At 63.5% G+C, this 56,554-nt stretch carries 54 protein-coding genes and 1 other RNA gene (2 of these 55 cut by a window edge); 30 read left to right on the top strand and 25 right to left on the bottom strand.

The features are described 5' to 3' along the window. A protein-coding gene (locus tag D2V07_RS05100) for an FAD binding domain-containing protein (RefSeq protein WP_119585415.1) crosses the window boundary here: on the bottom strand, nt 1-566 show its 5' portion. The gene continues 415 nt to the left of window position 1, outside the view; the window shows 566 of its 981 coding nt (coding positions 1-566); it begins with the start codon at nt 564-566; the stop codon falls past the left edge of the window. Further along, complete coding sequence (locus D2V07_RS05095; RefSeq protein WP_119585413.1) at nt 563-1,063, bottom strand: 2Fe-2S iron-sulfur cluster-binding protein; 501 nt, start codon at nt 1,061-1,063, stop codon at nt 563-565. The genes D2V07_RS05100 and D2V07_RS05095 overlap by 4 nt, the downstream gene beginning before the upstream one ends. Nucleotides 1,064-1,270: 207 nt before the next feature. Here D2V07_RS05095 and D2V07_RS05090 point away from each other — a divergent pair, with 207 nt between their 5' ends. The 5 genes from D2V07_RS05090 to mmsB all read left to right on the top strand — a co-directional run bounded on the left by D2V07_RS05090 (nt 1,271) and on the right by mmsB (nt 5,788). Then, on the top strand, nt 1,271-2,017 hold the full coding sequence (locus D2V07_RS05090) for an enoyl-CoA hydratase-related protein (RefSeq protein WP_233548248.1): 747 nt from the start codon (nt 1,271-1,273) through the stop codon (nt 2,015-2,017). 109 nt (nt 2,018-2,126) lie between these two features. After that, the gene (locus D2V07_RS05085; protein WP_119585409.1) at nt 2,127-3,626 is read left to right on the top strand and encodes a CoA-acylating methylmalonate-semialdehyde dehydrogenase; all 1,500 of its coding nucleotides are present in this window, start codon (nt 2,127-2,129) and stop codon (nt 3,624-3,626) included. Further along, nucleotides 3,626-4,111, top strand: a complete 486-nt coding sequence (locus tag D2V07_RS05080) for a hypothetical protein (protein WP_119585407.1) — start codon at nt 3,626-3,628, stop codon at nt 4,109-4,111. Before D2V07_RS05085 ends, D2V07_RS05080 begins: the two co-directional genes overlap by 1 nt. A 17-nt stretch (nt 4,112-4,128) precedes the next feature. Further along, nucleotides 4,129-4,914, top strand: coding sequence for an enoyl-CoA hydratase-related protein (locus tag D2V07_RS05075; protein ID WP_119585405.1), 786 nt, complete (start codon nt 4,129-4,131; stop codon nt 4,912-4,914). Nucleotide 4,915: 1 nt separating this feature from the next. Next, nucleotides 4,916-5,788: a 3-hydroxyisobutyrate dehydrogenase gene (gene mmsB / locus D2V07_RS05070; protein WP_119585402.1), complete on the top strand. Its 873-nt coding sequence runs from the start codon at nt 4,916-4,918 to the stop codon at nt 5,786-5,788. Between the two features lie 11 nt (nt 5,789-5,799). Here mmsB and D2V07_RS05065 read toward each other — a convergent pair whose 3' ends face one another. Next, nucleotides 5,800-6,420, bottom strand: a complete 621-nt coding sequence (locus D2V07_RS05065) for a TetR/AcrR family transcriptional regulator (protein ID WP_119585400.1) — start codon at nt 6,418-6,420, stop codon at nt 5,800-5,802. Between the two features lie 110 nt (nt 6,421-6,530). Here D2V07_RS05065 and D2V07_RS05060 point away from each other — a divergent pair, with 110 nt between their 5' ends. The 5 genes from D2V07_RS05060 to D2V07_RS05040 all read left to right on the top strand — a co-directional run bounded on the left by D2V07_RS05060 (nt 6,531) and on the right by D2V07_RS05040 (nt 18,620). Beyond that, the gene (locus tag D2V07_RS05060) at nt 6,531-8,843 is read left to right on the top strand and encodes a TonB-dependent receptor (RefSeq protein WP_119585398.1); all 2,313 of its coding nucleotides are present in this window, start codon (nt 6,531-6,533) and stop codon (nt 8,841-8,843) included. 26 nt (nt 8,844-8,869) lie between these two features. After that, on the top strand, nt 8,870-9,730 hold the full coding sequence (locus tag D2V07_RS05055) for an alpha/beta fold hydrolase (RefSeq protein ID WP_325048998.1): 861 nt from the start codon (nt 8,870-8,872) through the stop codon (nt 9,728-9,730). Next, nucleotides 9,727-11,004, top strand: coding sequence for a spinster family MFS transporter (locus tag D2V07_RS05050; protein ID WP_119585395.1), 1,278 nt, complete (start codon nt 9,727-9,729; stop codon nt 11,002-11,004). The genes D2V07_RS05055 and D2V07_RS05050 overlap by 4 nt, the downstream gene beginning before the upstream one ends. A gap of 123 nt (nt 11,005-11,127) precedes the next feature. After that, on the top strand, nt 11,128-12,420 hold the full coding sequence (locus D2V07_RS05045; protein ID WP_119585393.1) for a tetratricopeptide repeat protein: 1,293 nt from the start codon (nt 11,128-11,130) through the stop codon (nt 12,418-12,420). A gap of 20 nt (nt 12,421-12,440) precedes the next feature. Next, nucleotides 12,441-18,620, top strand: coding sequence for a beta strand repeat-containing protein (locus D2V07_RS05040; RefSeq protein ID WP_119585391.1), 6,180 nt, complete (start codon nt 12,441-12,443; stop codon nt 18,618-18,620). A 110-nt stretch (nt 18,621-18,730) separates the two neighbouring features. On the opposite strand, the gene D2V07_RS05035 is transcribed toward D2V07_RS05040, so the two are convergent. Genes D2V07_RS05035 through D2V07_RS05025 form a run of 3 tightly spaced genes read right to left on the bottom strand, consistent with a single transcriptional unit; the run spans nt 18,731 to nt 21,371 of the window. Further along, nucleotides 18,731-19,330 carry a hypothetical protein gene (locus tag D2V07_RS05035; protein ID WP_119585389.1) on the bottom strand — a complete coding sequence of 200 codons (600 nt, stop codon included), beginning with the start codon at nt 19,328-19,330 and terminating at the stop codon, nt 18,731-18,733. Beyond that, the gene (locus tag D2V07_RS05030; RefSeq protein WP_119585387.1) at nt 19,327-20,694 is read right to left on the bottom strand and encodes a sensor histidine kinase; all 1,368 of its coding nucleotides are present in this window, start codon (nt 20,692-20,694) and stop codon (nt 19,327-19,329) included. Before D2V07_RS05030 ends, D2V07_RS05035 begins: the two co-directional genes overlap by 4 nt. Continuing rightward, entirely contained in the window at nt 20,691-21,371 is a 681-nt protein-coding gene (locus D2V07_RS05025) for a response regulator transcription factor (protein WP_119585385.1), read from the bottom strand. Before D2V07_RS05025 ends, D2V07_RS05030 begins: the two co-directional genes overlap by 4 nt. Before the next feature lie 159 nt (nt 21,372-21,530). Here D2V07_RS05025 and D2V07_RS05020 point away from each other — a divergent pair, with 159 nt between their 5' ends. After that, nucleotides 21,531-22,136, top strand: a complete 606-nt coding sequence (locus tag D2V07_RS05020; protein WP_119585384.1) for a LuxR C-terminal-related transcriptional regulator — start codon at nt 21,531-21,533, stop codon at nt 22,134-22,136. Between the two features lie 153 nt (nt 22,137-22,289). Here the strand turns inward: D2V07_RS05020 and D2V07_RS05015 are convergent, their stop codons facing one another. From D2V07_RS05015 to D2V07_RS04990, 6 genes are read right to left on the bottom strand one after another with little or no spacing between them, the layout of a single operon-like run. Beyond that, entirely contained in the window at nt 22,290-23,153 is an 864-nt protein-coding gene (locus D2V07_RS05015) for a kinase (protein WP_119585382.1), read from the bottom strand. Next, nucleotides 23,150-24,103, bottom strand: coding sequence for a 2-hydroxyacid dehydrogenase (locus tag D2V07_RS05010; RefSeq protein ID WP_119585380.1), 954 nt, complete (start codon nt 24,101-24,103; stop codon nt 23,150-23,152). The genes D2V07_RS05015 and D2V07_RS05010 overlap by 4 nt, the downstream gene beginning before the upstream one ends. Before the next feature lie 13 nt (nt 24,104-24,116). Further along, nucleotides 24,117-24,662 carry an NUDIX hydrolase gene (locus D2V07_RS05005; protein ID WP_119585378.1) on the bottom strand — a complete coding sequence of 182 codons (546 nt, stop codon included), beginning with the start codon at nt 24,660-24,662 and terminating at the stop codon, nt 24,117-24,119. Nucleotides 24,663-24,683: 21 nt separating this feature from the next. Continuing rightward, entirely contained in the window at nt 24,684-25,358 is a 675-nt protein-coding gene (locus D2V07_RS05000; protein ID WP_119585376.1) for a TPM domain-containing protein, read from the bottom strand. A gap of 1 nt (nt 25,359) precedes the next feature. Continuing rightward, nucleotides 25,360-26,211, bottom strand: a complete 852-nt coding sequence (locus tag D2V07_RS04995) for a TPM domain-containing protein (protein WP_233548247.1) — start codon at nt 26,209-26,211, stop codon at nt 25,360-25,362. Further along, entirely contained in the window at nt 26,208-26,813 is a 606-nt protein-coding gene (locus D2V07_RS04990) for a LemA family protein (protein WP_119585374.1), read from the bottom strand. Before D2V07_RS04990 ends, D2V07_RS04995 begins: the two co-directional genes overlap by 4 nt. A gap of 149 nt (nt 26,814-26,962) precedes the next feature. Here D2V07_RS04990 and mscL (D2V07_RS04985) point away from each other — a divergent pair, with 149 nt between their 5' ends. From mscL (D2V07_RS04985) to ssrA, 3 genes are all read left to right on the top strand, one after another. Further along, entirely contained in the window at nt 26,963-27,433 is a 471-nt protein-coding gene (gene mscL / locus D2V07_RS04985) for a large conductance mechanosensitive channel protein MscL (protein ID WP_119585372.1), read from the top strand. Between the two features lie 75 nt (nt 27,434-27,508). Then, complete coding sequence (mscL, locus tag D2V07_RS04980) at nt 27,509-27,985, top strand: large conductance mechanosensitive channel protein MscL (protein WP_119585370.1); 477 nt, start codon at nt 27,509-27,511, stop codon at nt 27,983-27,985. Between the two features lie 49 nt (nt 27,986-28,034). Then, nucleotides 28,035-28,378: a transfer-messenger RNA gene (ssrA, locus tag D2V07_RS04975) on the top strand. Between the two features lie 49 nt (nt 28,379-28,427). Here ssrA and D2V07_RS04970 read toward each other — a convergent pair. From D2V07_RS04970 to D2V07_RS04955, 4 genes are all read right to left on the bottom strand, one after another. Continuing rightward, complete coding sequence (locus tag D2V07_RS04970) at nt 28,428-28,679, bottom strand: hypothetical protein (RefSeq protein ID WP_119586064.1); 252 nt, start codon at nt 28,677-28,679, stop codon at nt 28,428-28,430. A 119-nt stretch (nt 28,680-28,798) separates the two neighbouring features. Next, nucleotides 28,799-30,049, bottom strand: a complete 1,251-nt coding sequence (locus D2V07_RS04965) for an N-succinylarginine dihydrolase (RefSeq protein ID WP_119585368.1) — start codon at nt 30,047-30,049, stop codon at nt 28,799-28,801. After that, nucleotides 30,046-31,059 (bottom strand): arginine N-succinyltransferase, encoded by a 1,014-nt coding sequence (locus D2V07_RS04960; RefSeq protein WP_119585366.1) that lies wholly within the window; start codon nt 31,057-31,059, stop codon nt 30,046-30,048. Before D2V07_RS04960 ends, D2V07_RS04965 begins: the two co-directional genes overlap by 4 nt. Next, the gene (locus D2V07_RS04955; protein WP_119586062.1) at nt 31,056-32,267 is read right to left on the bottom strand and encodes a hydrolase; all 1,212 of its coding nucleotides are present in this window, start codon (nt 32,265-32,267) and stop codon (nt 31,056-31,058) included. Before D2V07_RS04955 ends, D2V07_RS04960 begins: the two co-directional genes overlap by 4 nt. Before the next feature lie 173 nt (nt 32,268-32,440). Here D2V07_RS04955 and D2V07_RS04950 point away from each other — a divergent pair, with 173 nt between their 5' ends. Further along, on the top strand, nt 32,441-32,866 hold the full coding sequence (locus tag D2V07_RS04950; RefSeq protein ID WP_119585364.1) for a PilZ domain-containing protein: 426 nt from the start codon (nt 32,441-32,443) through the stop codon (nt 32,864-32,866). Here the strand turns inward: D2V07_RS04950 and rsmA are convergent. The 4 genes from rsmA to D2V07_RS04930 form a co-directional block, all read right to left on the bottom strand. Further along, complete coding sequence (gene rsmA / locus D2V07_RS04945; protein WP_119585362.1) at nt 32,851-33,684, bottom strand: 16S rRNA (adenine(1518)-N(6)/adenine(1519)-N(6))-dimethyltransferase RsmA; 834 nt, start codon at nt 33,682-33,684, stop codon at nt 32,851-32,853. The two genes, D2V07_RS04950 and rsmA, sit on opposite strands and share 16 nt — an antisense overlap. Then, complete coding sequence (gene pdxA / locus D2V07_RS04940; RefSeq protein ID WP_119585360.1) at nt 33,677-34,639, bottom strand: 4-hydroxythreonine-4-phosphate dehydrogenase PdxA; 963 nt, start codon at nt 34,637-34,639, stop codon at nt 33,677-33,679. Before pdxA ends, rsmA begins: the two co-directional genes overlap by 8 nt. Before the next feature lie 6 nt (nt 34,640-34,645). After that, nucleotides 34,646-35,992, bottom strand: coding sequence for a peptidylprolyl isomerase (locus D2V07_RS04935; RefSeq protein WP_233548246.1), 1,347 nt, complete (start codon nt 35,990-35,992; stop codon nt 34,646-34,648). A 196-nt stretch (nt 35,993-36,188) separates the two neighbouring features. Next, nucleotides 36,189-38,531: an LPS-assembly protein LptD gene (locus D2V07_RS04930; RefSeq protein WP_119585356.1), complete on the bottom strand. Its 2,343-nt coding sequence runs from the start codon at nt 38,529-38,531 to the stop codon at nt 36,189-36,191. Between the two features lie 103 nt (nt 38,532-38,634). Here D2V07_RS04930 and D2V07_RS04925 point away from each other — a divergent pair, with 103 nt between their 5' ends. The 7 genes from D2V07_RS04925 to D2V07_RS04895 all read left to right on the top strand — a co-directional run bounded on the left by D2V07_RS04925 (nt 38,635) and on the right by D2V07_RS04895 (nt 42,918). Then, nucleotides 38,635-40,098, top strand: coding sequence for a leucyl aminopeptidase (locus D2V07_RS04925; RefSeq protein ID WP_119585354.1), 1,464 nt, complete (start codon nt 38,635-38,637; stop codon nt 40,096-40,098). A 9-nt stretch (nt 40,099-40,107) separates the two neighbouring features. Beyond that, complete coding sequence (locus D2V07_RS04920; protein WP_119585352.1) at nt 40,108-40,263, top strand: DUF2256 domain-containing protein; 156 nt, start codon at nt 40,108-40,110, stop codon at nt 40,261-40,263. Then, nucleotides 40,260-40,697: a DNA polymerase III subunit chi gene (locus D2V07_RS04915; RefSeq protein ID WP_119585350.1), complete on the top strand. Its 438-nt coding sequence runs from the start codon at nt 40,260-40,262 to the stop codon at nt 40,695-40,697. The genes D2V07_RS04920 and D2V07_RS04915 overlap by 4 nt, the downstream gene beginning before the upstream one ends. A gap of 50 nt (nt 40,698-40,747) precedes the next feature. Beyond that, a complete protein-coding gene (locus D2V07_RS04910) occupies nt 40,748-41,248 on the top strand; it encodes a hypothetical protein (protein WP_119585348.1) in 501 nt (166 codons plus the stop codon). Between the two features lie 124 nt (nt 41,249-41,372). After that, a complete protein-coding gene (gene ndk, locus D2V07_RS04905) occupies nt 41,373-41,795 on the top strand; it encodes a nucleoside-diphosphate kinase (protein ID WP_119585346.1) in 423 nt (140 codons plus the stop codon). 138 nt (nt 41,796-41,933) lie between these two features. Then, nucleotides 41,934-42,335, top strand: coding sequence for a nuclear transport factor 2 family protein (locus D2V07_RS04900; RefSeq protein ID WP_147366908.1), 402 nt, complete (start codon nt 41,934-41,936; stop codon nt 42,333-42,335). 181 nt (nt 42,336-42,516) lie between these two features. Then, a complete protein-coding gene (locus D2V07_RS04895; RefSeq protein WP_158586768.1) occupies nt 42,517-42,918 on the top strand; it encodes a nuclear transport factor 2 family protein in 402 nt (133 codons plus the stop codon). A 13-nt stretch (nt 42,919-42,931) separates the two neighbouring features. On the opposite strand, the gene D2V07_RS04890 is transcribed toward D2V07_RS04895, so the two are convergent. From D2V07_RS04890 to purM, 3 genes are read right to left on the bottom strand one after another with little or no spacing between them, the layout of a single operon-like run. Continuing rightward, the gene (locus D2V07_RS04890) at nt 42,932-44,134 is read right to left on the bottom strand and encodes a sulfotransferase family protein (protein ID WP_119585340.1); all 1,203 of its coding nucleotides are present in this window, start codon (nt 44,132-44,134) and stop codon (nt 42,932-42,934) included. A 3-nt stretch (nt 44,135-44,137) separates the two neighbouring features. Beyond that, entirely contained in the window at nt 44,138-45,103 is a 966-nt protein-coding gene (gene purN, locus D2V07_RS04885) for a phosphoribosylglycinamide formyltransferase (protein ID WP_119585338.1), read from the bottom strand. Beyond that, nucleotides 45,096-46,193: a phosphoribosylformylglycinamidine cyclo-ligase gene (gene purM, locus D2V07_RS04880; protein ID WP_119585336.1), complete on the bottom strand. Its 1,098-nt coding sequence runs from the start codon at nt 46,191-46,193 to the stop codon at nt 45,096-45,098. The genes purN and purM overlap by 8 nt, the downstream gene beginning before the upstream one ends. A 68-nt stretch (nt 46,194-46,261) precedes the next feature. On the opposite strand from purM, the gene D2V07_RS04875 reads away from it, so the two are divergent. From D2V07_RS04875 to D2V07_RS04860, 4 genes are read left to right on the top strand one after another with little or no spacing between them, the layout of a single operon-like run. Then, nucleotides 46,262-47,545 carry a heavy-metal-associated domain-containing protein gene (locus tag D2V07_RS04875; RefSeq protein ID WP_119585334.1) on the top strand — a complete coding sequence of 428 codons (1,284 nt, stop codon included), beginning with the start codon at nt 46,262-46,264 and terminating at the stop codon, nt 47,543-47,545. Nucleotides 47,546-47,555: 10 nt separating this feature from the next. Then, nucleotides 47,556-48,164, top strand: coding sequence for an HdaA/DnaA family protein (locus D2V07_RS04870; protein WP_119585332.1), 609 nt, complete (start codon nt 47,556-47,558; stop codon nt 48,162-48,164). 27 nt (nt 48,165-48,191) lie between these two features. Continuing rightward, a complete protein-coding gene (epsC, locus tag D2V07_RS04865) occupies nt 48,192-48,896 on the top strand; it encodes a serine O-acetyltransferase EpsC (RefSeq protein ID WP_119585330.1) in 705 nt (234 codons plus the stop codon). Beyond that, nucleotides 48,896-49,255, top strand: coding sequence for a DUF2794 domain-containing protein (locus D2V07_RS04860; protein ID WP_119585328.1), 360 nt, complete (start codon nt 48,896-48,898; stop codon nt 49,253-49,255). Before epsC ends, D2V07_RS04860 begins: the two co-directional genes overlap by 1 nt. A gap of 60 nt (nt 49,256-49,315) precedes the next feature. Here D2V07_RS04860 and D2V07_RS04855 read toward each other — a convergent pair whose 3' ends face one another. Continuing rightward, nucleotides 49,316-50,368, bottom strand: a complete 1,053-nt coding sequence (locus D2V07_RS04855) for a hypothetical protein (protein WP_119585326.1) — start codon at nt 50,366-50,368, stop codon at nt 49,316-49,318. Nucleotides 50,369-50,441: 73 nt separating this feature from the next. Next, nucleotides 50,442-51,113, bottom strand: a complete 672-nt coding sequence (locus tag D2V07_RS04850) for an HAD-IA family hydrolase (RefSeq protein ID WP_119585324.1) — start codon at nt 51,111-51,113, stop codon at nt 50,442-50,444. 61 nt (nt 51,114-51,174) lie between these two features. Between D2V07_RS04850 and glmU the strand changes: the two genes are divergently transcribed. The 4 genes from glmU to D2V07_RS04830 form a co-directional block, all read left to right on the top strand. Further along, nucleotides 51,175-52,530, top strand: coding sequence for a bifunctional UDP-N-acetylglucosamine diphosphorylase/glucosamine-1-phosphate N-acetyltransferase GlmU (gene glmU / locus D2V07_RS04845; protein ID WP_119585322.1), 1,356 nt, complete (start codon nt 51,175-51,177; stop codon nt 52,528-52,530). Continuing rightward, the gene (locus D2V07_RS04840) at nt 52,527-52,838 is read left to right on the top strand and encodes a hypothetical protein (protein ID WP_119585320.1); all 312 of its coding nucleotides are present in this window, start codon (nt 52,527-52,529) and stop codon (nt 52,836-52,838) included. Before glmU ends, D2V07_RS04840 begins: the two co-directional genes overlap by 4 nt. Before the next feature lie 18 nt (nt 52,839-52,856). Next, nucleotides 52,857-54,680, top strand: a complete 1,824-nt coding sequence (gene glmS, locus D2V07_RS04835; protein WP_119585318.1) for a glutamine--fructose-6-phosphate transaminase (isomerizing) — start codon at nt 52,857-52,859, stop codon at nt 54,678-54,680. Between the two features lie 111 nt (nt 54,681-54,791). After that, a protein-coding gene (locus D2V07_RS04830; protein ID WP_119585316.1) for a putative bifunctional diguanylate cyclase/phosphodiesterase crosses the window boundary here: on the top strand, nt 54,792-56,554 show its 5' portion. The gene runs 550 nt beyond the window's last position; 1,763 of the gene's 2,313 nt are visible here — the first part of the coding sequence; it begins with the start codon at nt 54,792-54,794; its stop codon lies beyond the right edge, outside the window.

The following is a 56,554-nucleotide window of genomic DNA, read 5'->3' as shown; positions in this document are numbered from 1 at the left end:
TCACGCACCGGCACGCTGCGTTCATGGCTGTCTCCGGCAATCTCGACCGTGGCATCCAGCGCAGCGAGCGCGACGGCCATGTCACCAGGATAGGTGGCGATACAATGCGGGCTGGTGCCGAGCACGGCGTGCAGCTTAGCAATACCGTCGATCGCACCGCAGCCAGTGCCGGGCTCACGCTTGTTGCAGGGCTGGTCGATATTGGTGAAGTAATAGCAGCGCGTGCGCTGGCACAGGTTCCCGCCGGTGGTGGCCTTGTTTCGCAACTGTTGGGTAGCGCCAGCAAGGATGGCGCGCGCCAGTACCGGATAGTCGGAGCGGACACGGGCGTGCGCTGCCGTGGCGGTGTTGCTTGCCAGTGCGCCGATACGCAGACCATCGCCCTCGTCGGCAATTTCACCCAGCGACAGGCGACCGATGTCCACCAGCGTCTGCGGGGTTTCAACCTGCAGTTTCATCAGGTCGATGAGGTTGGTACCACCTGCCAACGCCATCGTGTCATCGTCGGCAGCGAGCTGCGCAGCATGTTCAAGCCTCTCGGCGCGTTGATAGTCGAAGGGCCTCATGCGTTTTCTCCCGCGACATCGCGAATAGCGGCGACGATATTGGCATAGGCGCCGCAGCGGCACAGGTTGCCGCTCATTCGTTCGCGGATTTCCTCGCCCGTGAGTTTCGGCGATGCCTCCAGGTCGTCGGTGGCGTCGCTGGGCCAGCCTGCTGCAATCTCCTTCAGCATGGCCGTGGCCGAGCAGATCTGGCCAGGCGTGCAGTAACCGCACTGGAACCCGTCATGACGCAGGAAGGCCTGTTGCATCTCGCTGGGCGACACGGGCGAGCCCAAGCCTTCGATTGTCGTCACCTCGTCGCCATCGTGGGTCACCGCGAGCGACAGGCAGGAATTGATCCGCACGCCGTTCACCAGCACGGTGCAGGCACCGCACTGGCCGTGATCGCATCCTTTCTTGGTACCGGTGAGGCCCGCATGGGAGCGCAGGAAATCGAGCAGGCTGACCCTGGGGTCATCGGGCAGGTCGTGGGGCGTGTCGTTGATGGTGATCGGCAAAAGGATGCTCCTCTGTCTTGTGCTGCCAACGCACGACTTGCCCAATGTGTCCGCGTGACGGCGGGCGAGGGGCAGAGCCCGACCCGCTCCGGCGTCGCCATAGGGGAAGCATGTTCTTGAATGCCGGGAAGGATGGCCCTAGCAGCGGGCAATCGAATAAATTGGCGGAGCCATGTCTGGCATGGCTTCAGTTATAGGGAGATGCATGTGCCGGATCAGGAAATCCAGCTTCGGGAAACGCCGGGATGCCTCGAAATCCGCATTAATCGCCCGGATCGCAAGAACGCTCTGACGCTGGCGATGTACCGGACGATGATCGACGCGCTGGAGCGTGCCTCTGCCTCCGACGATATCCGCGTGGTGCTGTTCACCGGCGAGGGCGAAGCCTTTTGCGCGGGTAACGATCTCAAGGATTTCCTCGCCGTTGCCGATACCGGCGCGACGGAGGCGATCAACTTCATCCGCGCGGTCGCCACTTTCGACAAGCCGCTGGTCGCCGCGGTGCACGGCGCCTGTATCGGTGTGGGCACGACCATGCTGTTCCACTTCGACCTAGTCTATGCGGCGGACGATGCGCAATTCGTCATGCCCTTCGTGAACCTCGGCCTGGTGCCGGAGGGGGGATCCAGCCTCGCCGCGCCGGCCATCTTCGGCCGTGCCAAGGCTGCGGAACTGCTGATGCTCGGCGAACCGCTCTCCGCCGAGGACGGGGAGGCCAGCGGCTTCGTCACCCGCGTCATGCCCGTAGCCGAGGTGCAGGACTACGCCCGCAGCCGGGTTGATGACCTGCTCCAGCGTCCACCCCAGGCACTGGCCAAGACGCGCAACCTGCTGGCCGACAACCGCGAGGCCATGCTGGCGCAGATCGAGGTAGAAGCCGAGGTGTTCGCAGGAGCACTGAAAGGCGCCGAGGTGCAACAAGCCATCGCGGCGTTCTTCGCCAGGCGGAAATAGCCCGCGAGCAAATCCGGTCTGGAGCCGATAAGGTTGCAGGTGAAACTTTTCTGTTGCCTGCAACTTTTCCAACTGACATGCGCTGTAACCGCAGGAAGAGAGGAAACCCATGCGACAGATCGATCATTTCATTGCCGGCGGCGCAGGCTCTGGCGGGACGGGCCGCACACATCAGGTATGGAACCCATCGACGGGTGAAGTGCAGGCCGAGGTCGCGCTGGGCGATGCCGCGCTGCTCGATCGCGCGATCGCTCAGGCGAAGAAGGTGCAGCCCGAATGGGCAGCCACCAATCCGCAGCGACGCGCACGGGTGATGTTCGAGTTCAAGCGGCTGGTAGAACAGCACAAGCAGGAACTCGCCGAACTGCTCTCCAGCGAACATGGCAAGGTGGTGGACGACGCGCACGGCGACGTGCAGCGCGGGCTTGAAGTGATCGAGTTTGCCTGTGGCATTCCGCAGGCGCTCAAGGGCGAATACACCAACGGCGCAGGGCCGGGCATCGATGTCTATTCGATGCGCCAGCCGCTTGGCATTGGCGCCGGCATCACCCCGTTCAACTTCCCCGCCATGATCCCGATGTGGATGTTCGGCATGGCGATCGCGGCGGGCAACGCCTTCATCCTCAAGCCCAGCGAGCGCGATCCCAGCGTTCCGATCCGCCTGGCTGAACTCTTCGTTGAGGCAGGCGCGCCCGAGGGGCTGCTGCAGGTGGTCAACGGCGACAAGGAAATGGTCGACGCCATCCTCGATCACCGTGACATCGCCGCGGTCAGCTTCGTGGGTTCGAGCGATATCGCGCAGTATATCTACGAACGCGGCGCGGCGAACGGCAAGCGCGTGCAGGCCTTTGGCGGAGCCAAGAACCACGGCGTGGTCATGCCCGATGCCGATCTGGAGCAGGTTGTGAATGACCTTGCAGGGGCCGCATTCGGCTCGGCGGGCGAGCGTTGCATGGCGCTGCCGGTGGTCGTGCCGGTGGGCGATGAGACGGCAGACCGCCTGCGCGAAAAGCTGATCCCCGCAATCAACGCCCTGCGCGTCGGCGTGTCGAACGACCCCGATGCGCATTACGGCCCGGTCGTGACGCCGGAACACAAGGCGCGGATCGAGAAATGGATTGACACCGCCGAGGCCGAGGGCGCCGAAGTGGTGATCGACGGGCGCGGCTTCAGCTTGCAGGGGCACGAAGATGGCTTCTTCGTCGGCCCGACGCTGCTTGACCGGGTCACGCCCGATATGGAAAGCTACAAGGAAGAAATCTTCGGCCCCGTGCTGCAGATCGTGCGCGCCAAGGATTTCGAGCACGCGCTGCGCCTGCCGAGCGAACACCAGTACGGCAACGGCGTTGCCATCTTCACCCGGAACGGCCACGCCGCGCGCGAGTTCGCGAACCGGGTAATCGTGGGCATGGTAGGCATCAACGTGCCGATTCCGGTACCGGTGAGCTACCACTCCTTCGGCGGGTGGAAGCGTTCCGGCTTCGGCGACATCGACCAGTATGGTATGGAAGGGCTGCGCTTCTGGACCAAGTCCAAGAAGGTGACCCAACGCTGGCCCGATGGCGGCGGCGATGGCTCCAACGCTTTCGTCATTCCCACGATGGGGTGATGTCGATGCGTGCGAAGCTGGCCCTGCCGGTGGCGCTGCTGACACTCGCTGCCTGCGGCTCGCAGGACGAGCCGAGCGAGCCACGGCCAGACGCTGCCGAAACGGCGATACCGGTCGAGCCGAACGGCGGCATCGGTGACGGGGCACCTTCCTTGACCCAGACGGACGACCTGGCGCAAGACGATGGTATCCCGGCGCGGTACCACGGGGCATGGGATTACGTGGATGGCAACTGCAATCCCGCATCGGACTTGCGGGTCGAGATTTCCGCCGACCAGGTGATTTTCTACGAATCCGTTGGCGAGGTGGAAAACGTGTCCATCGGTGCGGACGGCGCGGACGTGGCGCTCGCCATGGAGGGCGAAGGTGAGAACTGGAACAGCCGTTTCCGGCTCAGCCTGCAAGGCAATCCGGAGCGGCTGGTAATGCAGAATGTCGATTATCCTTCGGACCCGACCAACATCCGCAAACGCTGCGCATCCTGAACAGGAGACGAAAAACTATGAGCGAATTCAACAACATTCTAGTCGAGAAACGCGGCGCCGTGACGCTGGTGACGCTAAACCGGCCCAAGGCGCTGAACGCACTTAACAGCGACGTGCTGCGCGAACTGGGCGAGGCATTCGCTGCCTACGATGCAGACAAGAGCCAGCGCTGTCTTGTGCTGACGGGTTCGGGCGAAAAGGCCTTTGCCGCGGGCGCGGACATCAAGGAAATGGTCGAGAAGGACGCGGTGGACTTCTACCTCGAGGATTTCTTCTCCGGCTGGCAGACAAAGGTGGTGAAGGGCACGCGCAAGCCCTGGATCGCCGCCGTGAACGGCTTTGCCCTTGGCGGCGGTTGCGAGCTGGCGATGATGGCGGACATCATCCTTGCCAGCGACAAGGCGAAATTCGGCCAGCCGGAAATCAACCTCGGCGTTGCGCCCGGCATGGGTGGATCGCAGCGTCTCACCCGCGCTGTCGGCAAGGCAAAGGCGATGGAAATGTGCCTGACGGGTCGCATGATGGATGCCGAGGAAGCAGAGCGCGCCGGGCTGGTGGCCCGCGTGGTGCCGCATGACGAACTGCTTACCGACGCGATGAAGACCGCCGAGACAATTGCCTCCAAGCCGCCGATGGCCGCGATCGCCAACAAGGAAATGGTCAACTCCGCGTTTGAAACGACGCTGGAGCACGGCCTCAGCCACGAACGCCGCCTCTTCCAGATCCTCACCGCCAGCGAGGACAAGGTGGAAGGCATGAAGGCCTTCGTCGAGAAACGCGACGGCGAGTGGAAAGGACGTTGACATGAAGATCGCATTTATCGGCCTCGGCAACATGGGCGGCGGGATGGCCGCTAACCTGGCGAATGCGGGCCATGACGTTCGCGCCTTCGATCTCAGCGAACAGGCGCTGGCCACCGCGAAGGAGCACGGCTGCGAGACCTTCTCTTCGGCGTCCGAAGCATGCGAGGGCGTGGATGCGGTCGTCTCCATGCTGCCGAACGGAGAGATCGTGAAATCGGTCTATACCAGCGACGTGATCGGCAAGGCGCCGCAGGGCGCGGTGTTCCTTGACTGCTCCACCATCGACGTGGCGACCGCGCGCGAAGTGGCCGAGGCTGCCGAGGCTGCGGGCTATGCCATGGTCGATGCGCCCGTGTCGGGCGGGATCGCGGCAGCAGAGGCGGGTACGCTCACCTTCATGGTCGGCGGCAGCGATGAAGCTTTCGCCAAGGCGAAGCCGGTGCTGGAAGGCATGGGCAAGGCGGTGATCCATGCGGGCCAGGCCGGCAACGGACAGGCCGCCAAGATCTGCAACAACATGCTGCTCGCCGTGCAGATGATCGGTACCTGCGAGGCCTTTGCCATGGCGCAGCAGCTGGGGCTGGACCCGCAGACTTTCTACGACATCTCCAGCGTTTCCTCCGGCCAATGCTGGTCCATGACGAGCTATTGCCCGGTCCCCGGCGTGGGACCGAAGTCGCCTGCCGACAACGGTTACCAGGGCGGCTTTGCCACGGGCCTGATGCTGAAGGACCTGAAGCTTGCGATGGCTGCGGCGGACACCGCCGGCGTCGACACCAAAATGGGTCGGCGCGCGCGCGAGTTGTACGAAGAGTTCGATGAGAAAGGCAACGGCGCCCGCGATTTCTCCTCGATCATCGAGACGCTAAAATAGGCGGGAGCGGATTAGTCCCGGCCGATGCCATGGCGCAACATGGCGTTGGCAAGATCGGCAACGCGGTCTGATTCCCTGCCCTCGTCCCACACCGAATAGCGCAGGCCCAGGAATACGTTCATTCCCATGATGGCCCATGCGTGGGCCTCGTCCATTCCTTCCCGCAGGTCGCCCGCGGCCTCGCCCTTTTTCAGGCGCTCGAGGATACGCCTCGCGGTCGTCTCGTAATGTTCGCGGAAGCTGGCGGGGTCGACGAACTCCGCCTCGTCGATGATGCGGTAGATCTCCTTGTTGTCGCGCGCAAATTCGAGGAATGCGTGGAGAGCAACCCGCTCCACCTCGAAGGGCGCAAGCTCGGGGGTAACCGCCTTGCCTGCATGGGCGGCGACCTGCCCGCTCATATCCTTCACCAGCGCGCGGAAAATCTCGTCCTTGCTGTCGAAGTAGGTGTAGAAGCTGCCCAGCGCAGTGCCCGCGCGGCGGGTGATCCCGCTGATCGACGCCTCGTGAAAACCCTTTTCGCCAAACTCCTTTGCCGCCGCATCCAGCAGCTTGCGCAGCGTCTGGCGCCCGCGTTCTGTGCGCGGAGCCTTGGTGTCGCTGCGTGGGGCCGGGGGCTTGGATGTTGCCATTTTGCAATGGCTAACCGCTTTCGGTGCGAAGAGCAAAAACTAAAAGTTGAAAGGTGGTTCATGTTTCAATATCAGGGGCGCCAATAAGAATCGTTCTTGGGAGATTATCGATGTCGAAGGCCATTCTCTGGCAATCCGCTGCCGTTGCTGCTGTTCTTGGTGCGCTGGCCATTCCCGCGCATGCCCAGGAAGGCGGGGAAACTGCTCCTCAGGCTGAAGAAGCGCAGGGCGGCACGATCATCGTGACGGCCCGTCGCCGCGAGGAACGCCTCGTCGACGTGCCGGTCGCCGTGTCCAGCTTCGGAGCGGAAGAACTGCAACAGCGCGGTTCTGTCGATATCACCGACATTGCCCAGATCACGCCCAACACCACGCTGGAGGAATCGCGCGGTACCAACTCCACCCTGTCGGCATTCATCCGCGGCATCGGACAGCAGGATCCGGTTTCCGGGTTTGAGCAGGGCGTGGGCATCTATCTTGATGATGTGTACCTGAACCGCCCGCAGGCTGCTGTTCTCGACATCTACGATGTGGAGCGGATCGAGGTGCTGCGCGGTCCGCAGGGCACACTTTACGGCCGCAACACCATCGGCGGCGCGGTGAAATATGTGACCCGCGAATTGCCCGACGAAACCAGCCTGCGTCTGCGCGGAACGGTAGGCACCTACGGCCGCGCCGAGGGCGTCGTCACCGCCTCCACGCCGCTGACCGACGTTGTCCGCGTTGGCGGTTCCGTCGCGCGCCTTTCTCGCGATGGGTTCGGCGAGAATCTGACCACGGGCGAGGAAAACTACAACAAGGATATCTGGGCCGCGCGCGGCACCATCGAGGTGGGCGGCAATGGTGGGCCCTACCTGCTGCGCTTCACCGGCGATTACACGCACGACCGCTCCAACGCGCGCGGCGGCCATCGCCTGATTCCGGGTGCCGTATCGGGCGCACCGGTGCTCGACGATGTTTTCGACACGCGCGGTGGCCTGGTCGATCCGGCGCAGGACGTGGAAGCCTTTGGTCTGGCGCTGAATGCTCGCGTCGACCTGTCCGACGCGCTGACACTGCGCTCCATTACTGCATACCGCGAGGATGACAGTTCATCCCCGATCGATTTCGATGCGTTGCCCGCTGTCGACGTCGACGTGCCTGCCTTCTACCGCAACACCCAGGTGAGCCAGGAACTGCAGCTCATCTGGGACGATGGCGGCCCGTTCACCGGCCTGCTTGGCGGCTATTTCCTCAGCGCGACGGCGGATACCGAATTCGATGTTCGCCTGTTCACCACGTTCGCCGGCTTCACCGCCTTTACCCAGGCCGACGTCGATACCGAGACTTTCGCGGTCTTCGGCGATTTCACCTACGAACTTACCGACCAGCTCAGCCTTTCGCTCGGCGGTCGCTACACCTGGGACGAACGCACGGCAGATATCCTGCGCCAGAACTATCTGGGTGGCGGTTCGCCGGTTTTCGGCGGTGCAGGCATTCCCTTCGGCGCCCCCAGCACCGATTTCCAGGGAACCGCGGACTTCGACAAGTTCACTCCGCGCGTCTCGCTCAGCTTCCAGCCGACGCCTGATCACAACCTCTACGCCAGCTATTCGCAGGGCTTCAAGGGCGGCGGTTTCGACCCGCGCGGCGTGGGCGTGAACGCGCCTGCCGCAACGCCCGGCATGCCGACCGACGACGAGGTTGCGGACTTCCTCAGCTTCGCGCCGGAATCGGTCGACAGCTACGAAGTGGGCTACAAGGGCAGCCTCCTGGACGATGCGGTTTACATCGCGGTTGCCGGCTTCTACGCCGAATATACCGACGTGCAAATTCCCGGCTCGGTAGCCTGTAACGTGGGCGGGATCGCCACTTTCTGCGGCGTCGTGTCGAATGCGGGAGCTGCAGAGTTCAAGGGTGTCGAACTCGAAACCAACGCCCGCCTGGGCCGTGACATGCTCGCCCCCGGTGACATGCTGCGCTTCCAGGGTTCACTTGGCTGGATCGATGCCGAATACACGCAGTTCATCACCAATATCGGCGGCGTGCCGACCGACGTTTCGGACCTGCGCGAAGTGCAGAACACGCCGGAGTGGAGCGGCAGCGCAACGCTGGGCTACACCACACCCGTGGGGAGCGGCGATCTCTATCTGGGCAGCACGGTTTCCTACCGCAGCAGCACCAACCAGTTCGAGGTTCCCAACGAGTTCCTCGACCAGCCCGGCTATGCTCTGGTGGATGCCAGCATCGTGTGGACCAGCGCGGATGGCGGCTTCAGCCTCGGCCTCTACGGTCGCAACCTGACGGACAAGGAATACATCACCTCCGGCTACAACTTCGTGGCTGGCAACCCGCCGGTGCCGACGCTGGGCACCGAGGGTACCTTGACCGCTTACTACGGCAACCCGCGCCAGGTATACGCCACCGCCACCATCGAATTCTGATCCGCATCCTGCGGACAGGAACTTCGATGATGGATCATAAAGAGCATCGCTATCGCAGCGCGTGCGGACGGCTTGAGCTGTTCGCACGCGACTACCCCTCGGACGGTCCCCCGCTGCTGCTCATGCACGGGCTGACCCGCAACAGCGGCGATTTCGAACCCCTGGCCCGGCATTTGGCGGTCCGTTACCGCCTGATCGTGCCGGACCAGCGGGGCAGGGGGCTGTCGCAGGATGAAACCGACCCCTCCCGCTATCGTCCGGATGTCTATGCCGGCGACATGTTCGCGCTGCTGGAAAGCCTGGGCATCGAACGGCCCGGCCTCATCGGCACCTCGATGGGCGGGCTCATGGCGATGGTCATGAATGCCATGAAGCCGGGTCACTTCCCTGCCATCGTCTTCAACGATGTCGGCCCCGTGCTAAGCCCGGAAGGCCTTGCGCGCATCGGGGGTTACGTCGGCGGCGGGGAGCCGTTCGCCGACTGGGACGCTGCTGCAGACGCCTGTGCTTCCATCAACGCTGACGCCTTTCCCGATTTTGGAGAAGCGGACTGGCAGGCGTGGGCGCGGCGTACCTGCCGCGAATTGCCCGACGGGCGCGTGGCATTCGCCTACGATCCCGCCATCGCCGATGGCTTTGCCGATATCGGTGACGAGCCGCAGCCGGATATGTGGCCCTTGTGGGAAGCACTTGGTGAAACCCCGGTGCTGGTGATCCGCGGCGCCTTGTCGGACCTGCTGGCCGTGGATACCGTGGAAGCCATGCAAGAGCGGCACAAGGGCGCCTTCAGCTACGTGAACGTTCCTGACCGGGGCCACGCACCCATGCTCGATGAGCCGGCGGCGCTGGCAGCCATCGACGACTTCCTGCGCGAACACCTAAAATGAGTTCAGCCGCTGTCAGCAGGGCCGACCCCAACCGCAACGTGGTGCTTGCCATGTTGCTGGTGGTCTACATCTTCAACTTCATCGACCGGCAAATCCTGTCGATCCTTGCAGCGCCCATCCAGGCCGATCTCGATCTCAGCGATGGGCAGATGGGCCTGCTGGGCGGAATTTCCTTCGCGCTGCTCTATTCCACGATGGCAGTGCCCCTGGCGGCACTGGCGGACAGGACCAGTCGCAGCTGGGTGATAGCGGTTTCGCTGGCTGCATGGAGCGGGTTCACCGCCCTGTGCGGACTGGCGCAGAATTTCTGGCACATCTTCCTCGCGCGCCTTGGCGTAGGGATCGGCGAGGCGGGCGGGGTTGCCCCCTCCTATGCCCTGATCGGCGACTATTTCCCCAGCAAGCAGCGCGCCACGGCGCTTTCGATCTACTCGCTGGGCATTCCCATCGGCTCCGGTCTGGGCGTGCTGATGGGCGGCTATATCGCGGCCACGGTGGACTGGCGCGCGGCGTTCTTTGCCGTGGGCCTGACGGGCGTCGTGATCGTGCCGGTTTTTAAGCTGCTGGTGCGCGACAGGGCCAAGCCCAAGGTCGCGGCAGACAATCCCGCGCCCTTGCCGCAAACCCCGACGCTAAAGGAAACCGCCGCAGTCCTCGCGCGCAAGAAGAGCTTCTGGTTCCTCGCGTTCGGCGCGGCCACGTCCTCCATGTTGGGTTACGGCATTGCCTTCTGGCTGCCCAGCCTGCTGATCCGCAGCTTCGGATTCGACCTTGTGGGCGCGTCGCAGTTCTTCGGCGCCATCCTGCTTCTCGGCGGTGTAGTCGGCGTGCTGGCGGGCGGGCTGCTGGCCGATCGCCTGGGCGGACGCGACCGCGCGTTCTACGCATGGCTTCCGGGCGTGGCCTTTTTTCTCGGTGCGCCCCTGTTCGCCGCGGGGATCACCAGCAGCGACTGGAAGCTGGCATTCGTCCTGTTCCTCCTGCCGCAGGCTCTCGCGTATATCTGGCTCGGTCCGGTCCTCTCCGCAGTACAGCACCTCGTCGTGCCCGCAGCGCGTTCGACTGCCTCGGCGCTGTTCCTGCTGATCAACAACCTGATCGGGTTGGGCGGCGGGATCTACGCGCTGGGTGCCCTGTCGGACTTCCTCGCTCCGATCTACGGGGATGAGGCACTGCGATATTCGATGCTCTACGCGCTTGCCCTTTATGGATTGGCAGCATTGCTAATGGCATTTGCCGGACCCTCCCTGCGCAAGGACTGGGTTGACGAATAGGTGGCCGACAACTGCGTTACGGTATTTGTAATATACCTAACGCAATTGTCATTCAGTTCGCGGCCCGGAGTATAATAGGCCCCCCAGCATTGGTGGAACTTTCCAATGCTTGGGGGCAGTTAGATGAAAAGAAGTCCGGGTTTTCGCACTCACACGGGGATTGCGGCAGCCTTGCTGATCGCGCTCGCCTCGCCAGCTTCGGCGCAATCGGGCGGCGATGCCGAGCGAAGCTGGAGCGAGCTTTCCGCGCAGGTCGACAGCCGCGCAGGCGATCCGGAGTTCGACTATGCGCTGGCCATCGCGGCCATCGACACCGGGCGCTACGGGGAAGCGATTATCGCCCTCCAGCGCGTGCTGGCCGTGCAACCGGATAACGCCGCGGCGCGCGCCGAGCTGGCCCGGGCTTATGCCATGGCGGGCGATATCGACACAGCGCGCGAGGAATTCGCCACTGTGGTGGACGATCCCAGCCTGCCCGATCCCGTGCGCCAGCGTTTTACCGGATTCGTCCGCCAGTTCGAGGAACAGATTTCGGGCGGCGGCAGCAGCGTTTCGGGCTTCGTCGATGCGCGCGTGGGGCACGACAGCAACGTCAACGCCGCCACCGACCTCACCACGCTTACCATTCCGCTGTTCAGCTTCCTGGGGCCCGGTACGCTGGGGGCAGGGGCCCGCGCGCAGGATGACGAATTTGCCGAGCTCAGCCTCGGCATTTCCGGCGTTCATGCAGTCGGTCGGCAGGACCGCATCTTCGGCAGCCTGCTGGGCAATGCCCGCGAGAATTTCGATGTTTCCGCTTTCAGCCAGGAAAGCCTGACCGCAACGGCGGGCTACGCGCATTCCTTCGCCAATCGCGACGTGATTTCGCTCAGCGCGCAGGCGCAGGTGTTCGCTCTCGACTGGGATGGCTACCGCGACAGCGTGGGCGCCATTCTGCAATATACCCACATGACCGGCGGGGGGCAGGCGCTGACCGTGTCCACGCAGTACAATCGCCTGAACTATTCGGGCCAGCCGTTGCTGGATGCAGACCGCGCAGCCATTGCGATCGGCTATGTCACGAAGAACCTTTCCGCCAGCGTGCAGGGCGGGGTCGAGGAGACGCGGCGGCTTGCCGGGGATCACTACTCCAACTGGTTCGCAACAGCTTCCCTCGGCGCCGAACTGCCGCTGTCGCAGCGGCTGGCGCTGGTAGCGGGCGGATCGTTCGACCTGCGCCGTTACGACGCGCCGGACCCGCTCTTCCTCGTCTCGCGATCGGACGAGCGGCTGGACCTGCAAGGAGGCCTGAAAGTGGCGCTAACACGCAATATCTTCCTCCAGCCGCGTGTCACCTACACGCGCAACTGGAGCAACATCGCCCTCTACGACTATGAACGCTGGACCGCTTCTGCCGGCCTGCGCTTCGAATTCTGATGCCGACCGGGAGATTTGACATGACACACACGACCAACCGCAATCGTCCCGCCCGCAGCCGCCGCTTCGCGGCGCTGCTCCTGTCTGCATCGGGCGTCGCGCTCTCCGTGGCTCCGGCCAGCGCGCAGGAGGTGATCTTCAGCGACAACGGCACCACGGCAGTCGCCGTGGGTCAGCGCACGACCCAGCTTGACGGAGTGACACAGGTACGCCTGGCCAGCGGGGTCATGCTGTCGTTCGTCGACAGGGCTGAATACACGATCGAGTCCGATGGCACGGTGGACCTGCACGCAGGATCCGTAACCGTAGCTGGTGCCGAGGGCGCGGCAGGCATCGTGCGCATGCCCGATGGTGTGCAGGGAACGGTTACCGGTGCTGGCAGCGCAGCCAGTTTCAGGGTCGGCGAAGACGGTCAGAGCGCCGGTCATACGCTGACAGGCGCCGTCACTGTCGCACGCGGTCGCAACGAACGCAGTTTCGGAGCAGGGGAGCACTGGGCGAGTGCCGGTGACAGCGGCCTGCGCATGGCGGTTTCCAGCGGCGTGCAGGCCACGCCGTCAGCCACCAACCGCACTGGCCCCGTCCGTGTCGCGCAGCTCGATACAGGTGGTCCCGTTGCGGCAGCGCAGAACGGCCTGCCCGTCTCTCTGGGGGACGCGCTGGCGGCAGCGGGCGCATCCAGTGACATCCTGGGCGCAGCGCGCAGCGTGGAGGCTGCCGCAGCCAATCCGGACATCGCGACCTTCCCCAGCGGAGACTTGGCGCTGCTGGTGGCAGCCGCTGGGCAACTGGAAGGCGTTTACGGCGGGACCCCGTTCCCGCAGGCGCAGGCTGATATTATCCGCACGTACCTGGAATTCCTGGCGAACGGCGGCTCGGGTGCTAATTTCCTTACGTCCTACGCTGGTTTCGTGAGCCAGTACCTGAACCTGCTGCGCAGCGGGGCACGCCCATCCAGCTTCGATGCGGCCAGGGTGGGCGATATCAACGCCTTCCTTGCTTATCGCTCACGTCTCGGACTCTTAGGTCAACTGGCCGAGCAGGACCAGGTGCTGGTCGACGCCTATCTCGCTTTTCTGGCAGGTGGCGGAAATGCCAATGCCTTCACCGGCCAGTTCACCGACCTGGTGGAAGCCTACTTCGCCTTCGTGCGGAATGGCGGCGATCCGGCGGACTTTACCGGCGCTTCCGCCCAGGTGGTCGAGGAATATATTGCCTTCCTCGACGACAGCGGGCTGCTGGCGCAGCTTTCCGCGTCCAACCGCGCGTTGCTGGCGGCCTATCTTGCCAACGGCGGACTAGGCTTCGTCAGAGAATACCGTAGCGCGCTGGACGACTATTTCGCCTTCCTGGCGGGGGGCAACCTGCCCAGCGATTTCTCCGCACAGGATGCTGCCACGCTCCAGGCCTATCTCGAAGCGTTGCAGGCCGCAGGCTTGCTGGGCACGCTGCCAGCGGCGCAGGCGGATTTCTTCGCCGACTACCTCGCTTTCGTACAAGCGGGCGGCAATCCCGATGCCTATGCGGGGCTGAATGCGAACATCTTTGCCGGCTATGTCACGCAGTTGCAGGCGTACTACGATTACCTGCTGAACGGCGGTGTGCCGAGCGACTATTCCGCGCTGACGCAGCAGCAGATCGCCGCCTATGTCGCCGCGCTGGAAGCGGCGGGCGCGACCGGTGCCTTCCTGCCGGACCTTGGCGCGTTCTACACCGCCTATGCGCAATATCTGGCAAGCGGCGGCAATCCCGACATCTATACCGGCCTGCCGGTGTTGAACCTGCCGGTCTTCGCCGATGCCCTCAACGCCTACGCAAACTTTCTAGCCGCAGGCGGTCTGCCCAGCGACTTTACCGCGACCGAGCTGGAAGTGCTGGCAAACTACCTCGCCGCGCTCGACCAGTCGGGCCAGCTGGAAAACCTGCTGGGGGCCAATGCAGGATTGCTGAATGGCTATTTCGCCTTCCTCGCAGGCGGCGGAAATCCGGACCTGTTCGCGGGGCTGCCGGTCTATGCCGATTACGTTGGCGCGCTGCAGACCTATTTCGCCTTCCTCGACAACGGTGGCCTGCCGGGCGACTATACCGCGCTGACGCAGCAGCAAATCCAGGCATACCTTTCTGCCTTGGCGTCGGCGGGCGGGCTGTCGCAGCAGCTGGGCAACCTCGGCACGTTCTACACGCAGTATTTCGCTTTCCTCTCGGCTGGCGGAAACCCGAATGAATTCGCCGGATTGCCGCTTTACGATACCTATGCCAGCGCATTGCAGGCCTATTTCGAGTTCCTGGCGGGGGGCGGACTGCCTGCGGACTACACCGCGCTGACCCAGCAGCAGATCACCGCCTATCTCGCGGCCCTGAATGCTGCGGGCGGGTTTAACTTGCAGATTGGCGGCGATGCCGCGGCTTTCTACGCCAGCTACTTCGCTTACCTGCAGGGCGGTGGCAGCGCAGGCGGGTTCGCGGGTCTCCCGATCTATGCAAATTACGTCACGGCGCTGAACGCCTACTTCGCGTTCCTTGCAGGCGGTGGCCTTCCGGGTGACTACACCGCGCTGGATCAGGCAACCATCGAGGCTTACCTGGCCGCACTCGCACAGGTGCAGGGGGGCTTCGGTTCCTTTGCCGGGCTGAACGATTTCTTCGACGGCTACTATGCCTTCATCCAGGCTGGCGGCGATCCGGCAGAGTTCGGCGGCATTCCCGTTTATGCCGATTACCTTAGCGCGATTGCCCAGTTCTACGCCTTCCTCGCCAATGGCGGACTGCCAAGCGAGTATACGGCCCTGACTCAAAATCAGGTGGAAGCCTACCTCGCCGCGCTTTCCGGCGCGGGCTTGCTGGCGGGTAACTTCCAGGGCGAAGCGTTTACGTTCCTCAACGACTACCTCGCCTTCCTTGCAGCGGGCGGCGTGCCGGATCAGTTCGGCGGCCTTCAGAACGGTACGGCACCGCAGCTTGCCGGTATCAATGCCTGGGTTTTCGGCACCGATGCCCTGCGCACGAACACCGCAACCGACGCCGATATCGACGCCGATGGTCGCATCACGCGGGTGGAATTGAAGAGCCAGGCAGGTAACCAGACATTCGATTACAGTTCGCGCACGGCTGACCTGCGGGAATTCGGCCGCATCGGGAATGCGGTCGCCTGGAGCCGCTATTACGTCGGCACTGGTCAGAATGGCACCAATGTCAGCGAACACCTGCTGGTGGGCACGCCTGCCACCAACATGCCTACCAGCGGCATCGTCTCCTACAATCTGGTAGGCGGCACTGCGCCGAACGACCGGCGCGGCGTTGCAGGCAGCACAGCCTATTTCACCGGCGAGCTGGCCGTTGCCTTTGGCGGCGGCGTGCCTCTGGTTGGCCTCAACTTCGATGTTCTGACAGGCAGTGAGGGCTACCGTGTGCAGACCACCGGCGGCGCGGCCAACCCGCTTTCAGGCGGCATGGGCGTCAATGGAAGCGGCCAGTTTGAGAACCAGAACCTTGCTATCACGTCGCTGACGGCCAGCACCTGCAACGGTTATTGCCAGGCACAGGTGTTCGGCGGATTGTTTGGTGCAGGTGCCTCGGCAGCCGGTTTCACCTACAACATCTTCGATCAGGCCGCGAATAACGCAATGCAGGGCGTGGCGGTGTTCGGAACCGGCGGCACACCCATCACGGGTTTGGGAACGTCGCCAGCCCCTGTCACCACCACCCTGCAGAACCAGTCGATCGCCTTTGCCAACAAGTTGATTGGCGACGATGTGCACACGCTCAGCAAAGTCACCTACAATGCCGATGGCATTCCCATCGGTTACGAGGCGTCGCTCGACCCGAACGAGGCGCTGACGAGCGGCAACATGGTGCTGGCGGATACCGGCACGGCAGGTAACGGCGTTCTCGCCTGGACACGGTGGAGCGACGGCACACCCGGCGGCAACTGGTACAACCAGACGTTGGTGCCGGTTGGGCCGAACGGCGGCTATCACGTAATCGCCGGCGCACCGCTAAGCAATATGCCCGCCAGCGGGGCCGTGGCCTACGATCTGATCGGGTTCACCATGCCCACGCGGCACGATGAAAGCACGTCTACCGGATCGGTATCTGGCGGTGCCGCAGTGGTCTTCGGTGTAAGCCCAGTGGTGGCGCTCGATCTCAACATCATCAGCGGGCCGGACAGCTTCAACCTCTACACCGCAGGCAAGCTGACTGATCCGACGCAGAGTACCCTAGCCATCAATCCGTTCGACGGAATGTTCCACACGCTGGGCATCGTCAACGGGTTCCGGGGCAGCGACAATGCGGTGTTCGTGGACTCGGCCTCCGCTTTCTGCGGCTCGACCTGTACGGGCTTTGTCGAAGGTTTCCTTGCAGGCGACGGGGCAAGCCACATGGGTCTTTCCTATTCGATCCGCTCGAACAACATACCCAATACCTTCATCGACGGCACTGCGGCCTTTGCCAAGGGCGATGCCATCGATCTTGGCGGTGGAAGCACCGCTGATGACGTGGCCTTGGGCGCCAACGGGCTTATGTTCACCTACATGCAGAACGCGGCGCGCACGGTCGGTTTCGCTAGCGATCCCACGGTGCGTGACAGCCTGCTTACCGCCGCGACAAATTCCGCAAGTGTCGGCAGGGTCCGGTCGTTCGCCATCAACGGCTCGACGTCGGACTTCGCCGTCGAAGGCGGGACGCTGGACAACGCCGTGGGCTGGGCGCGCTATCTGGCGCCGGACGATGGCAGCGTGACGTACGACCGGCTGGCCACAAACGGCAACCGGCTGACTGCCCAGCGTCTGGACGATAGCCATTACCTGCTATGGGGCACGCCGGTCACCAATAGGCCGACGGCGGGCGAGATTACCTATGACCTGCACTATGCGACATCGGTGACCAGCAGTCTCGCCAGCAAGGCCGACATTCTCGGGACGTTCACGGGGTCCCTGCTCGTGAATTTTGCCACGATGCAGGTGGGCATCGATGCCCAGGTCAGCTTTGAAGGTGCCAGCTATGCCTTCGATCCGTCCAGCAGGCTCGGCTTGACATCCAACGGCACCTTCTCGGGCAACATCAACACCCCGACCGGAGGCGTGGCTGCAACCAGCATCAATGGCTTCCTGGCGGGCGAGGGTGCGGGTTACGCCGGACTGGATTACCTCATTTCCATACCGGGATCATCGCTGCGCGGCAGCGCTGTGTTCGCGGCGCAAAGCGGCGATACGGGCGGCAACACAGGCGGGGGACCGACCACCAGCGATTTCACCGGCACGCGAGACGGTATCGTCTATTATACCTACCTCGACGGTTCCCTTGCCAGCGGATTTGGCGGCAGCGCCGATCTGGTGAACGGCGGACTGACGAAGTTTACCTCGATCCTCGGCACTGTCGATGTCGCGTCGGCAAGCGTGGTCGAGGCGGGCGACGTTGGCGACATGGCCTGGGCCCGCTGGACCAACGGTACGGTCGAAACGCGCACCGTGGTGGGTAATTTCGACACCGTACTGGGCGGCAACGAGGGCTATCATGTCATGGCCGGCACGCCGACCGTGAACCTGCCGAGCGGCACCATCGCCTACGAATTGATTGGCGGCACCTCTCCCACCGACAATCGCGGCTCTGCGCCGGGAACCCTGACAGGCGACCTGGCGATCGATTTCGCCTCGCTGGGCGTCGGCTACGACTTGTCGATGGAAGTCGGCGGCATGGGCTGGGCGGTTTCCACCACCGGGGGTGCAGCCAATCCCTCCGCGAGCCAGTTCGCCATTTCGATCGGCAGTGCTGGCTGGACCTTCGGCGGGACTTTCACCAGCACGAACAACACCGTCACCGCGACCGGCGGAGCCTGCGCCGGGTCATGCATCGTCAATGTCTCGGGCACGCTCTACGGCGCCAATGCCGACTATGCAGCACTGGCGATGAACGTGACGGATGCCAGTGCCCAGAACGGCACCATCGGCGCGTCAGGCCTGGCAATTTTCGGCCAGGAAGGTGCAGCAAATACGTCTCCTGCTGCCGGATCAACCGATGCTGCGGCCATGAGCTGGGCCCGCTGGAGCGTACCTGCCACCGGTTCCATCGTTCCGGGTGGCAATGGGGCAGGCAGCCCGCCCATCGCGCCGGGTCTGAACGCCCTTGCGAACAGCGGCATCCAGTTCTCCGCAGCGCAAATGGAGCGGCTCAACGCATATCTCGCCAGCCAGATAGACTGATCTCTGCTCCCCTTCCTCCCGGTGGCCATACCGGGGGGAGGGGGAGGAAACGGGGGACTGGCCCGGCCGCGGAAAAGCGGGCGGGCCTTTTTTCATGGCGATGACAAAAGTCAGTTGGTGACGAGATAGAACTCGCTGGCGCGATCGCCCGCGTTGCGCACGCGGATGCTGTACCGGCTGGTAAAGATCGGGATCCAGCGGCAGACGGATCGTGCGGCCGTGGCAGGAGGGGTGCAATTGCGCTCTCCCTCGCCTTCGACGATTTCCAGTTGCAGATCAGTCCGCTCCACCGGGATGGCGACCACCTCGGCCTGCTCACCTGCGAGAAACAACTGCGAGGTTTCGCTTACTTCGCCCGGCGCGAGCATCCCCGAACGGTAAGCAGGTCCTAGCAATCTGCCGCGGAACGGCGGTGTTTCGCCTGCCAGGCCACGCTCGCGCGCGGCGGAGAGCCATATGGTGGCCCGGTTATCTTCATCATCCTCGGCAGGTCTTGCGCCAAGGTTCTGCAGTTGCACGGCAGTGTCCGCCAATTCCTGCGCGGAACCGTTGCTGGCAAAAGCCCTGTGCCCGCTTGCCAGCGCCTCTGCCACCTGTTCTGCCGGTATCGCGGGCGCGACCGCGTGCGGCTCCTCAACCGGTGCATCCTGCGCCGTCGCGACGCAGCCGGGCGATAGTACCAGCAGGCCAAGCATGGAGAACTTCTTCACGCTTTCGCTCCCCTGGAGATCACGAATTCGGCACCCGGATTACCGTCCTGGCATTCTACCTTCAGGCCGTGGCGCAAGGCAATGGCGCGGACGAGGGCAAGGCCAAGGCCGTGACCTTTTGTCTGGCCGCCGACGCGCACAAACCGGTCGAAGATGCGCGGCTTGTCCTCGTCAGGAACGCCGGGGCCGGAATCGCGCACGCGCAATTCGGGGCCGGGCTTCAAGGTTAGTTCGACGAAGCCGCCCGCGGGTGTGAACTTGAAGGCGTTGTCCAGCAGGTTGGAAACCATGCGGGTCAATTGCATCCGGTCGCCATCGAATTGCACGCCTTCGGCAATCTGCGCCTCGAACGCGATATCGGCGTCCGCGCCGCTTTCCTCGAACAGGTCCGCCAGATCGGCCACGAGGGCGGAAAGGTCGATGGATTCGAAGCCGGACCGGTCGCTGCGGCGTGCTTCGCTGGAAGCGATATCCAGCAAGGAATCGAGCATGCGTGCCACGCCGCGAATATCCTCGCGCGATTGCGCCAGCGTGGATAGCGTTTCGGAGTCCTCGCTTTCGGCAATGGCCTGGCGCAGCCGCATGTCGAGATGCATCAGCGGCGTGCGCATTTCATGGGCAATCTGGTCGGAGACATGGCGGTGGGCGGCGATCAGCCCGATGATCCGTTCTGCCATGGCGCTGCCGTTGCGGGCGAGCAGGCCCAGTTCGTCCTCGCTGCAATAGCCGGGAAATTCGATCTTGCCCGACTGGTCGCCCACTTCCGCGAAGGCGCGGTTCAGGTCATTCACCCGAGCGCGCAGGGCACGGGAGCTGACGATGCCCAGCAGCAGGATTGCCAGCAGCGCAATGGCCAGCCCGATCAGGAAAGCGCTGCGAAGGTCGCGCAGCAGCGCCGACTGTTCATCCGCGCCGTGGGCGACGACAAGGGTCAGACCTTCGTCGAGCTGGGTGGCGCGGGCGCGCGCTTCGCTCCCATCTTCGAGCATTATCGTGCCGCTGGCGGAATTTTCGGCCGAGAGGTTGGGCCAGCGCGGGATATCGCCTCCGACAGGCTGCCCGGTGGCATCGGCGACGAGATAGTGCCGGTCTGCCTGGTCGTAGGCTTTCATGGCCAGGCGGTCCTCGATCCGGTCGAGCAGTTCCTGGCGACCGGAGGAGGCGTATATATCGACAAGGCCGGCAAGATCGGTGTCCACCGCCTGCGTCAGTGCCTTGTCCGAAGCCTCGCGCACGTACCACTCCGTAGCAACAGCCAACATCGCGAACACGGCCAGCGCAAGCGCAATTGCTGCCAGGGTGAAGCGACCGGACAGCGATTTCGTGAATGACACGCGTTCTTCAGATAGCGGGAGGCCCATCATGCAGTCAGGCGATAGCCCATACCGCGGACAGTCTCGAGGCAGGGCTTTTCAAATCCTTCATCTAGCTTGCGGCGCAGGCGGTTGATGTTCACTTCGATGACATTCGTCTCGGGGTCGAAGTTCAGGTTCCACACGTTGCGCAGCAGCATGTCCTTGGTAACGATCTCTCCCGCGTTCTCGATCAGGTATTTGAAGAGATTGAACTCCTTGGGGCTGAGCGGGATGTGGTGGCCCGCCCGGTGCACGGTGCGTGCCTTCACGTGGCATTCGAAATCGCCGAACAGGATCAGCGCGCTTGCCTCCCTGTTGGTTGCGCGGCGATGCAGGGCGCGAAGCCGCGCGAGCAGCTCGTCCGGTTCGAAGGGTTTGGCCATGTAATCGTCCACCCCGGCATCCAGCCCCTCGATCCGGTTTTCCGCGCGGCCCAGCGCGGAGAGCATCAAGACCGGCACGGTCACGCCCGCTGCGCGCAAACGCGACACGATCTCGATCCCGTCGAGATCGGGCAACATGCGGTCGAGAATGATCACGTCAAATTCGTCAGAGCCGGCGCGGTGCAGGCCTTTCTCCCCGGTGTGTGCCAGTTCGATCGCCACGCCGTGCTCGCGGGCGCCATCACGCGTCGCATTGGCGATGACCTCGTCATCCTCGATGTAAAGGACAGACAGTTGCTCCATGGGTCTCCGGCTCGGCTCGCTTCTGTCGAATGTGCAACAGATCGCTTGTTTTGGGGAGTTACAAAATCCGTTATGCTGACCGTGTGAAAAATTAGTCTGGCTGTTGTCTTTGCCTTGCGCAACTATGCGGGCTAAAGGAGTGATGTGGTAGGAAAGATAATGAACGCTTCAGATCCGGCAGTGGTCGACCTGATCGATACCAGTCCGGTTGCATCCGTGGTCAGCGATCCGCGTTTGCCTGATAATCCGATCATCGCCTGCAACCAGCCCTTCATGGACCTGACCGGCTACGACGAAAGCGAGATCGTCGGGCGTAATTGCCGCTTTCTGGCTGGACCGGGAACGGAACCCTGGCTGACCGAAACGATCCGCCAGGGCGTGCGCGAACGCAAGCCGGTGATGGTCGAAATCCTCAACTACAAGAAGGACGGCACCCCGTTTCGCAACGCGGTGGTCGTCGCCCCCATTTTCGATGACGATGGCGAATTGTCGTACTTCTTCGGCTCGCAGGTCGAACTCGCGGAAGATGCTCAGGGGCCCAGCCTCACCCGCCGGATCAGGGCGGCGGAGAAGATCAAGGACCTCTCGAAAAGGCAGCTGGAAGTCCTGCAGATGGTCGCCAGTGGCCTGCGCAACAAGCAGATCGCCTGGGAGCTCGGCCTGTCGGAGAAGACCATCAAGATGCACCGCGGCATTGCGATGGAAAAACTCGGTGCGCAAAGCTCTGCCGAGATGATCCGTCTCGCCGTGGAAGCGGGCATTTAGGCCCACCCGCCGACTGGGCCAAAGCCCGTATTTCGTTTGCCCATAAGAGGCCTACATCGGAAGTGCATCGTGGCCGGATGCGCGAGGCCCTCTTTCCTTCCCCTCCGCCTCGGCACCCATTTCCTCCTCTCCGGCTGCGATGCACCTTCACCGTCAGCTTGGGGCCTGTACAGATATCGGCCTCTGATCGGGACCGATCTCGATCACCACGTCGGCACGCTCCGGCATCTCCGATAGCATGTGATGGGTGAGCCGTTCGTAATGGTCGCAGAAACGCGCCAGCGCAGCGTCATCCATAGTTGCCGTGGCATCGGGATTGTCTCGCCGTAGCTTCTCTTCCTGCAGGGCGCGATTGCGGCTGACTACATCGAAATCGTCCACCTTCAGCATCACCAGCAAGTCCAGCTGTTCGAACAGGCGGGCGTAATCCTCCTGCAACCAGTGATTGACGAGACCGCGCCAGATGCCGTCCGGATCCTCGACGCGCTCCAGTTCGTTTACCGGTTCGGCCAGCGCCGCGGCATCCTGCGGCTTTGCCCCAACGCACCAGCCTTCCAGCAGCAATACGTCGACAGGCCCGGTGATCCGCTCGGCTTCTTCCGCACGGTCGTCCCTGCTCTTGTCGAAGCGGGGTAGTTCCAGCGGACGGCCAGCCAGCATGTCCTCGATGATATGCAAGCCCAGACCCACGGCGTGGGTGCCTGGCACGCCGCGCGTGCGGAGTAGGGGATGAACATCCTGCGCCAGTTGCAGCCGCTGGGCACGGGTAAGGTAAAGGTCGTCTAGCGAGAGCGTCACCGCGCGGATCTGGCGGCGCGCCAGCAGCACTTCCAGGAACCGGCACAGCGTGCTCTTGCCCGTACCCTGAGCGCCATTGATGCCGATCACCAGCGGCGCACGCGAGGCAGGAAGGCGCGCGATGCGCGTAGCCAGCGGCTGCCAGAACTGCTGCACCACCTCAATATAGTCGGCGGGCAAGCCCTCGGCAGCGATCAGGTCGGTGAGGGGATCGTTCATGTGACCGGGTCGGGCAAGGGCTCGCCTTTGGCGAATGCATCGATGTTGGCCAGCGCGCGGCGGCCCATCGCCTCGCGCGCTTCGGCAGTGGCGCTGCCGAGATGCGGCAGCATGACAAGGTTCTCCAGGCCGAGCAGTTCGGGGGGTACATGCGGTTCGTCCGGATAGACATCGAGACCCGCACCGGCGAGATGGCCCGACGCGAGTGCCTGTGCCAGAGCGGCATGGTCCAGCACGGCCCCGCGCGCGGTATTGATCAGGTAGCTACCCGGCTTCATCGCGCGGATTGCTGCTGCGTCGATCAGGTTTTTGGTATGCCTCCCGCCTGGCACGTGCAACGACACGAAATCCGACTTTGCCAAGAGGGAATGAAGGTCGGCGCAGAATTTGGCATCCAGCGCCTCTGCCTCACGCTTCGCGCTGCGAGAATGATAGATGATGTCCATGCCGAAACCCATTCGGGCGCGCCTGGCGGTGGCCATGCCGATGCGGCCCATGCCGACCACGCCAAGCACCTTACCTTTCAATCCACTGCCGATCATGTGAGTGGGCCGCCAGCCGGTCCACCGGCCCACCCGCAGTTCGCGCTCGCCTTCACCGGCGCGGCGTGCGGTCATCAGCATCAGGGTGAGGGCAAGATCTGCCGTGGCATCGGTCAGCACGCCCGGCGTGTTGGTGACGGCGATGCCTTTCGCACTGGCAGCAGCGATGTCGATATGGTCGAACCCGACGCCGTAATTGGCGATCAGCCTGCACCGATCCGCCGCGGCGATTACCTCGGCGTCGATACGATCGGAGACGGTGGGAGCCAGCACGTCGAAGTCGCGCATGGCATCGGCAAGATCGGCCTGCCCAAGCGGTACGTCCGTTTCGTTCAGCACCACATCGAACCGCTCACGGAGCGTTCGCTCTACGACATGCGGCCAGCGCCTTGTTACCAGGACACGCACGACTGCAACCGCCTCATGACCCTGCGTCCAGCAACTTCGGTCCGAGCAGCAGCAGCATGCGGGTGTCAATAGCCACGTCCCCCTTGCGGAAGTCGGCGATGAACCTTTCGATCTCGGAAAGCCGCACGCGGTGGACCGTGATGTCCTCGCCCTCGACCCCTCCGCCTGCGGAAACCCTGGTCAGCCCGCTTGCCTTCAACAGCGTGAAGCTTTCGTTGGTCATGCCGGGGGAGGAGTAGAAGGCGCCGCAATCTTCCCAGGTCGCAGCTCGGTAGCCGGTCTCTTCCTCAAGCTCACGCTTCGCGGCGCTGAGAGGATCGTCGTCTTCCCCGCCATCGTCATCGCCGATCAGGCCGGCAGGCAGTTCCAGGCTGCGACGGTTCAGGGCTGCGCGAAACTGTTCCACCAGCAGCACTTCGCCGTCCTGGACAGCGAGGATGACTGCGGCGCGGATATGCCCGACGCGCGTGGCATATTCCCACTTGCCGCGTCTGCGGGCGGTGATCCAGTCGCCTTCCCAGAGGATTTGTTCGGGCGGGAGCTGGTTCGTGTCACTCATGATGACTGCGCTATCGCGGCGTTAGAGTTCGATCAAGCGATCCGGCAATTCGTTGCGATCGTCGTCCTGCCGGGGGAAGTGCTGCGCCAGCACCGCGCCAACGTCGCGGACCCCGGCGGCGATACCTTCGGCAATGCAATCCTTGCGAATTTCATCAAGCATGTCGGCCATGGCCTCGCCCCAGACCTCGGCTTCCACTTTCACATGGATCGGCTCATCCGCCACGATTTCGGCCCGATGTTCCTGCATGGAAAGGTAAAGCAGAACACCGGTGCGCCCGTGGGTGCGCCCATCGGCGCCGACCTTGAAATGGCGGATAGCTTCCTCGCGCACGCGCTGTTGCTTCACCGGTGAAGGGACCAGCGCGATCCGCACGGCGGGGATCAGCAGCAGCAGCCAAGTTCCGACAAAGGCAATCAGCCCCAGCGCGATGGTCATGCTGGCCGTTTCGCCGGTCGTCCACTCATGCTCCCACCCGCCGACAAGGCTGTCCCACAGGTCAAGGAATGGCGCGGGCAGGGCAGCGAACACGCTCATCGCGGTGAAGGCAATCGCGGCGGCCCACATCAGGGCGATATCGGAATATGCGTCCGAGCGCTGGGCCAGGACCGGCACGATCTCTCCGCTGGTGGAAAGTTCCGCCTCGCCAACGGCGTTCGACACGATGGTGTGCTGTGCTTCGTTGAGAATCGGCATGTTACCAACCTCCGGAGGCGCCGCCGCCCCCGAATGAGCCGCCACCGCCAGAGAAGCCCCCGCCGCCGCCAAAGCCGCCGCCGAAGCCTCCTCCGCCGCCCCAGCCGCTGCCGCCGGATGCGCCGCGGGCGATAGCCTTGCCAGCTTCCCACAGCATGATGTCGCCCACTACGCCGCCAACGCCGCCGCGGCGATAGCGCCGCTTCTTGCCCCCGCCGAGTATGGGAAGGACGAAGAAGAAGAAAATGAAGCCCAGCCAGATCAGCGTGCCGATTGGGAAACCGCCACTGCTCTGCCGTTCCTGGCTGGCCTGCTGCGCGACCTGCGCAGCCTCTTCAGGCGGCAGTTCAAGCTGCGTGATGATCTGGTTCGCGGCCCATTCGATACCGCCGGAGAAATTTCCGTCGCGGAAATAGTCCTTCATCCCCTCGACGTATTCGAAGGCCAGGCCGTCGGGAATGATGGGTTCGAGGCCATAGCCCACTTCCACGCGCACGCGGCGTTCGTTCGGTGCGACCAGCAGGATGATGCCATCGTTGTTCTCTGCATCGCCAAGGCCCCACTCGCGGCCAAGCTGGTAGCCGTAATCGGCAATGTCATAGCCTTGCAGGCTGTCGACCGTGGCGATCACGAACTGGCGCTGGTTCGCTTCCTCGAATGCGTCGAGCTGCTGCGTCAGGCGCGCTTCGGTCGCCTCGTCGATGATGTTCGCCTGGTCCACCACCGGCGCGGTGCCGCGCTCGGGGAAACTCGGCTGCGCGAACGCCACGCTCGCCGAGCACAGCGCCATAAAGGCGCTGAGCAGGACGATGATGTGCCGCAAATGCGGGCGAGGGTATGCTGCCAGCTTCACTCGCTGCGCATGTCGAGTTCGGGCGCGACTTCGGCGCCCTCGGTAGCCGCCTCGTAAGGCACCATGGGTTCCGCGCCGTGGATGATGTTCGCCCCGATGGTGTCGGGGAAGGTGCGGATCGTGGTGTTATACTGGCGAACGGCCTCGTTGTAGTCGCGAATGGCGATGCGCACGCGGTTCTCGCTGCCCTCAAGCTGCGTCATGAAACGGCCGAAGTTCTCCTGGCTGCGCAGCTCCGGATAGGCTTCTACCGAGACGAGCAGGCGCGACAGGGCGCTGCCGAATTCGTTCTGCGCGGCCTGATACTGCTGCATCGCTTCCGGATTGTTCAGGTCGTCGGTATCCACCTGAATTTCAGGACGCGTGGCAGAAGCACGCGCCTCGATCACGCCTTGCAGCGTTGCGCGCTCTTCCTCGGCGGAGCTCATCACGATTTCCTGTAGATTGGGCAGCAGGTTCGCGCGCTCCTGAAAAGCGGCTTCCACATCGGCCCACTTGGCCTTGGCATTTTCTTCCGCCGCGGGCACCGAATTGATGCCGCAGGCAGACAGCGCAAAAGTGCCTACGATGAGTGTGGCCACCTTGGCCAGACGAGTGAACATGACCCTGGAATCCCTCCGATGAACGCGGTGTATTGTTTATATAGCACGGCTGATGGCCTGTTCAAGGAATGCCACCTCCGAAATCGCGGGACACTCATTGGAGGATCGACGTTACGACCCTGTGCAACAAAAAGGGGATCGGACGAGACATGCTCACCGAATTCAAGAAATTCATCGCCCGCGGCAACGTGCTGGACCTGGCAATCGGCGTCATCATCGGCGCGGCCTTCGGCCGGATCGTCACATCGCTGAACGAAAGCATGATCATGCCGGTAATCGGCTGGATCTTCGGTGATATCGACTTTTCCAACTGGTTCATCAGACTGGGAGAGATCCCTGCCGACTACGACGGTAGCCTGACCAATTATGCCGAGCTGAAAGAGGCTGGCGTCGCGATGATCGGCTACGGCGATTTCATCACCCAGACCGTGGATTTCCTCATCATCGCGCTTGCCCTGTTCTTCATCCTGCGTGCCGTGAACCGCATTCTGGACGAGATGCAGGAAAAGCAGAAGCAAGCGGCCGACAGCTCTGCCGAGGGCGACATCCCGACCGATCCGCAGCTGGATGTCCTAAAGCAAATCCTCGCGGAAATGCGCGCCGAGAAGGCGCAGCCCTAAGACCACTTTCCAATTTGCCTGTATTGCGGCATCGACAGCCAAACGTTCTACGGGATCAGGAAAGGGGACTGGACGGTGCTCAAGGACTTCAAGGAATTCATCGCCAAGGGCAACGTGATGGAACTGGCCGTGGCGGTCATCATCGCCGGGGCATTTGGTCTGATCGTTGCCAGCATGACGGCGGATATCATCATGCCGATCGTCGGGGCGATCTTCGGTAACGTCGACTTCAGCGACAAGTACGTCGTGCTAGCGGGCGGCGACCTGATCGAGCCGGGCATGTCGCTGGAAGCTGCGCGCGAGGCTGGAGCCAACGTGCTCGCCTGGGGCAACTTCGTATCCACCGTGATCAACTTCGTGATCCTGGCTTTCGTGATCTTCCTGCTGGTCCGCTACACCAAGCGGGTCCAGGAACGGTTCGAGAAGAAGGAAGATGAAGCGGCCGCTGCGGTGGAGCCTTCCGGTCCGACAGAGATCGAATTACTCACCGAAATCCGCGATACACTGAAGGGCGGAGCGCCCGGAGCCCCGAGCAATGGCCCGATGGGCTAGGGCCCTGGATGGGGAGCGGTACTTGCTGTCCGCTCCCTGACCCGTGCTGTCACTTCACATTAAGCGATTATCGCCTATATGGGGGTTGCTCGCTTCGGCGGGCTATGGCGATAAATTGCGCCGTGTAATAGGTACAGCGGACCCGGGGGCAGTACCCGGCGGCTCCACCAGAATCGGCGGTTTTCCGCCAGTCCTGACGGGGCCGAACCAGGATCGACGTGTGCTGAAAGACGGCGTTTTTGCTCGGGCTGAGTAACCCGTAAAACTGTTCACAACACACAAGTGCCAACGATAACGAAGCACTCGCAATCGCTGCGTAATTTTAAGACCTAACGGTCTGAATTTACAAAGCTAAAGCGCGGTTGGACCCACCGGGCAACAGAAGCGGATTCCGGGGCTCCGGGGGTAGCTAGCAACAGAAACCCCCACCTTTTACCGACAATCAGATTTTCTCCGGGATCGCCTTCAGCGCCTCTTTCTCGGCCTTTTCGTACTTCAGGCAGTCGAGGATTTTCGCGCCGCCCAGGAACACTGCGCCGCTGCATGCGGCCATCAGCATCCAGCCGCCCCAGCCGGGGAAGCGATCGAGATAGTGCGTACCGCGGTCCATGGCGCCCAGCGCCAGAGCGTAGATGATCAGATAGGCTTCCCAACGGGTCTTGATTACGAACAGCCGGGAAATCTTCTTGAACATCATGTACCTTTCTTAACCCACACTATCGCAACTACCGTGCCAAGCACGCAGTTCCGCCATTTGTATGGTTAAGACAGGTGGGAGTGTAAGGCAGACCGACAGGGTGCCGGTCTCGCCGCTCAACCCAGCTCGTCGATTTCCAGAATTTCCAGCAGTTTAGCCCGCGCGGTGAGGACGGCGTATGCCAGTTCCTCGTCACCGATCTGGCCAATTTCAATGGTCTGCGGCCAATATCTGGAAATCACCGCCTCCATCCGGTCGGCCTTTGCCTCGTCCAGCATGAAACGGGGGTCGACCGCTGCCGGATCGGCAACGACCCGCAGACGCAGGCAGGCAGGGCCGCCGCCGTTGGCCATCGACTGACGAACGTCGACGACATGGACGTGGCGGATCGGGCCATTGCCGGCCAGCATGTCCTGCAGCCAGTTCCACACGTTGGAATTGTCGCGGCATTCCTCCGGCACGACGAGCGTCATTTCGCCTGAGGGCGGGGTAAGCAACTGCGCGTTGAAAAGGTAAGAGCTTATCGCATCGTCCAGACTGACGCGGTCGGCGGGGACTTCCACCACCTGCGTGCCGGGGCAGCGCGCCGCTATCGCTTCATAGGTGCCCGTCGGGTCGGCGAAGGCGAGTTCGTGGGTGAACAGCACCTGTTCGTTTGCCACGGCCACCACATCATTGTGAAACGCACCCGCCTCGATGGCCTGGGCGTTCTGCTCCACGAACAGGACACGGTCGGGATCGAGGCCATGGGTGCGGGCGATGACGCGGCTGGCCTGTTCGTGCTGGCGCGCGGGGAAACGACCGCCCGGCTTGCCGTAAACGAACACCTCCAGCCCCGGCCCACCGTGGCTATCGGCAAAGCGCATATGATTGGCCGCACCTTCGTCACCGAAGCACGACGGCACCGGGGCATGCACGGCGAAGTGATCGCTGTCGCCGAAGACCAGTCGTAGCTGCGCCAGGGTGTCGGGCCATTCGTGGGAACGGTGCGGCATCGTGACGAGATTGGCGACCGTCAGGTGGCACTTGCCGTCCGCGGTGTCCGGCGCGGGGCTGACGGTGGCGGCGTTGGCTGTCCACATCGAACTGGCCGACCATGCGCCAGCCATAAGTGCCGGATCGCTGTCATGATTCACCGCCAGCGCTTCCAGCCAACCGGAATTGGGACGGGGAAGCGGGACGAAGAACCCCTGTGCCAGTCCCATGGCCATGTTAGCGCGCATCTTGGCAATGCCCTGCAAAGCGGCCTCGCGCGGGAAACTCGCTGCACCGGCGTTCTTGGTTGCGGCAAGATTACCAAGGCTCAGGCCAGCGTAGTTGTGACTGGGGCCGACGATGCCGTCGAAGTTGATTTCCTGCAGGTTCATCGGGCGATGCTCCACACCCTGTCCCCTGTGCCGACACCCAGCAGTTCGGCTGACTGGGCATCGATCGCTATGGCATCGCCGCGAATATCGCGGGCGCCATAGCAGCAACGGAAGTCTTCGAACTCTCCGGCTGCGATCAGCGCCTTTTCGCCTTTCTCCAGCGTGTCTTCATCCACTTCGCCGTGGTGGGCACATGCGATGGATCGCACCTTGTCGGTATCGGCCAGCATGGTGGGGCCGCCATCGAAGATGTCGACATAGCCCTGATAGGAGAAGCCCTCGTTTTCCAGCATGCGCATGGCCGCGCGGCCGCTGGGGTGGGGCAGGCCGATAACCTTGCGCGCTTCCTCGTCCAGCATGGCGATGTAGACCGGGTGCTTGGGCATAAGGTCGGCGATGAACTGGTTGCCGTGGATGGCGTTGAATTCGTCCGCTTCCTGAAAGCTCATGCCGAAGAACTTGCCGCCTATGGCGTCCCAGAAGGGGGAGCCGCCGCGTTCGTCGATAATTCCGCGCAGTTCCGCCAGGATACGCTCGCCAAAACGGTGCCGGTGCGCCGCGATGAACAGGTAGCGGCTGCGCGCGAGCAACATGCCGAGGCCCCCTGCGCGTTCCCCCGGATGCAGGAACAGGCCACCCACCTCGCTGGTGCCCTCCAGGTCGTTGACCAGGCTGAGCAGTTCGGCGGAAACCGTGCGGTCCAGCTCTTTCGAATACTGCGTCAGGCGGTTGATGCGATAGGAGTAGAAGGGCCAGCGATGGCCTACAGCGGTAAACACCTGGCAGGTGCCCCGCACGACTTGCGTTTCGGTATTTTCCAGCACCAGCACAAAGGTTTCGCCGACGATCTCGTCACCCCTTCGCGCAAAGGCCGTTTGGGAGCCTTCGAGCTTGCCGGTCAGCGAGTTGCGGTCGGGCGGTAGGTTGGTGAAACCGCCGCCTGTCAGCTTTGCCATTTCATACAGGTGCTGCAGGTCTTCCATGCCTGCGGGGCGGATGACGAAGCTCACAGCATGTCTCCCGTCGCGAGCCGGTGCAGCACGATGGCGGAAAGTTGGGCGCGCTCGGTGAGCGAGGGGACGATCATGAATTCGTCGGGCGAGTGGATCTTGCCGCCGCGCACACCCATCGTGTCCACCACCGGCACGTGGTTGGCAGCGATATTGTTGCCATCGCAGACACCGCCCGTGCTTTGCCAGCCGATCGTGTGACCCAGCGCGGCACCTGTGTCGCGCACCAGGTCGAAAAGCTTCTGCGCCTGCTCGTCCACCGGCTTTGGCGGACGTGAGATGCCGCCGTGCAAGGCGACCTCAACATCGTGTTCGCTTGCAAGAGCATTTACCAAGGCATCGAGATTGCGGGAAAATTCCTCGGCAGCCTCGGTAGTCTTGGGACGAATATTGAAACGCAGCACGGCATGGTCGGGCACCACGTTGTTGGCCGCGCCGCCGTCGATCTTCGCAGGGTTGATAGGCAGGTCGGCGTGCTGCATCGCCTTCAGTCGCACGGCGCAATCGGCAGCAGCAACGATGGCATTGCGACCGTCCTGCGGATTGCGACCGGCGTGAGCGCTCCGGCCTGTAAAGGTGACGCTGTAGTTGCCGCTGCCCCCGCGTGCATGGGCCAGCGTGCCATCGGGCAGGGCGCTGGGCTCGTAGGTGAGAGCAGCGAACTTGCCCCGGGCAAGCTCGTCGATCAGTGCGGCGGACGACAGCGATCCTGTTTCCTCGTCCGCGTTGATCATCACGTCATAACCGATGCCGGCGGCAGCATCGCTGGTTTCCAGCGCCATCAGCGCTTCGGCAATGATCGCGATGCCGCCCTTCATGTCAGCGGTGCCGGGACCGTTCAGGGTCTCATCGTCCAGCCATGCCTGCTCCTGAAACGGATGGTCTGCCGGGAACACCGTGTCCATGTGACCGGTGAGCAGGAAGCGGCGTTTCGCTTCTGGTCGCACGCGGCATACCAGGTGGCGACCATGGGGTTTTTCCGCCTCTCGCCCCTCTGCATCCACCACCGTGACCGGGGCCGGATCGTGAAGGGTCACCTCACCCGGAAGCGCGGCAAAGGCTTGCGCCAGTTCCTGCGCCATGCGGGCCAGCCCTTCCAGGTTACCGGTGCCGGAATTGATGGCTGCCCATTCCTGCGTGCGGGTCAGCATGCGCTGCTGGTCTATGCCGGAAACGAGATCGCGTTCTGTCTGGGAAAGTGGTTGCATCCAAAACGACATGACCTCTCGGACCGCGCAATGCAACTCCCACACCCGATGACAAGCGCGTTAATGAGGACGCGAAGGCTTCCGCCCACGGTAGGGCTTGCTTCGCGACATGCTTTACCAAGTCCTAATGGTTTCCATCCATAAGGGAAGGCCAACCGTTCCCAGGGGATGCCATGCTGGCACACAGCCAACAGTCCAGAACCGATCAGCGTGAAGCCGTGATGCTGAATGCGCGCGTGGTTGATTCGCGCGGCAGCCGCGGGGCCCGCATTTCCGATGTGAGTATTCGCGGCCTGCGTGGTTCGATGGCGCAGCCGCCAGAACGGGGTGAATTCATCACCGTACACTTCGATTCCTGCGAACTGGCGGGCCAGGTGCGCTGGGTGGACGGACGCCGCTTTGGCGTGCGCCTGAGAGAGCGGGTCGATGCGCGCCTTCTCACGGGTGGCGGCAATGCCAGGCGTCAGGCGGGCAAGAAGCTCGATCCTGTGAGGATCGAGGAAGACACATCGATGAAGGGCGTCATCATCACCTATTCCGTGCTCGGTCTCACCGCTCTGTCGACCGCCTATCTGATCGTGACCTACGTGATTTTCTGATCGCCCATCGCGCGGGCAACGGCGACAAATTCCTCCACCGTCAGCGTTTCGGCGCGGCGGGTGCTTTCGATTCCGCACGATTCCAGCGCGGGTAGGGCACCCGGCAGACCTTTCAGGCTCTGTCGCAGCATCTTGCGGCGCTGGCCAAAGGCGGCCTCCGTCAGGCGTTCCAGCACCCTGGCGCTGACCCCGGACGGTGCCTCGCGCGGTTCCACGTGGACAATCGCGCTCATTACCTTGGGTGGAGGCGTAAAGGCGCTGCGGTGAACCTTCATGGCCAGCTTGGGAACAGCTCGCCACTGGGCCAGCACGGCAAGACGCCCGTAGGCGCTGGTGTCCGGCCTTGCCACGATCCGCTGGGCGACCTCCTGCTGAAACATCAGGGTCAGGCTTGTCCAGTCAGGTGGCCAGTGCTCCCCTCCCATCCACCTGGTGAACAGCAAGGTGCCGATATTGTACGGCAGGTTGGCCGCGACCGCGAAAGGTTCGCCCATCAGCTGCGCGTGATCGAGGGCGAGGGCATCGCCCTCGAGCACGCGCAGCCTGTCGGGGAAAGCCTCCTGCAATTCCGCCAGCGCCGGGATACAGCGGCTGTCACGTTCGATGGCGGTAACGCGAGCGCCAGCGCGGAGAAGGGCGCGGGTGAGGCCGCCGGGACCGGGGCCGATTTCCAGCACGGCATGGTCATGGAGGTCGCCGGGAATGGCGGCGATGCGATCCAGTAATTGCTCGTCGAACAGGAAGTTCTGGCCCAGCGCCTTGCTGGCAGACAGGCCGTGCGTCGCGATAACCTGGCGGAGGGGAGGGAGGTCAGGCATCCGCCCGCCGCGCGGCTATTTCGCCTGCCATGCGGATGGCGGCGATCATGGCGCTGGCCCGTGCCACGCCCTTGCCGGCGATATCGAAGGCGGTCCCGTGATCGGGCGAGGTGCGCACGATGGGCAGGCCGAGGGTGACATTCACGCCTTCGTCGAAGTCCAGAGTCTTGAGCGGCACCAGCGCCTGATCGTGGTACATGGCGATCGCCACGTCGTAGCTGCCGCGCTTGTGCGGGGCGAACAGCGTGTCGGCAGGGTGCGGGCCGGTGGCGTCGATCCCCTCGCCGCGTAGCTGCACGATGGCAGGGGCAATGATCGCGATTTCCTCGCGGCCCATCCGGCCGTCCTCGCCCGCATGGGGATTGAGGCCGGCAAGGGCAATGCGGGGGTTGGCGATGCCGTAGTCGGTAACAAGGGAGCGGGCGACGATACGGGTGCGCTCTACGATCAGCTCACGGGTCAGGCGACCGGGCACCTCCGCAAGCGCGCAATGCACGGTCATCGGCACGGTGCGCAAGCTAGGCCCCGCCAGCATCATCACGGCATCGTTGCGCGGCGCGCCGCAGGCATCGGCGCAAAACTCGGTCTGGCCGACGAAGGTATCGTCCACCGCGTAGATTGCCGCCTTGGAAACGGGCGCGGTGACCACGCCGGAGGCCCTGCCCGTCCGCACCAGTTCCAGGGCCTGCGACAGGGCGGCGCGGGCCAGCATCGCACCGTCCCGGGTCGGTTGTCCCGGCAGGTAGTCGGCATCGACGTCTGTTTCGGCGATCAGGCTGTCAGGAAAGGAAATGCCAAGCGCGCGGCCAGCTGCCTGCATTACCCTTGCGGAACCGCAGACTACGAAGGCCGGAAGGCGCAGCTCATCGCGCCGGGACCATGCTTCGAGTACGATTTCCGGGCCGACCCCTGCCGGGTCGCCGATAGTGACGGCAAGCGGCAGGGGGTCGGGCACGGCGGATCAGTTGTATTCGATCACCGCATCGCGGCGAAGGTCGCGCAGGTAACGCTGGGCGCGGCGGTTGACGCGTTCGTCTTCCAACTGGGCCATGATCTGGTCGGTGCTGGGACCCTGCGCTTCCTGCGGATCGTCACGGCCACACAGCATCAGCACACGAATGCCTTCGGTCAGGTCGCCGAACGGCGGGGTGGTCTCGCCCAGGTTCAGTTGCAGCACGATCTGCTGCAGCGCCTCGGGCAACTGGCGCACGGTGATCTGGTCGTTATCCACCGTCTGGGCGCCGATGGCAGCGGCACGAAGATTCGCGTCGCCGCAGCCGTTCATGTTGCCGACGGCTTCGATGAAGGCAGAGCCGCGCTCTTCCGCCTCGGCCTGCGGGGTGCCAGCGGGGAAGTTGATGCTGATCTGCTTCAGGCTGAGCACGGCATCGCGCGGGTCCGCCATGCCAATCTGGCGCTGGTCGATCAGCAGCAGGATGGAATAGCCGCCGGGAATTTCCAGCGGACCGACCAACTGGCCCGGTGTCATCTGCTGCGCTGCGGCTTCCAGCGTGGGCTGCTGCAACTGTTCAAGACGGATCCAGCCAAGGTCACCGCCGACAATGGCGCTGGAGGCCTGCGAGTACTGGCGGGCATAGGCGACGAAGCTGCCGCCAGCGCGAAGCTGTTCGATGATCTGGTTGGCGTTGGTGCGCACCTGCTCGCGGTTGGCGCTGTTGGCCGACAGGAAAATCTCGCCAAGCCGGTATTCGGTCGACCCGCGTGACGCGTTCAGGCGTTCCACCAGTTCGTTGACCTCACCTTCGGAGACATTGACGAAGGGCTGCACATTGCGACGCAGAAGGTTATCCCACGCCAGTTCGCCCTGGATCTGTCGCTTGATCGAGCGGGGGGAGGAACCGATCGAGGTGAGATAGGCATCCAGTTCTTCCGTGCTCATGCCGCGCGCTTCGCGAGCGAATCGTTCATAAGCGGCATCGACCTGTTCCTGCGTAACCTGCATGTCCTGCGCCGCGGCTTCCTGGACCTGCAGCGTTTCGTCGATCAGGTTGCGCAGCACCTGCAGGCGCAGGCGCTGGATTTCCTCGGCGGGAAATTCCTGGTCCTGCGCGGAAAGGATCAGGGCGACGCGGTGATCCACGTCGGTGCCGGTGATGATGTTGCCGTTCACGCGGGCCGTTGCGCGCCGGACATTGGGATCCTGCGGTTCTACCACGAAGGAAATATCGTCAGGCAGGTTGAACGCATCGGAGCCGGCAACTTGCACGCCCTGGGCATGGGCACCGGTGGCAAGCAGCGCGCCGGTGATGGCGGCAGCGGAATATTTCAGCAGTTTTGTCGCAAACACGATCAATCGTTACCTTGTCTTGTATGCAGGCCCTTCTGGCGAAGGTACCCATGTGCAGGATGGGCCAATGACCATTGCCGGCTTAACCCTAGCTGAGCCGCCACTCCCTAGCCAAATGATGGGAGCCTGCCAATGACCCCGGTCAAAAGCGGGGCAAAACCCGATCGAGGCTGCCGGGGGTGGGCGCGGCAGGCGCCTAGTTGAAGCCGATGTTGCGCAGGTTGAAATAGAGGCGGAAGCTGCTGCCCGATTGCGCGTCGGCCAGCTGGATGTAATCGCGCCGCCAGGTGAAACCGAACTCCAGGCAGTCGTCGGCATAGGCAATGCCCAGCCGCGTGCGCAGCGGTTCGAAGCCGTCGGCCACGAGGGTCGGGTCTTCGATACGGTCGGTCAGATTGACGACGGCTGAGCCGAACACGGACCAGTGGCGGGCAAAGGCCACCCGGCCTGCGAGGCGGATTTCCTCGCGGTCCTGCAAATCCTCCAGCCGGAAATCGATGTCGCGGTTGAGCTGCAGGTAACCCACTTCGATATAGGTGCGGTCGCTGCCCACGGTCGCGTCAATCTCGTTCCGCCGCACGGCGAAATTATCCTTGTCGAGCCGGAAGCGGTGGGTGAATTTCAGGAAATCCTGATAGCGCACCTCGGTGCGGCCCACGAAGTCGGACCACTGTTCGTTCAGGCCGGTGCCGTCCGGAAACAGGTCGAAGGCATCGTTCAACCGGTACGACTGGCCGATGTTGGTCTTGAAGCGCCATCCGGGCAGATTGACCTGCCAGTCGACGCCGTAGGTCATCCGCACGCCGTCTTCGACTCGGTCGTATCCGGGGAAGCGGTTGAGGGCGAAGAGGTTGGAATCCTCCAGGTCGATGGCGCGCGCGTCCTCGTTGGGAATTTCCAGATTGCGGATCGAGGGGGAGGCCACGAACTGCACGCGGGGGGTGAGGATCTGCGATCCGCCCATGAAGTCCCCGATCAGCGGCCACTTCACGTCAAGCGCCGCCGTGGCGACGCCGCGCGCCTGCCAGCCCGCCTCACCGCGATAAAGATCGACCGATGTCAGCAGGTTGTCGGTGGAATGGTAGATGTCGCCGCGCACCAGACCGGTGAGGGTAACCTCCTGCCCCATTGCCGTGATGCGGCGCAGGTCCCAGCGGGCACGCGCAAAGGCCCGCTGTGTATCCTGCCCCTCCGCGCGGGTGATGGCGAGCGTGTTTGCCTGCAGCTCCACCTGTCCGCCCAGCAGAGGGTCTTCGAGGCGGTAGCGCGCATCGACCAGTGGCAGCGCGAGCGGCACCTGGCCCTGATCGGTGCTGACCAGCAGTGCCTGCGTGGCCCATCCGGCGATGGACACGTAGGAATTCTCGTCCTGCCTGCGCAGTTCCACTACCGACCGGATGCGGTCTTCCCGGCTGATGTCATAGCGGCGCAGGAAGGTGCGGTCGCTGGCGTAACGGATGGAGCCTTGCGCGGTCCAGTGGTCGCCAAGCTGGAAGCGGCCATTGGTGAAGAAGTAACCGCGCACGTCCTTTTCGCTGGAGGCCTGCACGGCATTGAGCGGAATGCGCGAACCGTATGTGGCGTAGGCGGTGACCTGGAATGCACCGTTGCCGGTCAGGTGGCGATACTGGCCCGAGATCATCGGCGCCGCTTCGGTGTAGATGTATCCCGATAGCGTCAGGTCGCGATTGTCGGCCAGGCGCCAGTAATAGCTGTCGGTAATCTCCACGCCGTTCGATGCGGTCAGCCCGATGTCGGGAATAAAAAAGCCCGAGCTGGCGCTGCCATCCGCACTGACGGTGAGGCCGGGCAGGGGCAGCACGCGCGCGCCGAAAAGTTCGAGGTAGGCGTCGCGGAAACGGATGCGGGCGGTATCCTGGTCGTAATAGACCCGTTCGGCCGTCACCCGCCAGCTGGGGCTCTTGTCGCAGCCGTCGGCATCGGTAACGGCGCAACTGGAATAGACCGCGCGCGTCAGTTCGATATCGCCGTTGTCGGCCCGTGCGGCCTGCTGTGCCGCCAGCCTGCCGCCCTGCCTGAAGGCGAGCAGCAGGTTGTCCATCGCGCCCGCTTCCAGCTCATCAGTCAGCACCAGGCGGTCGGTGAACAGCTGGTTGCCGTTTTCGTCCACCAGCCGGATCGAACCGGTGGCGACAATCTCCCCGGTCATGCGATTCCAGGTGACGGCGTCAGCGCGCACCGACTGGTCGCCCGAGCGCAGCACCACGTTGCCGGCTGCGGTGATGGTATCGGTGTTCTGGTCGTACCGCAGCTCGTTCGCTTCGAATGCAATTTCGCGCGGATTGCCGTCCGCGTCCTGCGCGGAGAGAATCGAATCGTCGATCAGGGGGAAGCCCTGTTCCTCGTCATCGCCCGGTTCGGGTGTCTGCACGGGCTCTATCGCCGTCTCTGCGCCAGGGGCGGCCCCCTCCTGCGCCAGGGCAGGGGCAGGGGCATACAACGCCAGCGCTGCCGCTGCGCCGACAAGCGACACGCGGAGCGGACAGTCAGGCAACGCGGGAAGCAGGCCGGGGAGCATGGCTTGCCTATTGCACCACGCGCACGTAATCGCAACGCCAGCTTTGACGCGCTGCCCCTCTGCGCAGCGCAAAACCCGAATTTCCGACAGGAGCCCCCGATCTATGGATATCGAATTTCGCGACTCACCCGAAACCGGCAGCCCGCGCATCGTCGCCCGCATCGTGGAGCAGGACAAGCTGCCCGGCGACCTTCCCCTGACCATCGCCGAGGGGGCCAAGGCCACCCGTTTTACCGGCAAGGCGGGCCAGGTATTCGACGGGTTCGCGGATGAAAGCGGAAAACTGGTGCGACTCGCGCTGGCGGGCTCGGGCAAGAAGGACACCGAAAGCCGCCACGCGTCACTGGAAAAGGCAGGCGCTGCCCTGGCGGCGAAATACCTCACCAGCGGTGAAACCGAGATTGCCCTCGATGCCGCATCCAGCGGGCTCGATGCTTCGGAAACTGCCGCTGTGCTGATGGGCGCCCGCCTTCGCTCGTGGCGCTGGGATCACTATCGCACCAAGCTGCGCGACGAACAGAAGCGCACGCTGACCAAGGTCGTTGTGATCGGTGCGCCCGATGGCGCAAAGGCCGAATGGGAAGACGCCCAAGCCGTGGCCACCGGCGTCGAATTCACCCGCGAACTGGTGGCGGAGCCTGCCAACATCATCTACCCCGAAAGCTTCGTGGAACGCTGCGCCAAACGCTTCGAGGGTACGGGTGCCGAACTGGTCGTGCTCGACGATGCCGAGATGGAAAAGCTCGGCATGGGCGCGCTGCTGGGCGTTGGTCTTGGCTCGGCACGCCCGTCCCGCCTGCTCGCCATCAAGTGGATGGGCGGCGCGAAGGACGAGGCGCCAATCGCCTTCGTGGGCAAGGGCGTGACGTTCGACACCGGCGGTATCTCGCTGAAGCCCGGACCCGGCATGGAAGACATGAAGTGGGACATGGGCGGCGCGGGCGCCGTGGCCGGCGCGATGCTGGCGCTGGCTCTGCGCGAGGCCAAGGCGAACGTCATTGGCGTTTGCGGCCTCGTCGAGAACATGCCCGATGGCAAGGCGATGCGTCCGGGCGACGTCATTACCTCCATGTCCGGCCAGACCATCGAAGTGCTCAACACCGATGCCGAAGGCCGCCTGGTGTTGTGCGACGCGCTGACCTGGGTGCAAAAGGAGTTCAAACCGGCGCGCATCGTCGACCTTGCCACGCTGACCGGCGCAATGCTGGTAGCCCTTGGCATGGAGCATGCGGGCGTTTTCTCCAACAACGACGATCTGGCGGACGACCTGCTGCACGCAGGCAAGCAGTCCGGCGACAAGCTGTGGCGCTTCCCGCTCGCGCCGGAATACGACAAGCTGCTCGACAGCCCGATTGCCGACATGAAGAACATCGGCGGACGCTATGCCGGATCCATCACCGCGGCGCAGTTCCTGGGCCGCTTTATCGAGAACGATACGCCCTGGGCGCACCTGGACGTTGCCGGCATGGTCTGGGCCGACAAACCCGGTGCGACGTGGGACAAGGGAGCGACCGGCTACGGCGTGCGCCTGCTCGACCGCTTCATCCGCAACACCGTCAAAGGCTGAGCAAGACCAATGCCGAAGATGCGGCGCAAATCCGACCTTCCGTCGAAGATTTGCGCCGCCTGTGGCCTGCCGTTCACCTGGCGCAAGAAGTGGGAGCGGGACTGGGACAACGTGCTCTACTGTTCCGAACGCTGCAAGCGCTCCAGGGGGCAGACCTCGGCATGAGAGTGGATTTCTACCTGCTTTCCAGCGACCCCGTGCCCGCCGCGGTCGCCCTGCTCGCCAGCAAGGTGCGGCAGGCGGACGAGCGGCTGCTAGTGGTGGCAGACGACCTCGCGCTGCTGGAAGAGATCAGCCAGACGCTGTGGGACGCGCAGCCCGAGGCATTCCTCGCCAATGGCATCGCGGGCGACGAGCACGACGCTGTACAGCCCATCCTGCTTTCGGATGACATCGCGCCCGCCAACGGTGCCCGCTTCCTGCTGATCGCCGATGGCCGGTGGCGCGAGCCGGGAGAGGCTTTCAGCCGCGTGCTCTACCTGTTCGATCAGGATACCATCGCCGGGGCACGCCAGACGTGGAAGGCACTGCAGGACCGCGAGGGGATGGAGCGAAAGTTCTGGAAACAGCAGGCCGGGCGCTGGGTCGAGGGGCCTTGACCTTCGCGCCTGCCGGGCGGACAGTCGCCGGGTTTGAAACGGGGGAAATCATGCGCACACTACTTACCCTCTCCGCAGCGGCCCTGCTGCTTTCTTCGTGCGGCGGCGCCGACGAAGCCACGGTCGAGACAGCGGACGGAGAATCCGTCGACTACAGCGTCGATAGCGACAATGGCGATACGCAGATCCGCATTTCCGGCGACAATGGCGAGGAAATGGTGATCAATTCGGGCAGCGGCGCCGCCAGCGACCTGCCCGCCGGCTATTCGCTATATCCCGGTGCGAGCGTCGTTCAGACCACCAGCATGAACCAGGGGGACGGGCAGGGCGCGCTCGTCATCATGGAAAGCGATGCCTCTCCGGCAGAGATGGTCCGGTTCTACCGCCAGCAGGCGGAGGCGGCTGGAGTGCAGATCCAGATGGAAATGAACGCCAACGGCACCATGATGATCGGCGGTGAGAGCGAGAGCGGGGGCACGTTCAGCTTCAATGCCTCGCCATCTTCCAGTGGCACGACAGGACAACTGGTGGTGGGGCAAAGCCTGAACTGACGGCGCCCAATTCGACGCTTCACGAATTGCACTGCACGCAAGCCGTCTTGCCCTGCGCAGGCGGGGGCGCTAGTGCGCGCGCGAATTCACAACAACAGAACAATTCTTCGCAAAGGAACTTTCCATGGCGGCTACCCGCACTTTCTCGATCATCAAGCCTGACGCAACGCGCCGCAACCTGACCGGCGCGGTTACCAAGATGCTGGAAGATGCTGGCCTTCGCGTCGTTGCATCCAAGCGCATCCAGATGACCCGCGAGCAGGCCGAAGGCTTCTACGCCGTGCACAAGGAACGCCCTTTCTTCGGTGAGCTGGTCGATTTCATGATCAGCGGCCCGGTCGTGGTGCAGGTGCTGGAAGGCGAAGACGCCGTGGCCCGCAACCGCAAGGTAATGGGCGCCACCAACCCTGCCGATGCCGATGAAGGCACAATCCGCAAGACCTATGCCGAAAGCATAGAGGCAAACTCTGTCCACGGGTCGGACAGCGAAGAAAACGCCAAGACCGAAATCGCCTTCTTCTTCGACGAGGACGAAATCGTCGGCTGATCGCCCGCACCCCGTACTTTAGAACGGCGTTCCAATCCCCCTCGACTGGTGGTATGTTTCCCACCGGTCGCAGGGGGATTGTTTTTTTCAAGACGGTTTTCCCGGCGATTGGCGTGCCTGACGGCAAGATCGCGGGGGGTGTCCGTGTTTTCCTGGCTGACGAAATCGCGGTTGCAGACGGCAAGGGCCTTTGTCGAGGCGATGAATGGCCGCGATTTTGCGCAAATCAAGAATTACCTGGCGGACGACGTTCGCTTCATCGACAGTTCCGGCAGGGAACTGCAGAGCGCGGACAAGTGCCTGGAACTGTTTCATCGCCTGCTGGCGACTGCCCCGGACCTGCAGATAGAAATCGGCGCGATTGCCGAGCGTGGCAACGATATCCTCATTTCCGGCCGATCGAAGACAAGCACGGCGGAATTGCGCGGTGCCAGCCAGTGGAGGGCGAAGGTCGAGGGCGGAAAGATCATCGAATGGCAGATGTATAGCAACCGCCTTACACCCTCGCTGATCCTGCTTCTGATGAAGGATGAAAGCTGATTGCTTCTCGGCGCGCGAATTCGGCGCGCTGTCTCCGAATGCTCCCGATTAGAGCCGAATCGGTTGTTCATGCTATGCTTGTGCAGACAGAGGCGTGCCATCGTTCGTCTTTGGCTCTCGGTTTGACGACTTGGGGAGACTGCAAATATTCGAATTCCGGAAACATCGGCCCGAAGCAGTCGTGCAGCAATACATTGCTGCCCTGAACGCGCGCGATGCGCGGATCATCGCAGACCTGCTGGCGGATGATTGCCGGTTGGTGGACAGCGCGGGCGGATGGATCGAAGGGCGCGACAATGGGCTGGCGTCTACCCGGGCGTTTTTCGAATTCGACTCCGAATTCCACATCGAACAAGAAGATATTGTGCTGCGCGGCGACGAAGTCCTGGTGCGTGGACGGGCGAAAGCCAGCAACCCCCAGCTTGCGAGCGACAGGTTATGGCAGGCCAGGGTCCGCGACGGAAAGTTATCCTACTGGCAGAGTTTCGGAGAGGATGCCTTGCCGCTGGCCCGCATCCTGATGCCGGAGCAGGCATATGTGCCGCAAGACTCGGGTAAAGTCGCACGCTCCGACCTGAAATAAGCCGAGGCGCGGTTTAGGCCGCGGTTTCCGAGAACTTGCGCAACTGCGCCGCGTGCTCACGGTGCGCCGAAGTCTTGGCGCGGCCCTGTTCGCTGCGCATGGCGGCAAGGGCCTGAGCCGACAGTTCCATGCCGAGCAAGCCATAGACGCGCCCGATTTCGTCTTCCCAATTGGTATTGAGAGCTTCGAAATCCACGACGGCGAGGGGGCCTGCGAAACTGGCGAGCGCGCTGTCCATGCGTTGCTGACGCAGGGCAATCTTGCGCTCGGCTTCGCTTTCTATCCAGTCGAAATCGACGTGGTCCGACTGGATCGCCATCTGGTTGGCAACGAGCGAAGCGGCGCTGGCTGCCGTGTCGCTGGGGCAGCGCCTTGTTCGCACTACGCGGGCTTCAGGAAACTGGGCCAGCAGGGCGGGCAGGTCCTCGGCAAACTGCGGCACCTTCAGCACGCGCGACTGGTTGGCATTGCCGTGCCAGCTGGCATCGGTGCGCAGGATGTTGGCGAACTCGCGATAGAGCGGCGCAGGATCGCGCGCCTCGCTGAAGGCTGTGTAGGAAGGAATGCGCCACTGCGCTTCGTAGGAAGAATGATCCAGCGCGGTGGCGAGCCACCCCAGTTCTTCGTCCGCGCGCGTCACGCCGAACGGGTGGATCGCGTCCAGCCAGGGGTCCAGCACACGGGCGAACATTAATGAGAGGGCCGACCAGACAGGGCGGGTGTCGGGGGTGCGTGGCAGGGGGTGCCAGCTATCGCAGAACCGCGTGGACGAGAGCGCAGGATCTGACGCCAGCAACCGGTGGATGCGGGTGGTTCCGCTGCGCATGTGCCCGACAACGATGACCGGCGGGGCGAGCGGTGTCTCGAGCAGTTCCGGCTCCGCCTGCCACAGCGTACCTAGCTCCAGTCGCTGGCGGATGGCGCGAACCAGTTGGCCGTGGGCCATCGTCAGGCCGAGCGGGTTGAGCCTGGCCTCGGTTTCCAGCGACTCGCACAGGATCTCCAGCCGCAGGCGAAAGTCGGCCATGTCGGCTGGGCTGCGTGGCCCCTGCTCGCCCGCAGGCTCCGCATCGCGCAACGCTTTCGACCAGAGATTATCGGGGTCGAGAGATGGCTTTGCACTAATCCCCTTGCGCCACGCCGATTCCAGCCAGCCGTTGACGCGATCCACGCGGGGAGAACGGGTGCAGGGGTGCGGGCGTGGGGGAAGGTTCATCCGTCAGAATTCGTCAGCGGCATCGTGCAGCTTCGTGAGCCGACCGGGAGCGATGGATCGCCAACTTCTTTCAAGCCACTCAGCAACATGGTCCCAATCAACGCCCGGCTGGTTCAGAATGATCCCCACCCAGCCGCTGGCACCGTAGTAGGCAGGTTTGAAATAAGTGTCCGGAGCAGTCTCGACGAGGCCTGCCAGTTCATCCGCCCCACTTGTCTTGACCAGCACGGCAACGTGGTCGCTGCCGTGGTGCTGGTCGGCGAAATGGGCGAAGTACTTGCCGCTCTTGCCGCCGCTGCGCCAACCCGGCGCGCCATGGCTCTCGCGCTCCTCTGTCTCGGGCAGGGCAAGGGCGAGGGTGCGCACTTTCTCCAGCAGCCAGTCGGCGCGGTAATGCCGCCCGACATAGTCGGCCACCATGCGCGGGTAGAGCTGGTATTCGGCGAGGATCACGCGGTGGGCCAGCGTTTCCGGCGTGTCGCCGGGAAGGATTGCCACCGGCATCTGTCCCAGCAAAGGGCCGCCGTCGAGTTCCGCCGTAACGACATGCACCGAGCAGCCGCCGAATGCGTCGCCGGCCTCGATCGCGCGCTGGTGGGTGTCCAGACCCTTGTAATTGGGCAGCAGGCTGGGATGGGTGTTGACCATCCGGCCTTCCCAGCCGTTCACGAAGTCTGCCGTAAGGATCCGCATGTATCCGCACAGCGCCAGATACTCCGCGCCCGACTCGCGCAAGGCGGCGTCCATGATCCTTTCGTGTTCGTTCCGGTCCATGCCGCGATGATCTTGGCTGAAGGTCGCGATACCTTCGGCAGCCGCAATCTTCAGGCCGGGCGCGTCCGGGTTGTTGCTGGCGACCAGCACGATTTCATAAGGGCAGTCCGGCAGGCGCGACTGGAACAACAGCCCCGACATGGTGGTGCCGTTGCCCGACAGCAGGCAGGCGATTTTCGCCTTTGGTTCAGGCATCGTGATCCGCGGCCCAATCGGCCTTGGCCGACCACGTGCCGGCAGAACCTTTCACCGTGCAGCCGCGCTGGCCTTCCACGATCTCGCCGATCCGGAAAACGGTTTCGCCTGCATCGGAAAGAGCCTTGGTGACGGTATCCACCTTGTCGGGCGTCACCGCCAGGACCATGCCCACGCCGCAATTGAAGGTGCGCGCCATTTCGCCCGGTTCGATATTTCCCTGCGCCTGCAGGAAAGCCATCAGGCGCGGCTGGTCCCAGCTATCTGCGTCGACCACGGCGCGTGCACCCTGGGGCAGGGCCCGCGGCAGGTTCTCCAGCAGGCCGCCGCCGGTGATGTGTGCCAGCGCATCGACATGGCCCGCGCGGACCGTAGGCAGCAGGCTCTTCACATAGATGCGGGTCGGCGCGATCAGGTGGTCGATCAGCAGGTGATCCTGGTCGAACAGGGCAGGGCGATCCAGCTTCCAGCCCTTGTCGGCAGCAAGGCGGCGGACAAGCGAAAAGCCGTTGGAATGGACACCCGAGCTGGCCAGCCCCAGCAGCACGTGACCAGCGGCGACACGTTCGCCGGTCAACTGCTCGCCGCGCTCCACCGCCCCGACGCAGAAGCCCGCGAGGTCGTAATCCCCTTCGGCGTACATTCCCGGCATCTCTGCCGTTTCGCCGCCTATCAGCGCGCAGCCCGCGTCCTTGCAGCCTTCCGCAATGCCCGCGATCACGCGTTCGGCAATGCCGTTCTCCAGCTTGCCGGTGGCGAAGTAGTCGAGGAAAAACAACGGTTCCGCGCCCTGCACGATGAGGTCGTTCACGCACATGGCGACAAGATCGATGCCGACGGTGTCGTGCCGGTTGGTCTCGATCGCCAGCTTCAGCTTGGTGCCGACCCCGTCGTTTCCGGCAACTAGCAGCGGGTCCTTGTAGCCCGCAGCCCTGGGGTCGAAGAAACCGCCGAAACCGCCGATTTCGCCGTCCGCGCCGGGGCGCATCGTGGCTTTCACCATCGGTCCGATGGCTTTCACCAGCCGGTTGCCCGCGTCGATGGAAACGCCGGCCTGTTCGTAGGTATAGGATTGCTTGTCCGAATTCATGCACCTGCCATACGCATTCGCGCTTGGAATTCCACTCGCCTTTGGGCAAAAGACCCGCGAATTCCCCCATGAACATCGTTTTTCCCTCTTCTCGCCCCACAAATGAGCGCCTGCCCACCGCGATTGCGGTGCTGACCGTGCTGGTGCTCGCCCTTCTCGCAGCGGCCGCGCTGTATGCGCAGGTGTCCGGAGAGCGCGGAATTGCCCCTGTTGCCAGCAGCAGCGACATCGAAGTCGACGGCATCGAGGTGGACGTTCACGGCGATAACGCGGAGGAAGCCCGCGCCAACGGCTGGCGCGAGGCCCAGCGCATCGCGTGGGAACGGCTGGACGGGCCGGAGATACCCGATTCGCGGCTCGAGTCGCTGGTCTCTGCCATCGTGGTGGAGGAAGAGAACATCGGCCCGCGGCGCTACATCGCCCGGCTCGGCGTGATCTTCGACAGGCAACGCGCGGGCGCGCTTCTGGGTGCCGGCGGGGAGCGGACGCGCTCTGCTCCGATGCTGACCCTTCCGGTGCTGATCAGCGGCGGCACGCAGACGATGTTCGAGGTTCGCAATCCGTGGCAGCGTGCCTGGGCGGAATACCAGTTCGGCTCCAGCACTATCGATTACGTTCGTCCCTCGGGTTCCGGCGGCGAATCGCTGCTTCTCACCTACGGCCAGACCGGACGCCGCAGCCGGGCATGGTGGAACAATATCCTCGACCAGTTCGGCGCGGCGGACGTGGTGGTACCGATAGCCAACCTGCGGTGGGAATGGCCGGGCGGACCGGTGGAGGGGCGCTTTACCGCGCGTTACGGCCCCGACGATCGCTATCTGGACGAGTTCACAATGCGCGCCGCGAGTGCCGAAGAACTTCCCGCGATGCTGGAACGCGCCGTGGCGCGCTTCGATTCGATCTTTGCCGCCGCGCTGGCCGATGGCACCCTGCGCCCCGATCCCACGCTGACCCTCGACAACATAGAGATCAGCCCGGAAGTGCGCGCACTGCTGGACGCAGCCCGTGCTGCCGAGCGGGCCGAACAGGCTGCTGCGGCTGCGGACAACGATAGCAGCGCCAGCGGCTCGACCGATGCAGGGAGCACGCCGGAGCCGGTAGAGACTGCGGTCGCAGCGGCCAGCTACGGTATACAGGTGGCAACCCCCGCCGCCTCCGACTTCGACGGTGCCATCTCCGCGCTGCGGGCTCTGCCGGGCGTCAGCCGTGTATCCGTGCGCTCGACCGCGATCGGTGGCGCCTCGGTATTCGATGTGACCTATGCAGGCGAACTTTCCGCCTTGGCCGCAGCGCTGCGCCAGCGGGGCTGGGCGGTGAACGAGGGACAGAACGCGCTCGGCATTTCGCGCTAGAAGGCTCGGGATGAGCCAGATCGCACTTCCCCTTGCTGCCCTTGGCAAAGGCCCGGCGCGTATCGTGCTCGGCGATGCCAACGCCCATGTGGCAGAGGCCCTGCAGGCACCGGAAACGTGGCCCTATCGCACCGCCGTGCTCACCGGACCGCCACGTTCGGGCAAGTCGCTGCTGGCGCAGTGGTTCGTACGCAGCGAGCGGGGGGAGGCGATCGATAATGCCCAGGCCCTGGCCGAAGATGAACTGTTCCACCGCTGGAACCGTGCGCAGGAGAAAGCTACGCCCCTGCTGATCGTGGGCGGGAAGCCGCCGTGGAATATCGCCTTGCCCGATTTGAAATCGCGCCTTGGCGGATCGCTGCAACTGGAAATCGGCCAGCCGGACGATGACATGGCGCGCGACCTGCTGCTGTCGCTGGCGGAGGAGCGCGGCCTGCCGCTGCCGGACGACGCGCCGGACTACCTCATTCCCCGTGCCTCCCGCTCTCAGGAAGAGCTGGAGAAGCTGGTTATCACCATCGACCGCTTGTCTCTGGAGCGAAAGGCCCCACCTACGCTCGGTATTTGGCGCGCTGCGCTTGAAGCGGTGCATGGGCCAGAGGAGCCGCGCTTGATCTGAGCGGGTTTTGATGGGAAACTGAGTGCTATGTTCGAACGGCTTGTCGCCTACCTAGACTCCATCCGTGCGCGCGACCCTGCGGCCCGCTCGCGGTGGGAAATCCTGCTTTATCCGGGAGTGCTTGCCCTCGGCATGCACCGAGCCGCACACTGGCTGTTCGAGGCCAAGCTGTATTTCCTCGCCCGTATCGTGAACCACCTGTCGCGCTGGATGACCGGGATAGACATCCACCCCGGCGCGAAGATCGGCAGGAATTTCTTCATCGATCATGGCTTCACCGTGATCGGGGAAACCGCCGAGATCGGCGATAACGTGACGATCTACCAGTGCGTGACACTGGGCGGCACCAATCCCACCAACGGACAGGGCGGCAAGCGTCACCCGACACTGCGCGACAACGTGATCGTGGGTTCCGGCGCGCAAGTGATCGGGCCTATCACAGTGGGCGAACGCGCACGCATCGGTGCCAATGCCGTTGTGACGGACGACGTACCCGAAGGGGCGACGATGATCGGTCTGAAGGCCCGTTCCACGCTGGTCCCCGCCGAAACGTGGCTGCGCGAATTCATACCTTATGGAACGCCATGCGACGAGCCGTGCGAACCCGCGCCGACCGAAAGGGTGCAGGCGCTGGAGAAGGAAATTCGCGCCCTGCGGGCCGAAATGGACGCCTTGCGCAAGGAAACCGGCGAACCCGGTGACGGCCAGCGCAAGAGCGGGGCCAAGAATTGATGGCGGCACCGGGCGCAGGGCCGAACATCGTGGCATTTCCCGGCCAGCGCGGGCCGGGGCAGGTCTGCTTCGATCGGCAGGAATTGACGCGCATCCTCGACCTTTACGGCCGCATGGTCGCAGCCGGTGAATGGCGCGACTACGCCATGGACTTTGCCCGCGATTGCGCCACTTTCGCAGCCTTTCGCCGCACTGCCGACGTACCGCAGATGCGACTGGAAAAGCGCCCTGCGCTGCACCAGAAGCAAGGCATGTGGGCGCTGTTCGGCGAGCATGGGCAGGTGCTCAAGCGCGGACACGAACTGGTCAATGTGCTGGCGCCGGTCGAACGGCGACTGGTCAAGCTGGTAGACCAATAGAAAACGCCCGCAGGTTGTAGCCTGCAGGCGTTCTCCTCCCCAAGACGGATGATTACTGCGTCAGGCCGCGGCTGCCAGCGGTCCGACCAGGGGCAGGCGATCCTGCCAGTTGCCGGGCAGCTTCTCCACCACGCCGGCGCGGATCGTCGGCCAGAATGCCGACAGCATCAGCAGTGCAGTGCCGATCACCAGAGCGGTAAGCGCGACGCTGAGTTCCACCATGCCATACTGTTCGAACAGGCCGCCCAGCGCGAACAGCACATAGGCCAGCGCCGAGACGAGCAGCGCACGCCGGTCCACCGCCAGGGCCACCAAGCCGAACAGCACGTAGACCGCCAGCACAAGCACAGCCGCGCCCGGACCGACCACGCCGCCATCGGTAATGCCCAGCCAATGGAACAGCGGATGCGCGATCATCGGTGCGGCCAGAAGGTGGAGCCAGAAAGCGACATCGCTGCGCCGGGTCTGCCGCGCACGGTCGGAAATGTCCCAGCGCATGGCGAAGGCGAAGATGGCGATACCAAGGGCAAAGACCAGCGGCAGTACGATCGCCTCGGCATCCACAGCCGTCGGCCCGATTGCCGTAACTGCCAGCGCAACGAAGGCCGCCGCCGCGGTCGCGCAGATGGCAGCGACGGTGATCGGCACCATGAACCGCTTCCAGTGCACCCAGGCGGCAATCGCCCCGGCAACGAAACTAGCAGCGATAAGGGCTGCGACGAGACGCTCGTTCTCGTCGAGGCCTGTTTGGCTGAGTATCTCTATCGGGGCGGCCACGACGCCGCCGACGAAAGCCAGCAGCAGCACGATCGACGGCAGCGCCATGCGGCGCTGGCGGGTGAAGAACTCGCTCATCCCCCATGCCGCAGCGGCCACAAGCAGACCCCCGAGCCCAGGTACGATGGCAGTTCCTATTCCGGCCATGGCCACCAGCAGCAGGACTGCCGCGATCGTGACGAAGATGTCGTTGAAGGAATTGATAAGCCGGAAGTTCTCTTCGTCCGTCACCGGCATCTTCCGGATATCCGCGACATGCGCGCGCAGTGCGGTTGCGGCCTCGTTCGTAATTGCGCCCGCAGCAACGGCATCGCGCAGGTCCTGTTCACTGTACATAGGGCTCTCCCCCTTTTCGTCCCATTGAGGGGGAGACTAGCTTACTGTATTAAAGTGTCAATACACCTACGATTTACAGCCCCTCGAGCACGCCCGCCAGTTCATCGAAGTGGTCGATCATCGCATCGCCGCCCAGTTCGTCCACCGGCACGTCGTGGTAGCCATAGCGGCAGGTGACCACGGGGACCTGCGCAGCCCGGGCGGCGCGCACATCAAAGGTGGAATCGCCGATCATGACCGCGCGCCCGCCGCCGCAGTCTGCGATGGCCGCGTTCAGGATGTCGGGTTCGGGCTTTGCCCGCTCGCGACCCAGCGTATCTCCGCCGTAGATGGCGTCGAACCGGTCCGTCATTTCCAGCGCGTCGAGCAGTTCGCGCGCGGGTTTCTCGCTCTTGTTGGTTACGACGGCCAGCTTGCAGCCGCGCGCCGCCAGCAAGTCGAGCGCGGCAAGACAGCCGGCGTAGGGAACCGTGTTGCTGGCAATGTTCGCCCAGTAGTGTTCCAGCAACGCCTGGGTCAGTTTCCGGTAGGTCGCGTCGTCCACCAGGCCGCCCGTCGCCTCAAGAGCGCGGGTCAGCATCATGTCGGTACCTCCGCCGATCATGTTGCGCGTCGCGGTCTCGCTCACGGCGCTGCGACCGATCACACCCAGGGCATGATTTACCGCAGGGCACAGGTCGCGGGCGCTGTCCACAAGCGTTCCGTCGAGGTCGAAAAGGACGATATCGAAAGGAAATTTGCTCATCGCGGGGCCATGTGGGTGAGAGATATGGAAACTGCAATCAATTGCTGGCATGGCGCCTTCCATGAGTGACAGACCTATCGCCGCCATCATCCTTGCCGCGGGCAAGGGTACCCGGATGAACAGCAGCCTGCACAAGGTCCTCCACCAGGTTGCCGGCAGGCCGATGATCGAACACCTGCTTGCCAGCGTGCGGGCGCTGGAGCCGCAGAAGCTGGTCACGATCGTGGGCGAATCGCGCGAGCAGCTCGAGAAGCAGCTGGAAAACCGCGTCGATTTCGCGGTGCAGGATCCGCAGCTTGGCACCGGACATGCCGTGCAGCAGGCCGAGGAAGCTCTCGCCGGGTTCGAGGGCGACGTCCTGGTCCTGTACGGCGATGTGCCGTTCGTGAAAGCTGAAACCATGCGCGCGATGGTCGACCGGCTGCGGGCCGTCGATGCTCCGGCGGCCGTCGTGCTGGGGTTCGAGCCCGAGGATCCGCTGCGCTATGGCCGCGTGATCGCGCAGCAGGGCCGCATACTGAAGATGGTGGAATACAAGGATGCAACCGGTGACGAGCGCGCCTGCAGCCTTTGCAATTCCGGTCTGCTGGCTGCGCGCAGCGAAGACCTGTTCGCCTTGCTGAACCGCGTGAGGAACGAGAACGCACAGGGAGAATACTACCTCCCCGATATCGTCAACATCGCCATTGCCGACGGCCACAACTGCGCCGTGATAACCTGCGATTCGCCGGACGAGGTTTCGGGCATCAACAGCCGTGCGGAACTCGCTGCTGCCGAGGCGCAGTGGCAGGCGCTGCGGCGTGAAGAAGTGATGGCCGAAGGCGTCACCCTGCGAGCACCGGAGACCGTGTTTTTCAGCTACGACACCCATCTGGCAGCCGACGTGGTGGTGGAACCCAATGTGGTGTTCGGGCCGGGCGTCTCTGTTGCAAGCGGAGCCACCATCCGCGCCTTCAGCCACCTAGAGGGGGCGACGGTAGGCGAGGGGGTCGAGGTCGGCCCCTACGCCCGTCTTCGTCCCGGCGCGGTGCTGGAGAAGGGCAGCAAGGTCGGCAACTTCGTCGAGATCAAGAATGCCACTCTGGCCGAAGGTGCCAAGGCCAATCACCTCACCTATCTCGGCGATGCCAGCGTGGGGGCGGGCGCCAATATCGGCGCAGGGACCATTACCTGCAATTACGACGGGTATTTCAAGCACCAGACCACCATCGGGCCGCGCGCTTTCATCGGCTCCAACTCTGCCCTGATCGCGCCTGTCAGCATCGGTGCCGACGCCATCGTCGCCGCCGGCAGCGCGGTCAGCCGCGATGTGGCCGACGGAGAGTTGCGCATGGTGCGCGCAGACCAGTTGATAAAGCCCGGCTGGGCAGATCGCTTTCACGACGCGATGAAAAAGAAGAAAGCCGACCGCAAGTGAGCGACCGGTACGAGGGCAAGCCTTTCCTGCGACTGCTCGATAGTTACGTCCTCGACGCGATCGACAGGCTGGACGAAGCCAACGCGAAATGGCTGGTCGAGGCAGAGCCCTATTTCCGCGAAACTTTCGGCGGTTCGGGCAGTTGGCAGGACATCGTGGCGCAGCGGATGCAGTTTCCGGAAGGTATGCAGTCCGCCATCGCAGAGACGTGGCAAAAAGGCCGCGTCAGGTTCGTCGAACAGAACGGACACGAGCCCGAACCGGTGCAATTCGCACACATGTTCGTGGATCAGAATTTCCCGCATTAGGGCGCAAGAGGTAGAATTATGTGCGGCATTATCGGAATCGTTGGGCACCGCGACGTGGCGGCCCGTCTTGTCGACGGGCTGCGGCGCATGGAATATCGCGGCTATGACAGCGCCGGCGTCTGCACCGTAGACGAGGGCCGGCTCAAGCGTCGCCGGGCGGAGGGGAAGCTCAACAACCTGGTAACCGAACTGGCGCGCAACCCGGCATCGGGGGATACCGGGATTGCGCACACGCGCTGGGCCACGCACGGCGCGCCGACTGAAAAGAACGCGCACCCCCATGCGACGGAGCACGTGGCGCTGGTCCACAACGGCATTATCGAGAATTTCAAGGAACTGCGGGACGAGCTGCGCGCCGACGGGCGCGAATTCGAAAGCCAGACCGATACCGAGGTTGTCGTTCACCTGATCTCTCGCCGGATCGAGGAAGGCAAGTCGCCGGAAGATGCGGTGGCCGAGGTGCTTCCGCGGCTGCGCGGGGCATTCGCACTGGCCATCGCCTTTCGCGATCATCCCGACATGCTGATCGGTGCGCGCCTCGGTTCGCCGCTGGTCGTGGGCTATGGCGAAGGCGAGATGTTTCTCGGCTCAGACGCTTTGGCGCTGGCTCCGCTTACGCAGGAGATCGCCTACCTCGAGGAAGGCGACTGGGTCACCATCACCCACGATAGCGCGACGATCCGCGATCAGGATGGCAACGTGGTGGAGCGCGAGGTGAAGACCTCGGGCGCTTCTGCCGCTGCCATAGAGAAGGGCAATTACCGCCACTTCATGCAGAAGGAGATCTTCGAGCAGCCTACCGTGGTGGCGCAGACCCTGCGCAGCTACCTGCGCCCCGGCGAACAGCGCGTGGCGCTGCCGCAGATCGACTTCGATATCTCTGCTATCAACCGCGTCACCATCGTTGCCTGCGGCACGTCCTATTACGCAGGGATGGTAGCGAAGTACTGGTTCGAGCAGTTCGCCCGCGTGCCGGTCGATATCGATTTTGCAAGCGAGTTCCGTTATCGCGAGCCGGTTCTGCCCGATGGCGGGCTGGCGCTGTTCATTTCCCAGAGCGGCGAGACGGCGGATACGCTGGCAGCGCTGCGCCACTGTCGCACCCAGGGCCAGATCATTGCCGCTGTGGTGAACGTGCCGACCAGTTCCATGGCGCGAGAGGCGGACCTGCTGCTGCCGACCCATGCCGGGCCAGAGATCGGCGTGGCTTCCACCAAGGCTTTCACCTGCCAGCTGGCAGTGCTGGCGGCGCTGGCCGCCCATCTCGCGGTAAAGAAGGGCCTGCTGAACCACCGCGAGGAAGCGATCATTGTCGATCACCTGCTGGAGGCGCCGGCGTGCCTGAACGCGGCCCTCGACCACGACGAGGAAATCGCCAGCATGGCGCACCTGATCGCGCCTGCGCGCGACGTGCTCTATCTGGGCCGGGGCGCGGATTTTCCGCTGGCGCTGGAAGGCGCGCTGAAACTCAAGGAAATCAGCTACATCCACGCCGAGGGCTATGCCAGCGGCGAGATGAAGCATGGCCCCATCGCGCTTATCGACGACAAGGTGCCGGTCATTGTGCTCGCCCCGTCAGGCCCGCTTTTCGAAAAGACCGTTTCCAACATGCAGGAAGTCCAGGCGCGCGGCGGCAAGGTCGTGCTGATTTCCGACAAGGCGGGCATCGAGCAGGCCGGTGAAGATTGCATGGCCGTGATCGAAATGCCCAAAGTCCATCCGCTGATTGCCCCGCTGGTATATGCCGTTCCGGTGCAGTTGCTGGCGTACCATGTTGCCGTGGCGAAGGGCACCGATGTCGACCAGCCGCGCAACCTGGCGAAATCGGTGACGGTGGAATAATTTTTCGATTGGTCGCTCAGGCACTGCCGGCTTTACCCGGCAATAACTATTGCCGGTTACGGCAGCGGTGTGAGCGACAAGCATTCTGGATTACCAAGCCTTCCCCTGCAGATGAGCTTTCTGCAAGTGATTGGCCTTCGCGACCCTGGTGAGGGCGACTGGAACCGGCTGCGTACACTTCAGTACGCCGAACTCCACAAGGTCTCACTGATCCGCATTGGCGCTCATGGCCTCGCCGCGATCCTGGCGGTTACCTTGTACAAGGAATCCGTCGCTCACTGGGTGCTGGGCATATGGATGCTTAGCGTCATCGCTGCGGTCTGGAATGTCACCCGGCTCGACCGGAATTTCATCGATATCGAGAACCGCGGGGTGCAGTGGAGCGAATTCACCCGGCAGGCGCTTGGCGTGGGGGGCTGTACCATTCCCTGGGTCGCGGCGCTGCTGTTCTTCATACCGCACGGCTCGCCCGCCGATCATTATGCCCTGTGGGCCGTTGCCGCGATGCTGATCGCGGGCAGTGCCGCCGCGATGGCTTCTGCCCCGGTCGCCACCGTCCTGTTCGATCTGGTGGTAGGGGCTGCTGGCGCAGCCTCGTTCATCATTGCCGGGGACTATATCTTCGCCATCGCCGCGGCTGTCTACACGATGACGGTCGTTGCCGGTGCCCTGCGTTCGGCACGAACGTACCTATCGGCCAAGATTGCCGAGGCAGGCGTTGCGGAGAAGGACGAAGTTGTCTCGCTGCTGTTGCGCGAGTTCGAGGAAAAGGAATCGGACTGGCTCTGGCAGGTCGATACCAATCGCCGGATCCGGTCTGCTTCGCCGCGTTTTGCCTTCGCCTTCGGTTCTGCGCCGGGGGACATCGAGGGTGAAAGCTTCATCAAGCTGATCGCCGGCAGTTCGTGGGAAAGCGGCGAATTTCCGCGAAGCCTGCACGAACTGGCCGACAAGCTGAAGAGGCGCGAGCATTTCTCCAACGTGCTGGTGCAGGTCCATCTCGATGCGGGTCGCAGGTGGTGGGAGCTTTCGGGCACACCGCTTTACGACGACAACGGCAGCTACATCGGTTTCCGCGGCGTCGGCTCCGACGTGACCGAGCAGCGCGACCGCGACGAAAGAATCGCCTATCTCGCCCGCTATGACACCCTCACGGGACTGCCGAACCGCCTGATGCTGACCGAAGCGCTGGGCGAGGCCATGCGTTATGCCGACAACTGGAAAACCCGCTGTGCGTTCCTGATGATCGACCTCGACCGGTTCAAGGCCGTGAACGATTCGCTGGGGCATCAGCTGGGTGACAAGTTGCTGGCGGAAGTTTCGAAGCGGCTGGCCGGTGTCATCACCGAGAACGAGCAGTGCGGCCGTCTGGGAGGCGACGAATTCGCTGTCGTAATCCGCGACGCCACCGACAAGGGGCGCACCGAACGCCTCGCCAATGCCATCATCGACACGCTTTCCCAGCCATACTCCATCGACAACCACACCCTTTTCATCGGAGCCAGCGTGGGCTCTGCCGTGGGGCCGCGTGATGGCGATTCTGTCGAAACGCTGATGCGCAACGCAGACCTCGCGCTTTACCGGGCGAAGGACGAGGGCGGGAACACGCATTACTGCTACGTCCCGTCGCTGCATGCCAATGCCGAAGAGCGCCGCAAGCTGGAGCTTTCGTTGCGCCGCGCGATAGGTCAGAACGAACTGGAACTGAATTTCCAGCCCGTCGTCAACGCACGTAGCGAGACGGTTGTCAGCTTCGAAGCGCTGCTGCGCTGGAATAGCGAGGAACACGGCTTCGTAAGCCCGGCGAAGTTCATTCCCCTGGCAGAAGACACGCGCCTGATCGTACCCATCGGCGAATGGGTGCTGCACGAGGC

The organism is Aurantiacibacter zhengii, from assembly GCF_003584125.1.
Taxonomy (GTDB): domain Bacteria; phylum Pseudomonadota; class Alphaproteobacteria; order Sphingomonadales; family Sphingomonadaceae; genus Alteraurantiacibacter; species Alteraurantiacibacter zhengii.
Note: the sequence above shows the minus strand (reverse complement) of the source record. Positions and strands in the feature narration are given on the sequence as shown.

Excerpts from the sequence above, each read along its gene's own strand:
- D2V07_RS04915 (WP_119585350.1), top strand. The coding sequence starts at position 40,260 with ATGAGAGTGGATTTCTACCTGCTTTCCAGCGACCCCGTGCCCGCCGCG.
- D2V07_RS05020 (WP_119585384.1), top strand. The coding sequence starts at position 21,531 with ATGAACGCTTCAGATCCGGCAGTGGTCGACCTGATCGATACCAGTCCG.
- glmS (WP_119585318.1), top strand. The coding sequence starts at position 52,857 with ATGTGCGGCATTATCGGAATCGTTGGGCACCGCGACGTGGCGGCCCGT.
- D2V07_RS05000 (WP_119585376.1), bottom strand. The coding sequence starts at position 25,358 with ATGCCGATTCTCAACGAAGCACAGCACACCATCGTGTCGAACGCCGTT.
- D2V07_RS05055 (WP_325048998.1), top strand. The coding sequence starts at position 8,870 with ATGATGGATCATAAAGAGCATCGCTATCGCAGCGCGTGCGGACGGCTT.
- D2V07_RS04970 (WP_119586064.1), bottom strand. The coding sequence starts at position 28,679 with ATGTTCAAGAAGATTTCCCGGCTGTTCGTAATCAAGACCCGTTGGGAA.
- D2V07_RS04925 (WP_119585354.1), top strand. The coding sequence starts at position 38,635 with ATGGATATCGAATTTCGCGACTCACCCGAAACCGGCAGCCCGCGCATC.
- D2V07_RS04875 (WP_119585334.1), top strand. The coding sequence starts at position 46,262 with ATGAACATCGTTTTTCCCTCTTCTCGCCCCACAAATGAGCGCCTGCCC.
- D2V07_RS04870 (WP_119585332.1), top strand. The coding sequence starts at position 47,556 with ATGAGCCAGATCGCACTTCCCCTTGCTGCCCTTGGCAAAGGCCCGGCG.
- D2V07_RS04855 (WP_119585326.1), bottom strand. The coding sequence starts at position 50,368 with ATGTACAGTGAACAGGACCTGCGCGATGCCGTTGCTGCGGGCGCAATT.
- ndk (WP_119585346.1), top strand. The coding sequence starts at position 41,373 with ATGGCGGCTACCCGCACTTTCTCGATCATCAAGCCTGACGCAACGCGC.
- D2V07_RS04965 (WP_119585368.1), bottom strand. The coding sequence starts at position 30,049 with ATGAACCTGCAGGAAATCAACTTCGACGGCATCGTCGGCCCCAGTCAC.
- D2V07_RS05030 (WP_119585387.1), bottom strand. The coding sequence starts at position 20,694 with ATGATGGGCCTCCCGCTATCTGAAGAACGCGTGTCATTCACGAAATCG.
- D2V07_RS05085 (WP_119585409.1), top strand. The coding sequence starts at position 2,127 with ATGCGACAGATCGATCATTTCATTGCCGGCGGCGCAGGCTCTGGCGGG.
- D2V07_RS05045 (WP_119585393.1), top strand. The coding sequence starts at position 11,128 with ATGAAAAGAAGTCCGGGTTTTCGCACTCACACGGGGATTGCGGCAGCC.
- D2V07_RS05005 (WP_119585378.1), bottom strand. The coding sequence starts at position 24,662 with ATGAGTGACACGAACCAGCTCCCGCCCGAACAAATCCTCTGGGAAGGC.
- epsC (WP_119585330.1), top strand. The coding sequence starts at position 48,192 with ATGTTCGAACGGCTTGTCGCCTACCTAGACTCCATCCGTGCGCGCGAC.
- D2V07_RS04860 (WP_119585328.1), top strand. The coding sequence starts at position 48,896 with ATGGCGGCACCGGGCGCAGGGCCGAACATCGTGGCATTTCCCGGCCAG.
- D2V07_RS05075 (WP_119585405.1), top strand. The coding sequence starts at position 4,129 with ATGAGCGAATTCAACAACATTCTAGTCGAGAAACGCGGCGCCGTGACG.
- rsmA (WP_119585362.1), bottom strand. The coding sequence starts at position 33,684 with ATGCCTGACCTCCCTCCCCTCCGCCAGGTTATCGCGACGCACGGCCTG.
- D2V07_RS05065 (WP_119585400.1), bottom strand. The coding sequence starts at position 6,420 with ATGGCAACATCCAAGCCCCCGGCCCCACGCAGCGACACCAAGGCTCCG.
- D2V07_RS05060 (WP_119585398.1), top strand. The coding sequence starts at position 6,531 with ATGTCGAAGGCCATTCTCTGGCAATCCGCTGCCGTTGCTGCTGTTCTT.
- glmU (WP_119585322.1), top strand. The coding sequence starts at position 51,175 with ATGAGTGACAGACCTATCGCCGCCATCATCCTTGCCGCGGGCAAGGGT.
- D2V07_RS05015 (WP_119585382.1), bottom strand. The coding sequence starts at position 23,153 with ATGAACGATCCCCTCACCGACCTGATCGCTGCCGAGGGCTTGCCCGCC.
- D2V07_RS04930 (WP_119585356.1), bottom strand. The coding sequence starts at position 38,531 with ATGCTCCCCGGCCTGCTTCCCGCGTTGCCTGACTGTCCGCTCCGCGTG.
- D2V07_RS05050 (WP_119585395.1), top strand. The coding sequence starts at position 9,727 with ATGAGTTCAGCCGCTGTCAGCAGGGCCGACCCCAACCGCAACGTGGTG.
- D2V07_RS04890 (WP_119585340.1), bottom strand. The coding sequence starts at position 44,134 with ATGAACCTTCCCCCACGCCCGCACCCCTGCACCCGTTCTCCCCGCGTG.
- purM (WP_119585336.1), bottom strand. The coding sequence starts at position 46,193 with ATGAATTCGGACAAGCAATCCTATACCTACGAACAGGCCGGCGTTTCC.
- D2V07_RS04950 (WP_119585364.1), top strand. The coding sequence starts at position 32,441 with ATGCTGGCACACAGCCAACAGTCCAGAACCGATCAGCGTGAAGCCGTG.
- D2V07_RS05025 (WP_119585385.1), bottom strand. The coding sequence starts at position 21,371 with ATGGAGCAACTGTCTGTCCTTTACATCGAGGATGACGAGGTCATCGCC.
- mmsB (WP_119585402.1), top strand. The coding sequence starts at position 4,916 with ATGAAGATCGCATTTATCGGCCTCGGCAACATGGGCGGCGGGATGGCC.
- D2V07_RS04850 (WP_119585324.1), bottom strand. The coding sequence starts at position 51,113 with ATGAGCAAATTTCCTTTCGATATCGTCCTTTTCGACCTCGACGGAACG.
- mscL (WP_119585372.1), top strand. The coding sequence starts at position 26,963 with ATGCTCACCGAATTCAAGAAATTCATCGCCCGCGGCAACGTGCTGGAC.
- D2V07_RS04920 (WP_119585352.1), top strand. The coding sequence starts at position 40,108 with ATGCCGAAGATGCGGCGCAAATCCGACCTTCCGTCGAAGATTTGCGCC.
- D2V07_RS04990 (WP_119585374.1), bottom strand. The coding sequence starts at position 26,813 with ATGTTCACTCGTCTGGCCAAGGTGGCCACACTCATCGTAGGCACTTTT.
- D2V07_RS05040 (WP_119585391.1), top strand. The coding sequence starts at position 12,441 with ATGACACACACGACCAACCGCAATCGTCCCGCCCGCAGCCGCCGCTTC.
- D2V07_RS05080 (WP_119585407.1), top strand. The coding sequence starts at position 3,626 with ATGTCGATGCGTGCGAAGCTGGCCCTGCCGGTGGCGCTGCTGACACTC.
- D2V07_RS04955 (WP_119586062.1), bottom strand. The coding sequence starts at position 32,267 with ATGCAACCACTTTCCCAGACAGAACGCGATCTCGTTTCCGGCATAGAC.
- D2V07_RS04910 (WP_119585348.1), top strand. The coding sequence starts at position 40,748 with ATGCGCACACTACTTACCCTCTCCGCAGCGGCCCTGCTGCTTTCTTCG.
- purN (WP_119585338.1), bottom strand. The coding sequence starts at position 45,103 with ATGCCTGAACCAAAGGCGAAAATCGCCTGCCTGCTGTCGGGCAACGGC.